This window comes from Streptomyces sp. NPDC093984 (genome assembly GCF_044764595.1).
Taxonomy (GTDB): domain Bacteria; phylum Actinomycetota; class Actinomycetes; order Streptomycetales; family Streptomycetaceae; genus Streptomyces; species Streptomyces cynarae.
In genome coordinates this window covers 165,376-221,093 of the sequence record NZ_JBIWIM010000007.1, presented here as the reverse complement: position 1 = coordinate 221,093, position 55,718 = coordinate 165,376, and the positions used below count along the sequence as shown (strand labels likewise).

51 protein-coding genes and 6 pseudogenes (1 of these 57 running past the window's edge) are annotated in these 55,718 nt (G+C 68.8%); 27 read left to right on the top strand and 30 right to left on the bottom strand.

Going from position 1 to position 55,718, the window contains the following annotated elements; all coding sequences use genetic code 11:
* The 5 genes from ACIRC0_RS25420 to ACIRC0_RS25400 form a co-directional block, all read right to left on the bottom strand.
* On the bottom strand, positions 1 to 253 hold the 5' portion of the coding sequence (locus ACIRC0_RS25420) for an SsgA family sporulation/cell division regulator (protein WP_403619647.1). Its footprint begins 215 nt before the window's first position; only the first 253 of its 468 coding nucleotides appear in the window; its start codon is at positions 251 to 253; its stop codon lies off the left edge, out of view.
* A 417-nt stretch (positions 254 to 670) separates the two neighbouring features.
* Positions 671 to 1,099 carry a hypothetical protein gene (locus tag ACIRC0_RS25415; protein WP_403619643.1) on the bottom strand — a complete coding sequence of 143 codons (429 nt, stop codon included), beginning with the start codon at positions 1,097 to 1,099 and terminating at the stop codon, positions 671 to 673.
* A 615-nt stretch (positions 1,100 to 1,714) separates the two neighbouring features.
* Positions 1,715 to 2,491 (bottom strand): DUF3618 domain-containing protein, encoded by a 777-nt coding sequence (locus tag ACIRC0_RS25410; protein WP_403619640.1) that lies wholly within the window; start codon positions 2,489 to 2,491, stop codon positions 1,715 to 1,717.
* Positions 2,467 to 2,832, bottom strand: coding sequence for a phage holin family protein (locus ACIRC0_RS25405; RefSeq protein WP_403619637.1), 366 nt, complete (start codon positions 2,830 to 2,832; stop codon positions 2,467 to 2,469). Before ACIRC0_RS25405 ends, ACIRC0_RS25410 begins: the two co-directional genes overlap by 25 nt.
* Positions 2,833 to 2,899: 67 nt before the next feature.
* A complete protein-coding gene (locus ACIRC0_RS25400) occupies positions 2,900 to 3,502 on the bottom strand; it encodes a hypothetical protein (protein WP_403619634.1) in 603 nt (200 codons plus the stop codon).
* A 612-nt stretch (positions 3,503 to 4,114) separates the two neighbouring features.
* Here ACIRC0_RS25400 and ACIRC0_RS25395 point away from each other — a divergent pair.
* Complete coding sequence (locus tag ACIRC0_RS25395) at positions 4,115 to 4,537, top strand: heme-binding protein (protein WP_403620322.1); 423 nt, start codon at positions 4,115 to 4,117, stop codon at positions 4,535 to 4,537.
* 64 nt (positions 4,538 to 4,601) lie between these two features.
* Positions 4,602 to 5,396, top strand: coding sequence for an SDR family NAD(P)-dependent oxidoreductase (locus tag ACIRC0_RS25390; protein WP_403620319.1), 795 nt, complete (start codon positions 4,602 to 4,604; stop codon positions 5,394 to 5,396).
* Between the two features lie 693 nt (positions 5,397 to 6,089).
* Here the strand turns inward: ACIRC0_RS25390 and ACIRC0_RS25385 are convergent.
* The 3 genes from ACIRC0_RS25385 to ACIRC0_RS25375 all read right to left on the bottom strand — a co-directional run bounded on the left by ACIRC0_RS25385 (position 6,090) and on the right by ACIRC0_RS25375 (position 9,357).
* A complete protein-coding gene (locus tag ACIRC0_RS25385) occupies positions 6,090 to 6,779 on the bottom strand; it encodes a hypothetical protein (RefSeq protein ID WP_403619631.1) in 690 nt (229 codons plus the stop codon).
* Positions 6,772 to 7,377: a SigE family RNA polymerase sigma factor gene (locus ACIRC0_RS25380; protein WP_403619629.1), complete on the bottom strand. Its 606-nt coding sequence runs from the start codon at positions 7,375 to 7,377 to the stop codon at positions 6,772 to 6,774. Before ACIRC0_RS25380 ends, ACIRC0_RS25385 begins: the two co-directional genes overlap by 8 nt.
* A 141-nt stretch (positions 7,378 to 7,518) precedes the next feature.
* On the bottom strand, positions 7,519 to 9,357 hold the full coding sequence (locus tag ACIRC0_RS25375; RefSeq protein WP_403619626.1) for a CocE/NonD family hydrolase C-terminal non-catalytic domain-containing protein: 1,839 nt from the start codon (positions 9,355 to 9,357) through the stop codon (positions 7,519 to 7,521).
* A 233-nt stretch (positions 9,358 to 9,590) separates the two neighbouring features.
* Between ACIRC0_RS25375 and ACIRC0_RS25370 the strand changes: the two genes are divergently transcribed.
* Complete coding sequence (locus ACIRC0_RS25370; RefSeq protein ID WP_403620316.1) at positions 9,591 to 11,795, top strand: transglycosylase domain-containing protein; 2,205 nt, start codon at positions 9,591 to 9,593, stop codon at positions 11,793 to 11,795.
* A 122-nt stretch (positions 11,796 to 11,917) separates the two neighbouring features.
* On the opposite strand, the gene ACIRC0_RS25365 is transcribed toward ACIRC0_RS25370, so the two are convergent.
* The 4 genes from ACIRC0_RS25365 to ACIRC0_RS25350 all read right to left on the bottom strand — a co-directional run bounded on the left by ACIRC0_RS25365 (position 11,918) and on the right by ACIRC0_RS25350 (position 15,947).
* Entirely contained in the window at positions 11,918 to 12,268 is a 351-nt protein-coding gene (locus tag ACIRC0_RS25365) for a hypothetical protein (RefSeq protein ID WP_366028647.1), read from the bottom strand.
* Between the two features lie 357 nt (positions 12,269 to 12,625).
* Positions 12,626 to 13,792: an epoxide hydrolase family protein gene (locus ACIRC0_RS25360; RefSeq protein ID WP_403619623.1), complete on the bottom strand. Its 1,167-nt coding sequence runs from the start codon at positions 13,790 to 13,792 to the stop codon at positions 12,626 to 12,628.
* Positions 13,793 to 14,276: 484 nt separating this feature from the next.
* A complete protein-coding gene (locus ACIRC0_RS25355) occupies positions 14,277 to 14,870 on the bottom strand; it encodes a TetR/AcrR family transcriptional regulator (protein ID WP_403619620.1) in 594 nt (197 codons plus the stop codon).
* Between the two features lie 126 nt (positions 14,871 to 14,996).
* The gene (locus ACIRC0_RS25350) at positions 14,997 to 15,947 is read right to left on the bottom strand and encodes an alpha/beta hydrolase family protein (RefSeq protein WP_403619618.1); all 951 of its coding nucleotides are present in this window, start codon (positions 15,945 to 15,947) and stop codon (positions 14,997 to 14,999) included.
* Between the two features lie 164 nt (positions 15,948 to 16,111).
* Between ACIRC0_RS25350 and ACIRC0_RS25345 the strand changes: the two genes are divergently transcribed.
* Positions 16,112 to 16,483: a MerR family transcriptional regulator gene (locus tag ACIRC0_RS25345; protein ID WP_403619615.1), complete on the top strand. Its 372-nt coding sequence runs from the start codon at positions 16,112 to 16,114 to the stop codon at positions 16,481 to 16,483.
* A gap of 150 nt (positions 16,484 to 16,633) precedes the next feature.
* Here the strand turns inward: ACIRC0_RS25345 and ACIRC0_RS25340 are convergent, their stop codons facing one another.
* On the bottom strand, positions 16,634 to 17,965 hold the full coding sequence (locus tag ACIRC0_RS25340; RefSeq protein WP_403619611.1) for an MFS transporter: 1,332 nt from the start codon (positions 17,963 to 17,965) through the stop codon (positions 16,634 to 16,636).
* A 583-nt stretch (positions 17,966 to 18,548) separates the two neighbouring features.
* Between ACIRC0_RS25340 and ACIRC0_RS25335 the strand changes: the two genes are divergently transcribed.
* The 4 genes from ACIRC0_RS25335 to ACIRC0_RS25320 all read left to right on the top strand — a co-directional run bounded on the left by ACIRC0_RS25335 (position 18,549) and on the right by ACIRC0_RS25320 (position 22,956).
* The gene (locus tag ACIRC0_RS25335; protein ID WP_403619608.1) at positions 18,549 to 19,379 is read left to right on the top strand and encodes an SDR family oxidoreductase; all 831 of its coding nucleotides are present in this window, start codon (positions 18,549 to 18,551) and stop codon (positions 19,377 to 19,379) included.
* 375 nt (positions 19,380 to 19,754) lie between these two features.
* Positions 19,755 to 21,596 (top strand): endo alpha-1,4 polygalactosaminidase, encoded by a 1,842-nt coding sequence (locus tag ACIRC0_RS25330; protein ID WP_403619605.1) that lies wholly within the window; start codon positions 19,755 to 19,757, stop codon positions 21,594 to 21,596.
* A gap of 158 nt (positions 21,597 to 21,754) precedes the next feature.
* The gene (locus ACIRC0_RS25325; protein ID WP_403619602.1) at positions 21,755 to 22,231 is read left to right on the top strand and encodes a PPOX class F420-dependent oxidoreductase; all 477 of its coding nucleotides are present in this window, start codon (positions 21,755 to 21,757) and stop codon (positions 22,229 to 22,231) included.
* A gap of 98 nt (positions 22,232 to 22,329) precedes the next feature.
* Positions 22,330 to 22,956 (top strand): nucleotidyltransferase family protein, encoded by a 627-nt coding sequence (locus tag ACIRC0_RS25320; RefSeq protein ID WP_403619599.1) that lies wholly within the window; start codon positions 22,330 to 22,332, stop codon positions 22,954 to 22,956.
* A gap of 141 nt (positions 22,957 to 23,097) precedes the next feature.
* On the opposite strand, the gene ACIRC0_RS25315 is transcribed toward ACIRC0_RS25320, so the two are convergent.
* Together ACIRC0_RS25315 and ACIRC0_RS25310 are read right to left on the bottom strand one after the other, a co-directional pair.
* Positions 23,098 to 23,523, bottom strand: coding sequence for an ester cyclase (locus ACIRC0_RS25315; protein WP_403619596.1), 426 nt, complete (start codon positions 23,521 to 23,523; stop codon positions 23,098 to 23,100).
* Positions 23,524 to 23,856: 333 nt separating this feature from the next.
* Positions 23,857 to 24,516 (bottom strand): class I SAM-dependent methyltransferase, encoded by a 660-nt coding sequence (locus ACIRC0_RS25310; RefSeq protein WP_403619592.1) that lies wholly within the window; start codon positions 24,514 to 24,516, stop codon positions 23,857 to 23,859.
* 170 nt (positions 24,517 to 24,686) lie between these two features.
* Between ACIRC0_RS25310 and ACIRC0_RS25305 the strand changes: the two genes are divergently transcribed.
* Complete coding sequence (locus tag ACIRC0_RS25305; RefSeq protein WP_403619589.1) at positions 24,687 to 25,775, top strand: helix-turn-helix transcriptional regulator; 1,089 nt, start codon at positions 24,687 to 24,689, stop codon at positions 25,773 to 25,775.
* Positions 25,776 to 26,172: 397 nt separating this feature from the next.
* Here the strand turns inward: ACIRC0_RS25305 and ACIRC0_RS25300 are convergent, their stop codons facing one another.
* Positions 26,173 to 26,478 carry a hypothetical protein gene (locus tag ACIRC0_RS25300; RefSeq protein WP_403619587.1) on the bottom strand — a complete coding sequence of 102 codons (306 nt, stop codon included), beginning with the start codon at positions 26,476 to 26,478 and terminating at the stop codon, positions 26,173 to 26,175.
* Positions 26,479 to 26,852: 374 nt separating this feature from the next.
* On the opposite strand from ACIRC0_RS25300, the gene ACIRC0_RS25295 reads away from it, so the two are divergent.
* On the top strand, positions 26,853 to 27,635 hold the full coding sequence (locus ACIRC0_RS25295) for a DUF899 domain-containing protein (protein ID WP_403619584.1): 783 nt from the start codon (positions 26,853 to 26,855) through the stop codon (positions 27,633 to 27,635).
* Between the two features lie 72 nt (positions 27,636 to 27,707).
* Here the strand turns inward: ACIRC0_RS25295 and ACIRC0_RS25290 are convergent, their stop codons facing one another.
* From ACIRC0_RS25290 to ACIRC0_RS25275, 4 genes are all read right to left on the bottom strand, one after another.
* Positions 27,708 to 29,324, bottom strand: a complete 1,617-nt coding sequence (locus ACIRC0_RS25290) for a DEAD/DEAH box helicase (protein ID WP_403619581.1) — start codon at positions 29,322 to 29,324, stop codon at positions 27,708 to 27,710.
* A gap of 87 nt (positions 29,325 to 29,411) precedes the next feature.
* A complete protein-coding gene (locus ACIRC0_RS25285; RefSeq protein WP_016578941.1) occupies positions 29,412 to 29,615 on the bottom strand; it encodes a cold-shock protein in 204 nt (67 codons plus the stop codon).
* 325 nt (positions 29,616 to 29,940) lie between these two features.
* Positions 29,941 to 30,852 (bottom strand): NAD-dependent protein deacetylase, encoded by a 912-nt coding sequence (locus ACIRC0_RS25280; RefSeq protein ID WP_403619578.1) that lies wholly within the window; start codon positions 30,850 to 30,852, stop codon positions 29,941 to 29,943.
* A 110-nt stretch (positions 30,853 to 30,962) separates the two neighbouring features.
* Positions 30,963 to 33,035 (bottom strand): SpoIIE family protein phosphatase, encoded by a 2,073-nt coding sequence (locus ACIRC0_RS25275; RefSeq protein ID WP_403619575.1) that lies wholly within the window; start codon positions 33,033 to 33,035, stop codon positions 30,963 to 30,965.
* 738 nt (positions 33,036 to 33,773) lie between these two features.
* Between ACIRC0_RS25275 and ACIRC0_RS25270 the strand changes: the two genes are divergently transcribed.
* The 8 genes and pseudogenes from ACIRC0_RS25270 (at position 33,774) to ACIRC0_RS25235 (ending at position 41,931) form a co-directional block, all read left to right on the top strand.
* The gene (locus ACIRC0_RS25270; RefSeq protein ID WP_403619572.1) at positions 33,774 to 34,991 is read left to right on the top strand and encodes a PP2C family protein-serine/threonine phosphatase; all 1,218 of its coding nucleotides are present in this window, start codon (positions 33,774 to 33,776) and stop codon (positions 34,989 to 34,991) included.
* A gap of 497 nt (positions 34,992 to 35,488) precedes the next feature.
* Positions 35,489 to 36,229: a VOC family protein gene (locus ACIRC0_RS25265; protein WP_403619569.1), complete on the top strand. Its 741-nt coding sequence runs from the start codon at positions 35,489 to 35,491 to the stop codon at positions 36,227 to 36,229.
* 219 nt (positions 36,230 to 36,448) lie between these two features.
* Positions 36,449 to 36,941 (top strand): annotated as a pseudogene (locus tag ACIRC0_RS25260) (transposase).
* Positions 36,942 to 37,474: 533 nt separating this feature from the next.
* Positions 37,475 to 38,341 (top strand): alpha/beta fold hydrolase, encoded by an 867-nt coding sequence (locus tag ACIRC0_RS25255; protein ID WP_403619566.1) that lies wholly within the window; start codon positions 37,475 to 37,477, stop codon positions 38,339 to 38,341.
* Between the two features lie 913 nt (positions 38,342 to 39,254).
* Positions 39,255 to 40,004, top strand: coding sequence for a glucose 1-dehydrogenase (locus tag ACIRC0_RS25250; RefSeq protein ID WP_403619563.1), 750 nt, complete (start codon positions 39,255 to 39,257; stop codon positions 40,002 to 40,004).
* Between the two features lie 296 nt (positions 40,005 to 40,300).
* Positions 40,301 to 40,699, top strand: coding sequence for a nuclear transport factor 2 family protein (locus tag ACIRC0_RS25245; protein WP_403619560.1), 399 nt, complete (start codon positions 40,301 to 40,303; stop codon positions 40,697 to 40,699).
* A 183-nt stretch (positions 40,700 to 40,882) separates the two neighbouring features.
* Complete coding sequence (locus tag ACIRC0_RS25240; protein WP_403619557.1) at positions 40,883 to 41,224, top strand: putative quinol monooxygenase; 342 nt, start codon at positions 40,883 to 40,885, stop codon at positions 41,222 to 41,224.
* A 119-nt stretch (positions 41,225 to 41,343) separates the two neighbouring features.
* Positions 41,344 to 41,931: a TetR/AcrR family transcriptional regulator gene (locus tag ACIRC0_RS25235; protein ID WP_403619554.1), complete on the top strand. Its 588-nt coding sequence runs from the start codon at positions 41,344 to 41,346 to the stop codon at positions 41,929 to 41,931.
* A gap of 97 nt (positions 41,932 to 42,028) precedes the next feature.
* On the opposite strand, the gene infA is transcribed toward ACIRC0_RS25235, so the two are convergent.
* From infA to ACIRC0_RS25210, 5 genes and pseudogenes are all read right to left on the bottom strand, one after another.
* On the bottom strand, positions 42,029 to 42,253 hold the full coding sequence (gene infA / locus ACIRC0_RS25230) for a translation initiation factor IF-1 (protein WP_366028659.1): 225 nt from the start codon (positions 42,251 to 42,253) through the stop codon (positions 42,029 to 42,031).
* Between the two features lie 68 nt (positions 42,254 to 42,321).
* Positions 42,322 to 43,086 (bottom strand): GNAT family N-acetyltransferase, encoded by a 765-nt coding sequence (locus tag ACIRC0_RS25225; protein WP_403619551.1) that lies wholly within the window; start codon positions 43,084 to 43,086, stop codon positions 42,322 to 42,324.
* 411 nt (positions 43,087 to 43,497) lie between these two features.
* Positions 43,498 to 43,926 carry an ATP-binding protein gene (locus ACIRC0_RS25220; RefSeq protein ID WP_403619548.1) on the bottom strand — a complete coding sequence of 143 codons (429 nt, stop codon included), beginning with the start codon at positions 43,924 to 43,926 and terminating at the stop codon, positions 43,498 to 43,500.
* 317 nt (positions 43,927 to 44,243) lie between these two features.
* Positions 44,244 to 44,723: a hypothetical protein gene (locus ACIRC0_RS25215; RefSeq protein ID WP_403619545.1), complete on the bottom strand. Its 480-nt coding sequence runs from the start codon at positions 44,721 to 44,723 to the stop codon at positions 44,244 to 44,246.
* A gap of 396 nt (positions 44,724 to 45,119) precedes the next feature.
* Positions 45,120 to 45,275 (bottom strand): annotated as a pseudogene (locus ACIRC0_RS25210) (SMI1/KNR4 family protein); the annotation flags it as partial.
* Between the two features lies 1 nt (position 45,276).
* Between ACIRC0_RS25210 and ACIRC0_RS25205 the strand changes: the two are divergent.
* A pseudogene (locus tag ACIRC0_RS25205) lies at positions 45,277 to 45,480 on the top strand (RNA polymerase subunit sigma-24); the annotation flags it as partial.
* Positions 45,481 to 45,674: 194 nt separating this feature from the next.
* On the opposite strand, the gene ACIRC0_RS25200 reads toward ACIRC0_RS25205, so the two are convergent.
* Positions 45,675 to 46,415, bottom strand: a complete 741-nt coding sequence (locus tag ACIRC0_RS25200; RefSeq protein ID WP_403620313.1) for an SDR family NAD(P)-dependent oxidoreductase — start codon at positions 46,413 to 46,415, stop codon at positions 45,675 to 45,677.
* 191 nt (positions 46,416 to 46,606) lie between these two features.
* Between ACIRC0_RS25200 and ACIRC0_RS25195 the strand changes: the two are divergent.
* The 3 genes and pseudogenes from ACIRC0_RS25195 to ACIRC0_RS25185 form a co-directional block, all read left to right on the top strand.
* Positions 46,607 to 47,107: pseudogene (locus tag ACIRC0_RS25195) on the top strand (glycosyltransferase); the annotation flags it as partial.
* Positions 47,108 to 47,466: 359 nt separating this feature from the next.
* The gene (locus ACIRC0_RS25190) at positions 47,467 to 48,318 is read left to right on the top strand and encodes a putative RNA methyltransferase (protein WP_403619542.1); all 852 of its coding nucleotides are present in this window, start codon (positions 47,467 to 47,469) and stop codon (positions 48,316 to 48,318) included.
* Between the two features lie 278 nt (positions 48,319 to 48,596).
* Entirely contained in the window at positions 48,597 to 49,535 is a 939-nt protein-coding gene (locus ACIRC0_RS25185) for a Gfo/Idh/MocA family protein (protein WP_403619539.1), read from the top strand.
* 490 nt (positions 49,536 to 50,025) lie between these two features.
* Here the strand turns inward: ACIRC0_RS25185 and ACIRC0_RS25180 are convergent, their stop codons facing one another.
* From ACIRC0_RS25180 to ACIRC0_RS25165, 4 genes and pseudogenes are all read right to left on the bottom strand, one after another.
* Positions 50,026 to 50,229: a cold-shock protein gene (locus ACIRC0_RS25180; protein ID WP_263227985.1), complete on the bottom strand. Its 204-nt coding sequence runs from the start codon at positions 50,227 to 50,229 to the stop codon at positions 50,026 to 50,028.
* 492 nt (positions 50,230 to 50,721) lie between these two features.
* Complete coding sequence (locus ACIRC0_RS25175) at positions 50,722 to 51,348, bottom strand: GyrI-like domain-containing protein (RefSeq protein ID WP_403619536.1); 627 nt, start codon at positions 51,346 to 51,348, stop codon at positions 50,722 to 50,724.
* 145 nt (positions 51,349 to 51,493) lie between these two features.
* Positions 51,494 to 51,784 (bottom strand): annotated as a pseudogene (locus ACIRC0_RS25170) (transposase); the annotation flags it as partial.
* A 117-nt stretch (positions 51,785 to 51,901) separates the two neighbouring features.
* Positions 51,902 to 52,047 (bottom strand): annotated as a pseudogene (locus ACIRC0_RS25165) (IS5/IS1182 family transposase); the annotation flags it as partial.
* Between the two features lie 140 nt (positions 52,048 to 52,187).
* On the opposite strand from ACIRC0_RS25165, the gene ACIRC0_RS25160 reads away from it, so the two are divergent.
* The 5 genes from ACIRC0_RS25160 (at position 52,188) to ACIRC0_RS25140 (ending at position 55,585) form a co-directional block, all read left to right on the top strand.
* Positions 52,188 to 52,721 (top strand): DinB family protein, encoded by a 534-nt coding sequence (locus ACIRC0_RS25160; protein WP_403619533.1) that lies wholly within the window; start codon positions 52,188 to 52,190, stop codon positions 52,719 to 52,721.
* An 82-nt stretch (positions 52,722 to 52,803) separates the two neighbouring features.
* Entirely contained in the window at positions 52,804 to 53,157 is a 354-nt protein-coding gene (locus ACIRC0_RS25155) for a peptidase inhibitor family I36 protein (protein WP_403619530.1), read from the top strand.
* A gap of 268 nt (positions 53,158 to 53,425) precedes the next feature.
* Positions 53,426 to 53,899, top strand: coding sequence for a hypothetical protein (locus ACIRC0_RS25150; protein WP_403619527.1), 474 nt, complete (start codon positions 53,426 to 53,428; stop codon positions 53,897 to 53,899).
* Between the two features lie 323 nt (positions 53,900 to 54,222).
* Complete coding sequence (locus ACIRC0_RS25145; protein WP_403620310.1) at positions 54,223 to 55,011, top strand: ArsR/SmtB family transcription factor; 789 nt, start codon at positions 54,223 to 54,225, stop codon at positions 55,009 to 55,011.
* Between the two features lie 58 nt (positions 55,012 to 55,069).
* Positions 55,070 to 55,585 (top strand): hypothetical protein, encoded by a 516-nt coding sequence (locus tag ACIRC0_RS25140; protein ID WP_403619524.1) that lies wholly within the window; start codon positions 55,070 to 55,072, stop codon positions 55,583 to 55,585.
* Positions 55,586 to 55,718 lie beyond the last annotated feature (133 nt).

Genomic DNA, 55,718 nt, shown 5'->3' with positions numbered 1-55,718 from the left:
GCACGTCGCCGCACCCGCTCATCGACGTCACCCCGCGGTGCAGGAGTTCGCGGCCGATGTGCCAGATGAGACTGGGCCCACGTTCCGCCAGGAACTCGACCGTGATCACCGCGGGCATGTCCGGGTCGAAGCGGAACTTCGCCCGCATCGGCAGCCGGGTGAATTCGTCGAGCATCTGGTCGAGGTCCAGCAACAGCGACGGCACGAACTCGGGCGCCGAACGCGCCCGCAGTGGTGACTGATCACGACGCATGAGGGGAGTTCCCTTCCGTGGGACGAAGTCTGCGCCCACCACTCTTCGCCAGGGGCCGGACCCGCACATCGGTCAGTTGACGGTCGAAGGGCGGCCCCGATCCGGGCAGTTGACGGAACACCCGCGCCGGTGCGTGGTATCCGTGAGGCTTGCGTCGACGCGATGGCGACGCCGGGGCGTGTCCTGCGGACTTCGGGGCATGTGACGTAAGTCAATTGTCTGTCGCTGTCGCTGTCGCTGTCGCTGTCGCTGCCCGGTGCCGGTGCCGGTGCCGGTGAAGAAAGTGGCGAGCGGCCGGTGCCGCAAGGCGCGCCCACCGAGGCCGTCGCCGCGCACCTACGGCCGACGACCGGCCCCTCGTGCGGCTCGCCGGATCCGGCCCGCGGCTGTCGCTTCCCGCGGTCGGTCAGAGAGGGCTCACTTGGCCTGCAGGGGTCCTGTGAAGGACTTGCGCAAGGACGGCGGAGCGGCGAGGGGGAGCAGTGCGGCGAGCATCTTTCCCTTGAGTGTGCTCGGCTGCCGCGTCAGTTCCACGTCGACCCGGGTGCCGTCATCCTCGGGGGCCATCCGGAAGACCCAGCCGCCGCCGGCTCCGAAGAGCTTGGAGTCGAGCGTGGTGATGGTGACCGTGTCGCCGTCCGGTTCCCACTCGTAGCGCGCGCGCTCCCAGGCGGCGGCGGTGCCCTCGGTGACCTCGGCCCAGGTGTCACCGAGGTCGTGGACCTCGAAGTGTGCGGCGTCGATCGTGGGCCAGGCCTCGGCGCGGGAAGGGCCGAAGTCGGTCAGCACGCCCAGTACGTCCTTCGGGCTGAGCGTGGAGACGAGATGGAACCGTACGACTGTCATGGGCTTTCCTCACCAAGAAGTAACTGCTCTGACTGGTGACGAGATTCCCAGGCGTGTACGTCACCTGTCAAGGCGGTTACTCTAAGAGGGGTGGTCAGTCTCCAGTCAGGAGGCCCATGTGAGACATGTGTTTCCGTGCGGCACGATCGCCCTCGAGTTCGTGGGCACCTTGCAGGTGCGTCGCTGGCCGTGCGAGATCCGTGAAGTCGGCAGCCTCGGGTGAGGCCTTGCCTCGGGCGGCTCCCGTACGATCGCGATGCCACATCGCCCCGGGGTGAGCACAGCCACGGGTCCGTTCTGCTCCGGACGGCGATCTGCGGATCGTCGCCCATACCGCCGCTCCCGGCAGCGACGCCGCCGACCGGCTCAGGCTCCTCAACGTCATCGGAACCCAGGCATGACCGAAGACAGCACCCCCTGATCGAAGCTGGGCGTCACGGTCTCGGGCACCCAGGTCCGGTCGAACGGCGCGCAGCGGTTCCGGCACGACGCCGTGGATCGTGCCGGATGCGCTGCGGGACCCCTGGACCCGCTGCTGTGCAGGGCCTCAGAGTGTCGCCAACAGAGTCGGCAGGGTTCGGTTCGGGCAGCGCCGCGTGGAGGAGGTGTGCTGCCTCAGGGGCCGCTGGTGTCGCCGCGAGCTTCGTCGATGGTGGTCTTTCCGGATTGGCGGGCCTGCTCGGCGGCTCGGCCGGCCTGGTCCTTGGCTTGCTCGGCAGTGGCGTGCATGGCCTGAGTTGCGGTGTCTTTGACCTCCTGGGCTGCCTGCTGTGCCGATTCGGTGGCGGCCTGCTTGAGCTGCTGCCCGGACTCGGATGCGGCTTCCTTGACGGGTTCGAGGGCCGGCGCGGCCTGTTCCGAGAGTTGGGCTGCGGCCCGCTCTTCGGTCTGTGAGGTGGGGATGAGGGTGGCTGCCAGGGCTCCGGCGCCGAAGGCGATCAGGCCGGCCGCCAGCGGATTCCCCTGAGCTTGTCGTGCCACCTGCTGGGGAGCTTGTCTGATGGCTTCTCCCGTCTGCTGCGCGGTCTCCCGGGTGCTCTCGGCGGCCTGGCCGACGGCGGCCTGCACCGACCCGGCTGTCTCGGAGGCCGTCTCCCGCGCCGATTGGGCTGCCCCGGAGGCCGTCTCCCGCACCGACTGGCCTGCCTCAAGCGCCCCCTCCTGCACCGACTGGGCGACTTGCCGGGTACGGTCTGCGCTCTGCCCTGCGGCCTGGGAGACGGTGCCCATCACCTGGTTGCGAAGCCCCTTGATCGCGCCCCGCACGCGGCGGGTGCGACGTTTGACGATCTGACGGGGCCGGGCGCTGCCGGCCAGCCGGGACACGTCCGCGGAGAGCTTGTCGCGGGTCGCTTGGATGTCGGCCCTTATTTCGTGGGGTGCCGTGCCCATTGCACATCCTCCTTCAGCGTTTCCACGGTGTGCTGCGGTTTCGGCGACACGGTGCGCATGCGGGAGCGGCCCAGGGCGTAGAGAACCGCTGCGACAGCTGCCCATATGCCCGTGACGACCAGGGCTGCCCAGGCTGGGTGTATGACGTTGGCCAGGCCGAAGACGGCCGCGAGCGACAGGAAAAGCGCCACCATGGCGCCGGCGAAGCCCGCCCCGCCGTACATGCCTGCGGCCTTGCCCGCCTTGGTCGCCTCCTGCCGCATCTCGGCTTTCGCCAGGTGGACTTCCTGGCGCAAGAGTGTCTGCACATCCGATGTCACCTCGGACAGCAGTTCTCCCATCGACGCATCAGGGCGGACCGGCTTGTGGACCACCTGTCCTCGTGACGGCGAATACGTTGACGACATGTCACAGCTCCGGACTCGGTGGTGACGAGGCCGGGCTCAGCTGAGTCGGCTCATACGGGTAGTCCGGTATCTCCCGGGATGCCTTCGTCGGGGCGTCCGGCACTGACGCAGGCCGCGTCCCGGCAGTGCTGCGGGAGCCCGCGCCGTCGCCAGCGGCGGCACGGCCGGCCTTGGCCAGCCGCCCCGCGGCGAAACCGGCCAGCAAGGCTCCGCCCAGGAACACCCCAGGGCGTCTGCGAGCGAAGTCCTGCACGTCGCTCACCAGGCCCTCGGCACCGCGCCGGTCGAGATAGTCCGCCGCACGGCGACCACGTTCCGCAGCCTGCGCCACCACGTTCTTGGCCGGCGAATCCTCCTCGGCCCTGTCGGCGAGAGCGGACAGCTCGTCCGCCCACTGCCGCACGGCCCCGGCCCCGCGCCGTGTCTGTGTCTCCGCCTGCTCCACGACGCGGCCCCGAAGATCGCGCGCCATGCCTCCGGCCTGTTCCTTGGCCTGTGCGGCAACTGCTTTGGCTTGCTCACCGGCTGTGCTGACGACCTCTCCCGCGGCCTCCCTCACCTGGCCGGCCGTCTCCGTCGCTTCCTGCTGAGCGGTCTGCGCCATCTGTCTCGTCCCTGCATTCGCTGGCTGGTTCATCGTTCCTCCCTCACGACCGGCCCTCGCTCAACGCCGGGCCCTCCGGCGGTCTCCGCGGGCTGGTGAGGCTGACTCCCCGACCGACTAACCAGAACATTTTGGACAAAACACAATAGCTGTCCAGTTTGTAGCCTTCCGGATCCCTGCCTCGTACAGGTCCGACACGACGCAAGGGTCGGCACGACGCAAGGGCCGACACGACGCAAGGACGGTCCGATCCGCCGACACTGATGCGGGGCGGGGAGCGGGGCCTCGCGTCCGCGCCGACGGGGCTCTGGTCGCTGACGCCGCCGTCTTCGCCATCCAGTGCGCATTCACGTCGTATACGGGGCTCACGTCGGCGACATGACCCACGGCGATGGCGTTCGTGCGCGCCCGGCGAGTGGCGGCCCAGATGATTGCGTTCGCGCACAAGAGGCGTTTGAAATAACCAGCGTGTGCAATTAATGTGAGTGAAGGGCGGCCGGTCCGCACCGCTGCCGAATGCGGCGAGGGCACGGCCACCCGTCTCGATCCGTCCGACGCCCCTGCGGGCAGTCGGCCCCGTCAAGCAACATCTGGAGACCGTTCCTCATGACCATCACTGCCACCGCCGTCACTCCGCTCACCGTCGGCGACGCCGAGTTCCTGATCCACACGGCGCGCTCGGCCGCCGAAGCCGCCGGTGTCCCTGTCGCCGTCACCGTCCTCGACGCAGGCGGCCACATGCTCGCCTTCCGACGGGACGACCGGGCCGTTCTCATCGCAGGTGAGACCAGCACGCGGAAGGCGTACACCGCTCTGCAGCTGAACGCCCCCACGGCCGACCTGGTCGACGCCGTCCAGCCCGGCGGTCTCTTCCACACCCTGCCGACCGGCCTGGACCGCCCGTTGCTGTTCATCGCCGGCGGAGTGCCCGTCCACCGTGACGGCCGGCTGATCGGTGCTCTCGGCGTCGGTGGCGGAGCTCCGGAACAGGACCACTCCTTCGCCGATGCGGCCGTTCAGGCGCTGAAGGCCTGACCTTCTCGCGTCGAGGTGCCGGTACGGGTACCTGTACGGGACTACACATGAAAGGGCTGGGATGATGCAGATCGATCTGAAAGGCCGCACGGCACTGGTCACCGGCTCCACACAGGGCATCGGCGCGGCGATCGCCGCCGGTCTGGCTCGTGCCGGGGCCCGGGTGGGCGTCAACGGCCGCACCCCGCAGCGCGTGGACGACAGCATCGCCCAATTGGCACAGGAGGGGCCCGGGGCGGAGCTGGTCCCGGTCGCGGCGGATGTGACAAGCGAGGAGGGCGCTCGCCAGGCCGCGGAAGTCCTGCCGCAGGTGGACATCCTCGTCAACAACCTGGGCATCTTCGGCGCCGAGGACCCCCTGAGGATCACCGACGAACAGTGGCGGCGCTACTTCGAGGTGAACGTACTGGCCGCCGTACGCTTGACTCGCCTGTACCTCCCGGGCATGACCGAGCGGGGGTGGGGGCGCATCCAGTACATCGCCAGCGACTCGGCGGTCGTCATCCCCGCGGAGATGATCCACTACGGCATGTCGAAGACCGCGCTGCTCGCGGTGGGCCGGGGCTTCGCCAAACAGGCCGCCGGCACGGGCGTCACGGTGAACTCCGTGATCGCCGGGCCCACCCACACCGCAGGCGTCGAGGACTTCGTCTACGAACTCGTCGACCGCGACCTGCCTTGGGAGGAAGCCCAGCGTGTCTTCATGCGCGAGCACCGGCCGCAGTCGCTGCTGCAGCGCCTGATCGAACCGGAGGAGATCGCCAACATGGTGGTCTACCTCAGCTCCGACCAGGCCTCGGCCACCACCGGTGGCGCACTTCGGGTGGACGGCGGATACGTCGACTCCATCCTGCCGTGAGCGAACCTGACGGCGGTGCGGGAAACGGCGTCCGGCGCCGTCTCCGGCCGGGGGCGGACGCGGACGGAGGCGGTCAAGCGCCCCTCATCGGCCGGCGCCTCCGCTGTGAAGCCGGTCCGCACGGCGGACAACGCTTGGCCGTCTGCCGGCCGGGGCGCGGCCGCTGCGCCCCGGCCGCCCCTGGCTTGCCGTCCCCGGCATCCGGCAGCGCCCTCTCCTGCAGACGCTGGGCGGGCGATGTCCTTCAGCTTCAAGCGGCCGACACCGCGGGGTCAGTGCGCCTCGACTGTGGACACGTCTGACCTCCCAGGTGGGTTGCGTCCACCTCCGGCCGGGATGTGGCGTGTCCGGTGGCTGGGCCCGATGCGGCACGGCAGCGGCCGTGGGGATCAACGCCTTGGACGCGGGGAACGCGCCAGGTCCCACGTGCGAACTGACGGACGACGTCTTGGCACGGCAGATGCGAGCCCTGGCGACCGCTTGCCGCGAGCACGTGGCCCGTCCGACGATCCCCTGGCCAAGACAGTGGACGGCGGGGCAGACCTTCCGTGTGCGCGGCGGGTGATGCCGCGCCGATACCACCAGAAGCAACGCATGGCGGCGATGACGGATGCGCCTTCAGCCGGTCGTCAACCGCGTCGATATCGGCGTGGGGGACGCCCATGAACCTCACGACGCGGTCGTCGACCTGGGTCAGGGCCGGGCCAGGCAGTCACCCCAAAGTTCGGCAAGCGGTGCCGGGATCTCCGCAATGGCCGCGCAGCGTCGCGGACTGCGCGGGAGCCCGTCGCTGGCGGCATAGGTCCAATCGCCGCTTGGGGCTTTGGTGAAGTACTTCTCGGCGGCCCCGTCATCCTGCAACTGCACCAGCTCGTTCTCCCCGGCACCGGCCGTCGGCGTGAACGACGCTCCCGCGTAGAAGAGGTCGCCGCATGCACCGTAGTAGAACGTGCCCTTGGCAGGGGCGATGTGCACCAGCCCCGGCTGCGACCGTCGATACGCCGCCGTCACCGCGTCCTTGACCCGCTCCGGCACCACCAGGGAACGGCACGACGAAGACGGCGGCCGCACGGGCGCGATCGCCGGGTCCGGTGTCGCGCTGGAGGGCTTCGTGGACGTGGCAGGTGGGGACGTGGGCCCGTTCGGCGTGGTGGGGCTCACGACAGCCTCGGGCGGGGCGGCCTGGCGGGAAGGGCCGGTGACGGCGAAGGCACCGCCCCCGACCGCGGCGACCAGGGCAACGGTCAGTGCGGCGGTGGTGGCCCGGTGGCGCCGCCGCAGACCGTCGCCGCGGGCCCGGACGGCTGCGGCGGGCCGGGGACTGGTCCGCCTGGCAAGCTCCTCGGAGCCGCCTTTGAGGATGGCCTCGAAGTCTTCAGTCATGGTGGTGCACCTCCTGGTCGGTGGAGCCGGGCACGTCGGCCTCGACTGCGGAAGCGATGCCGGGTGCGGCGACTGCCAGCCGCAAGCCCGCCGGGCGCGCGGCTGCGGACGCACGGTTCCCTGTGCCGTCGGACAGATACGGCGCCATCGCCTGGCGTCCACGCGCGAGCCGGGCCTTGACCGTGCCCGGCGCGGCACCGGTTTCACGGGCTGTCTCCTCAACGGACAACCCGACCAGGTGATGCAGCACGATCGCCCGCCGCTGCTCATAGGGGATCCGCCGCAACGCCGCGACGATCGCCACATAGTCAGGGCCGACACCGGGCACCTCGACGTGTATGCCGTGGCGGCGGTGGGCCGTGAGCCGATTGACCGTCTTGCGCCAGACGCTCACCCGGATCCGGCAGGCCACCGAACGCACCCAGGCCTCAGGGTCCGAGTAGGCGGAGAGCTTCTCCCAGTTCTGCCAGGCCCGGGCGAAGGCCTCCTGCACCAGGTCCTCTGCCTCGGCGAGGCTGCCTGTCATCGCGTACATCTGGCTGGTCAGCCGACGCACGGTACAGGCGTAGAAATCGTCAAAGACGCGTGGGTCGCGCATTGCCCCCTCCACTCACGGTTTCGAGGGGCGATGCCCTCACGTCTTGCCACGCCCGAACAGAGCAGTGGGTTGCACGACAACCGCGGGGAGCGGAGATGATCACCCCGGCGTCCCAGGGGCCTGAGTCAGAGATGCCTCACGCTATGACGTCCGCACCGGTACGGTCAGCACCGGAGGGCTCAGGGTCAGACTCGACGTCTCGTTGTCCGGCCGCCAGGTGGGGGCGTCGCTCTGGGTGAGTTCGAGCCTGAGCCGGTGTCCCGACTGGAGTTGCCAGCCGGCCGGCCACAGTTCGAAGGCGAGCGGCTGCACGTTTCCGGGGGAACCGGTGACGCGGTACACCGACCGGGTGATGAGCGTCTGGGTGCCGCTTGCCGGGTCGATGTCGAACAGCCGCGCCGCGAGTTCGGCGTCGGCACCCTGCGGGGTGGCAGTCACATGGACGACGGGCGACCCGGTGATGATGCCGGGTGAGGGCGGGTCGAAGACCCAGCTCGCCACGCCCCGGTCGGACTGCGCCGGCGTGGTGCGGCAGCCGGAGTTGGCGATCGGGTCGACGGCGGCTGCCTCCGTTCCGTCGGGGATGGAGCTTGTGGTCACCGCGCCGGTCGAGCCGGTGAAGGTCCAGCTTCCGTTCGCCAGTCGGGAGAAGCGGTCGGCGGTCAGCGTGGCGTTGGTCTGCCCGGGCATACAGGCGGTGGTACTGAGAGTCGTCCGTGCAGTGGTCGGCTGAGAACCGGCGAGCACCGCGTCGAGCCAGTCGTTGGCCTCGTCGTTGGCGGCCGCCCAGACCTGGTGGGGGTTGTCGGCGTACGAGTGTCCGAGATCTCCGTAGAACGTCCACACCGGATATCCGGGGGCCGCTGCCTGCAGCCTGTTCACCATCTGCGCCGTATGGACGGCGGGGAACAGCGGGTCGGTGGTGCCCTGGATGCTGAGAACGGGGATCCGGACGGAGGCCGGCGGGACGGGCATGTCGTACGGCGAGCGGTAGTCCGCCAGTTGCCGGACGATCTGGTTGATCAACGGATCTTTCCCGTACGGCTCGCCTGCGGTGATCCGCGCGTGCCATCCCGGTATGTCCGCGGTGGGGTCGTCGGCGGCGTACTGGCCGTACTCAGTGCCGAGCGCGTACAGACCGTCCAGATAGCTCTCCTTCGCGACGCCGACCGGATCCTCATGAGGCCCGTCGCCGGGCGCCCCTGACAGGCCGTCGGAGCCTCGTCCGTTGTCGATGAGCGCCTGCGCGAGATCCGTCCAGGCGTACTGCGGGACCGCGGCGGCGAGATGGAGCGGCACCCCCTTCGGTGACGTCCAGGGCACCGACGTGCCGTCGGGCGTCATCACCTTGTCCTGGGACAGTGCCAGCAGCCAGCTCTGGCCGCCTCCGTAGGAGTCACCGGTGGTCACGACCTTGTCCGGTGCGGCGACCCCGGCATCGACCAGCAGGCCCGCGAGGAACTGGGTGTCGTGCACCTCCCACCGTCGGTCGGCGAGGTGGGTCCAGTCGGCCCGGCCCGCGCACGCCGGGTCGGTGGCGTAGGTGTACCCGGTCGCCGGGTCCTTGCCGCAGGAGCGGTGAAAGCCACGCGATGTGAAGTTGAGGACAGCGAAGCCCTTTCCCGTGAACCAGGCGTTGTTCCAGTGGTAGGTGTTCGCGCCGTTGCCCGCCGGGGTGGTGGACTCGAAGTCCGTCTTGTCGTGCCCCCAGCCGTTGAGCATGACCATCAAGGGCAAGGGCCCTGAGCTGTCCTGGGGGAGGGAGACGTCCACGTCCAGTGGTGTGCCGTCGAAGCTCGGCACGACGCCGGAGCACACGGTGTAGGGGCTCCCGCCAGGCGGGGACACCTGAGCCGAGACGCTGAGGGCGAGTGGGCAGACCGTCGCCGCCGCGGCGCGCTCAGCGGACGGACTCGCGAGACCGAGTACGGCTGCCGTGGTGGACAGTACGGCGAGAAACCGACGCCTTCCAAAGGCCACAGCAACTCCTTCACCAGGACGCCTCCCTATGAGCCAGGGATCGTACGGGCGAGTAACCTGGCTGGCCACATCCCTGGACCATGCTGGGGCAAAGCCTTTCCATCGTTTGCGTCGATGAGCGACCGCACGACCGCCAGGGCCTCTTACTCGGATCATGTGGGGCCCTCGCTGCACAGGGCAGGCCGCAAAAATGCGCCATAGATTCGCGTCGTACCCTGCCCCGCATGGGTTACATGCGTTCGGATGGGGCCCGGTCCAGGCGGCGGTCATCAGCCACGTCGTCGGGTGCGAGGGCCGTACAGGCGTTGAAGTTTCTCGGCATCAGCGCGCTGTCCGGAATCGTGCTGGCCGGTATCGCACTGCCGGCCACCGGCGCGATCGGTCTGTCCGCGAAGGGCGCCGCGACCGGTTTCGACGACCTGCCCGGCGACCTCAAGCGTCCGCCGCTGAGCCAGGCCTCCCACATCCTGGACGCCGACGGCGACCTCATCGCCACCGTCTACTCCCGGGACCGCACCGTGGTCCCGCTCAGCCGGATCAGCCCGCTCATGCAGAAGGCCATCGTCGCCATCGAGGACGCCCGCTTCTGGCAGCACGGCCCCATCGATCCCAAAGGCGTGATCCGCGCGGTCGTCAGGGACACGCAGGCGGGCAGCGCTCAGCAGGGCGCCTCCACGCTGACCCAGCAGTACGTCAAGAACGTCTTCGTCGAAGAGGCGGGTGACGACCCGAACGCCGTGGCCCAGGCCACCTCGCCGACCCTCGGCCGCAAGATCCAGGAACTCAGGTACGCGATCCAGGTCGAGAAGGAACTCGGTAAGAAAAAGATCCTGCAGAACTACCTCAACATCGTGCCCTTCGGGGAGCAGTCCTTCGGCATCGAGGCGGCCTCCGAGCGCTACTTCAGCACACACGCCCAAAACCTCACGCTGCCGCAGGCCGCTGTCCTGGCCGGCGTCGTCAACGGGACCACGCTGTACGACCCCATCCAGCACCCCCAGGCCGCCCGCACCCGACGCGACATAGTCCTGCAGCGCATGGCCGACGTGCACGACATCACCCAGGCGCAGGCCGACGCCGCCGAGCGGCAGCCCCTCGCACTGAAGCCCACCGCCCCCAGGAACGGCTGCATCACCGCCGTCCGCGGCGCCGCCTTCTTCTGCGACTACGTCCGCGAGGTCTTCCTCAACAGCCCCGTCTTCGGCAAGACCGCAGAGGACCGGGCCCGGCGCTGGAACACCGGCGGCCTGACCATCAGGACCACCCTGGACCCAAAGGCCCAGGACGCCGTCCAGGCCGCCATCACCCAGCACGTCTACAAGACCGACCCCGTCGCCACCGCCGTCACGCTCGTCCAGCCCGGCACCGGCAAGATCCTCGCGATGGGCCAGTCGCGTCCGTACGGCTTCGGCACCGACGAGACGCAGATCAACCTCAGCGTCGACCACGACATGGGCGGGGGAACCGGCTTCCAGTCGGGCTCGACGTTCAAACCGATCACCGCTGCGGCGGCGATCGACGGCGGTACCGACCCCAACACCGTCCTGCCGGCTCCGTATTCGATGGACTATCCGAGTCCGGTGAGCACCTGCGGCAAACCGTGGGTACGCAATCCCACCGACCCACCGCTGTCGAACGAGGACAGGTCGGAAGTCGGTCCGATGAACATGAAGAAGGCGATGGCCCTGTCGGTCAACACCTACTTCGTCCAGCTCATCGGCAACATCGGTATCTGCCCAGTGGTCCAGATGGAGCAGAAGCTCGGCGTGCACCAGGCGAACGGCTCCCCGCTTCAGCAGGTCCCCTCCATTACGCTCGGCACACAGCAAGTGAGCCCGCTGACCATGGCCTCCGCCTACGCCGCGTTCGCCGACAACGGCATCTACTGCACCCCGATGGCCATCGAATCGATCACCGACGCGAGCGGCAAGTCGCTGCCGGTACCGCAGACCTCATGCAGCCAAGCGATGTCCCCGAAGACCGCCGCGACCATCAACACACTCCTCAAGGGCGTGGTCGAGGACGGTACCGGCCGGCAGGCAGGCCTGAAGGACCGCGACAGCGCGGGCAAGACCGGTACGACCGACAATCGTTGGGCGGCATGGTTCGTCGGCTACACCTCGAACCTGGCCGGCGCCGTCTGGGTCGGCGGCCCGTCCCACAACGTCCCCATGACGAACGTCACCATCGGCGGCGTGTTCCACAAGGAGGTCTTCGGCGCCGACACCCCTGGTCCCATCTGGCGCGACGCCATGACCGGCGCTCTGGCCGGCACCGTCTCGCCCCCGCTGCCCACCGTCCAACTGGCTGCCGACAAGCCGCGGACCCCCGAGCCGGGCGCCTCCACCACCCCCGACAGCAACGGCACCCCACCCGATCCCCGTGCGAGCCTCCGCCCTCCCCGGCTTCACGGTCCGACCGGCGGGAAGCGCAGGTAGCGGGCGCAGTCGCATCAACCAGCGATCGCCGGCGCCCAGCGGATATTCGCATGCGGCAGTCGATGAACGCATCAGTGGGCGCCGACACCCGCCCGTGGGCCAACGTCCGCACCGCGACCGTTCTACTGTCCTGCCTCGGTCTCGAAGTGCAGGGAGATCGACTGCAGAACGTCCGCAGCAGAGACGTCGGCGCGCCCGCCGTCGTGGATCTCGGCGAGCTGGACGAAGGCCAGCGCGAACGCTGATGCGATCTGCACGATGGCCGGCCCCAGCTGCTCGCTCACGGCAGTCGCCACCTCGTGGGCGCTCGCGTCGGCGCGCAGCTCGATGCGTGGCAGCATCTCCTCGAGCAACGCGGAGACCGTTTCGCTCTGTGTGACGTCACCGTCGCGGTTCTCGCGGGCCTGGCGTCGCATCTCCAGCGCCTCGGTCAGGATGCCGACGACCCGCTGCATGATTTCTCGCTGCTCCATGCGGGCACGGTACGCCGGACAGCCGTCGGAAGTGTGCTTACCCGGGCCGTGGATGTTCGTCCTGAGCGCTTCGGGGCGGCCAAGACCAAGACCGCTGCGGGAAAGTGGATCAAGACCAAGACCGCTGCGGGGGAGTGGATCGTGCAGGCGCCATCCAGGAGCCGACGTGAGGAGCGATGCCGGTCGGGGCCGGCCCCAGGATTTCATCCGCGCCGGCCGCTGCGGTGCAGCTGAGCCTGGCGCCGGGCCCGGCCCCTGCTTGGTCTACCCGCTGCCCCGTCGGCGGGTGCCCTTGTGTATCCATGCTTCGAGCCCGCCAGTGAGGCCCGGTGCGATGAGCGCTGCCGGCCGCCGGGCTCAGGCGGCGGATCGAGGGGCCGACGGCAGTGGGGAACGGTAGCCGCGGAAGAACTCGGTGATGTCGTGGGCCAGCAGATCAGGCTCCTCGTGGGCGGCGAAGTGTCCACCGCGGGGCATGTGCGTGTAGCGCGTGATGTTGTAGGTGCGCTCGGCCCAGCTGCGTGGCGGCCGGCTCAGGTCGGCGGGGAACAGGGCGACGGCTGTGGGAACGCTCACGCGCTCCACGCGTCGGGTCAAGCCGTGGGCGTGTTCGTAGTAGGGCCGGAAGGAGGTCGAGATCGTGCGGGTGAACCAGTAGAGGGAGGCCTGCGTGAGAACGAAGTCGTCGCTGAAGCGCGAGGACAGGTCGCCGCCGCAGTCGCTCCACGCACGGTACTTCTCGACGAGCCAGGCGAGCAGGCCGGCGGGCGAGTCGGTCAGGCCCTGGCTCAGGGTGAGAGGACGGGTGCTCTGCTGGTGCTGGTAGCCGCCCTCGTGCGTCTGCCAGGCCGCCATGGATTCGAGGTGGGCCTGTTCCTGGGGGGTGAGGCCGGCGGGATCGTAGGCGGCCGGGGCGGCCACGGCCAGCAGGTGGATGCCGACGAGCGTCTCGGGGTGGGCCTCGGCGAGCCGGGAGGTGATGCCGGCGCCCAGGTCTCCGCCGTGCGCCGCGTAGCGCTCGAAGCCGAGTTCGTCGTGCATCAGCCGGTGCCAGAGGTGGTGGGTCTGCTGCGTGTCGGTGAGGGTGGGCCGCTGCGGTGAGAAGGCGAATCCGGGCAGTGAGGGGACGATCACGGTGAAGGCGTCCTCGGCTGCTCCTCCGTACCGGGACGGGGTGGCCAGCCGGTCGGCGAGGGCGGTGAGTTCGAGGAAGGAGCTGGGCCAGCCGTGGGTGAGGACGATCGGCAGCGAGTCCGGGTGCTCGCCGTCGAAGCGGAGGTAGTGCACGGGTGTTCCGTCGAGGTCGGCGAGGCGTGAGGGGAGGACGTTGATGGCGGCCTCGTGGGCTCTCCAGTCGTAGCCGTCGGCCCAGTAGGCGGCGAGGCGGCGGAGTTCCGCGGTGTCGGTACCGGCCTCCCAGCCGTTGACCGGCCAGGGCTCCGCCCATCGCGTGCCCTTCAGCCGGGCGCGGAGATCGGCCAGTTCGGCGTCACTGACCGCGATCATGGGCGGGTTGCTCGGCATGGGGTTCTCCTTGGTGTGCTGAGGGTCTCGCCGTGACGGGGGTAGCAGTCCGGGCGGGTGCGCATGAGACCGGCGGTCGGGGCGGGCGGCGCCGGGGAGGGGGACAGACGCTGCCATGAGGACCGCGACGACGAGCAGGACATGTGCGAGAGCGGTCTTGGTCGGCGAGGAATCCGACCAGAGGAGGGCCGCCGAGGAAGCCGCAGTATCCATCGAGGTGATGGCACCGACCCGGTCTGCGGCACGGACGGGTGCATCGGCACCGGCGCTGAGAGTGACGGGGGAAGCATCACTACACCCCCGACGGCGATCACGAGGAGCAGAAGCCCCAGCGAGGCCGGACTCAAGTCCATCCGCGCGCGTATCCGCGGCAGCCGAGAGGCCCACGTTGCCCCGGCGAGTCCCAGGCCGGCGAAGACCACGTGCGTCGACCTCACCGCAGCTGCGATCTCTCGCTGCCGGGGGCCGAGGACGGCCACCGCGTTCACGTTCCCCATCCGATCACCGGGCCGAGGGCCTGAACGATCGCCTCCCGTGTCACCTCCCGCGGCTCCGGCTCCGTCGTGAGGAGCGCATGCATGATCAGCCCTTCGAGCAAGGCGTCCAGACGGCCGGCGATCTCCGGCCCGGTGAAGCGAGCAAGGACGGCCCGGCTGTCCCTGGTCCACGACTGTGTCAGCGCGCGCAGAGCGGGATTGCGCAGGGCCGCCAGGTGCAGCTCGAAGCCCAGGACCGCACTGCGGCGCCGGGACGGTCCCCCCTGTACGAGTTCCACCAAGACCTCGACCAGGTCCTCGCGCGTCTCCACGTCCGTGAAGAGGCCCTCGAACTCGGCGGTCCGTTGTTCCACATACCTGGCGAACGCCTGCGCCTGAAGCTCGGACAGGCTCGAAAAGTGGTAGGTGACCGACCCCAACGGCACGTCCGCACGCGCGGCGACCTTTCGGTGCGTCATGCCGGCCGCGCCGTCCGTGACGAGCACGTCGAGAGCGGCGTCCAGGATGCGTGTCCTGCGCTCCGGATCATGCCGGCGAACCCGTCGCCCCTCACCCGCCTCGGCAGGTTCCACTCTGTCCATAAGAACAAACGTACACTGCTTAGGAACAGATGTACGCATCCGATTGGCGGGATCCATCTCACCGAGCGCCCGCGCGGCGGAAACCAGGGCGCAGACCGCCTCGGAAGTGGTTCGCTCCGCGGAGCGTCACTTGGATTCGATCCGCCCCACGGGGGTGGCACTCTCCGACAAAGCCTTCTGCGTCTGCGCTGCTGTCCAGCTCGCACCCTCCATGCCAAGTGCATGGCGGAGGTAGGCCCACGTGACCCGTTGGATCAGGGCGACGCGCTCGGGGTTCTCGTCCGTCGTCTCTCGGACCTCGTAGCCGGCGATCCCTCCGAGTGAATGCTCCGCCCCGAACAGAGTGAGCAGGCTCTTGTCACCTGGGCTCAGGAAGTACGGGTCGGTGAGCCACTCCGGTCCCCGGCCGGACAGCGGCGAGTCGTCCTTGTCACCGGCGACCACGAGGGCAGGCGTGGTCATGTGCGCGAAGTTCGGGTTCATGAACGGGAAGTGCTCGGCCGCGAACGGTGTCAGGTCGGCTCCACCCTTTCCGGCCGTGGCAAGCAGCACGCCTGCCTTGATCCGCGAGTCGGACAGGTCCTCTTCCTTCTTGGTCACCGGATCGAGGACCCGCAACCCCAGCAGATTGCCCGCCGTCTGACCGCCGAAGGAGTGCCCGGCCGCGGCGATGCGGCTTCGGTCGAGGCGACCGCTGAGACCGGGAACGGTGGCTTCCAGCAGATCGAGCTGGTCGAGGATGCACTTCATGTCCTGGACGCGGAAACGCCAGAGCCGCGGTGTGCGGGGATCGCCCTGGGGAAGGCCCACTGTCCTGGAGTCGAGATGGGTGGGCTGCACCACCACGAAGCCGTGAGCAGCCCAGAAGTCGGCCAGGGGACCGTAGCCGTCCATGGACGAGCCGAAGCCGTGCGAGAAGACGATGATCGGCAGTTCATTTCCGGTTGCCGGAGCGGAGATCCTCACCTTCAGGCGCTCACCACGGCCCGGTGCTTCCAGCGCTACCGGCTTCACCGAGACGATGGGGGTGGGAGGGGTGACGGCCACGTCCGCGGTCGCCGTGTCCGATGCAGTCATGGGAAGGTCTTCTTTCGCATTTTTTCGATGGGGAGCTGTCGAACAAGCTGGTCACGGGCTCGTCCTTCGCTTTCGCGGAGAGGTGAGCCGTCGCGAGATACGCTAAAACCTGACACTGACGTCAGAGGCAAGAAATGTGGTCCAGCTCACATCGGAGAGACGCGATGCGTATCGGCGAGCTCGCCACCAGGACGGGTGTCAGCGTTCGGGCACTGCGCTACTACGAGGAACAGAACCTGCTCGTTTCGGAACGCAGCCCCAGCGGCCAGCGGCACTACCCGGACAGCGCGGTCGACCGTGTCCAGTTGATCCAGCAGTTGTACGCCGCCGGACTGCCGAGCAGGTCGATCGCGGATCTGCTGCCGTGTGTCGTGGACGGTGAGGCCACGCCAGAGCTGCTCGACCGGCTTTCGGCCGAACGGAACCGCATCGACAGCCGCATCAGCGATCTGGTGAGCGCCCGGGACAGACTGGACACCGTCATTGCCACCGCCACCGCGAACTGGCGAACAGGCCAACGCTGCCGGCCTCAGTAACCAGCTGCCGGGCTATGCGGCTGGGAACAGGAGCGGCCGGCAGGCATCCGGCGGCAATCGGCCGATCTCGCACTTCGCTGCCGGGTGGAGCGACGAACCACAGCAGGCGCCGGCGGCCGTTCTCGCTCATCAGGCTGTTCGTAGTCCAACTCAATGACGCCCAGGGTGGGATGGACGACACGTGGCCGTCGACGGCGCGGGGTGGGAGGCCGGAAGCTCCCGTCCCAGGCGTGCGAGCGGCGACAAAGCCATCACCACTGGGGACAGCATCATGCCTGCGGCCGTCACCAGGAGGCTGGTGCGCAGCCCCCACTCCTCCGCGAGGCATCCGCCGACCAGGGAACCGAGCGGGGTCGACCCCATGCCGACGAACGTGATCGTCGCGGCCACCCGGCCCTGCATCCCGTCCGGAGTGACGGCCTGCCGGACGGCCATGACCGTGACATTCACCAACTGGCCGCCGCCCCCGAACACGAAGCCGACCGCAAGGAGCGCGGGAACCGTCACCGTAGAGGAGCCGTGCAGCGCGGGCACGCACAGGAACACGCCGTCGCCGAGTGCCGCCGCGCACACGAGTACCGGGCCATGACCGAACCGGCTCGGCAGGCGGGCGGCCAGCAGCGAGCCCAGGAGCGCGCCCGGTCCCACCGCCGTGAGCGCCAGCCCGACGACGGTGCCCGACAGGTGCAGTCCCCGCGGCAGGAAGAGCAGATAGACGGTCATCATGGCCGCGAAGGAGAACTGGAATGCGGCCGAGGCCAGGCACACGGTCCGAAGCACGGTATCGCCGGCGACGAAACGAAGGCCCTCATGAATCCGCTGCCAGACCCGAGGGGGGTGTTCCGGGCGCTCCGGGATCGATTCGGCTCGGCGGATCCGCCGGATCGACAGGAACGACAGCGCGAAAAACAGCGCGCTGGAGGCGGCGGCAATCGGCGCCGACAGCAGGGACACCAACGCACCGCCGAGAGCGGGACCGCCGATCTGCGCCGCGGACCGGCTGCCCTCGAGCGCGCTGTTGCCTCGCACCAGTTGGTCGCGTTCCACCAGTCGTACGAGAGACGCCTGGTAGGCCACGTCGAAGAACACGGACAGGGCCCCGACGGCGAAGGCGAGGGCAAACAGGCCGGGCAGGCCGAGCCAGCCGAAGAGGCCGGCCATGGCGGCAGCGCCCAGGGCCAAGGCCCGACCGACGTCCGTGAGCACCATCGTCGTGCGGGTCCGCCACCTGTCCACCCACGCACCGGCGAAGAGCGAGAACAACAGGATCGGCGCCTGCCCCACCGCGCGAAGGACGCCCAGCCGGCCGGCACCGGCGTGGAGCGTCAGGACGGCGAAGAGCGGCAGAACCACCAGACTTGTGTGTTCACCGAGTTGGGAGGCAGTCTGCCCTACCCAGAGTCTGCGGAAGTCGACGTCCCGCCACAAGCTTGACGGAACAGGTCGACCGGAATCGGATACAGCGGAGGAAGCGGACGGCACGGGAATCCCTTGTGTTGCCGACAACGAGGCCCGCCACCGGGCACATCAACGGTGCGCCGACGGTTCGGGCAGGGAAAGGCTCGCTATGCCGCAACATCAAGGGCAGCACGCGATGACAGGCCGGTCACGGCCTAGAACGTCAACGCGCGCTCGGAAAACCGACCATGTCTCAGCTCCTCCTGGGTGACTCGCTGCGCCCAAACCCTAGCCGTCGGCGGACCGACGCGAAAGGCGGCCTCGCTCACCTCCCGCACCAACCAAGCGGGCTGCACCCGTAGTTTGCAGAAGGTGCCTTGGCAGAAGGCGCCGCGAACCGGTGCGCAAACCAACATCGGACGGACGGACCCGGTTGAGGCGGGGCTTCACGCACGCGGCAGTTCGGAAGCGTTCACGCCCTGTCGTCACTCCCAGTGAGTGTCGATCCTGGGGGTGGCAACCCCGGGGTCGAGACGGCCCTGGCTGACGGGCGAACACACCCGCACGCTGGAGAGGCAAGCAGCGAGTCGTCGGCAACGACACCGACGCCCCACGCCCACGATCCACCGTCGTGGCAGCCCATCCGGCATCTCGTACAGGAGCCTTCATGTCCTCGTCGTCCCCGAACCCCAACCCCGACCCGTCCCCGAACCCCAACCCCAACCAGAATCCGACGGACAGCCGCGCCACGCCCGGTCACGGCCCGGACCATCCCCGTGTAGCCATAGTCACCGGTGGCTCCAGGGGGATCGGCCGCCAGACGGTGAGCCGTCTGGCGGCCGACGGGTTCGCCGTCGTGGTCGGTTACGCCGGCAACCGGGATCTGGCCGAGGCCGCCGTCAAGGAGGCCACCACGGACGGCGGCCGGGCGGTCGCCGTCCGGGCGGATGTCGCCGACGAACAGGACGTGGCCGCCTTGTTCGCCACTGCCGAGTCCGCGTACGGCGGCGTCGACGTGGTCGTCCACGCCGCCGGCCGGATGAGTCTCGCACCCATCGCCGACCTGGACCTGGCCGAACTGGACGCGCTGCACCGCACCAACATCCGCGGGACCTTCGTGGTCGCCCGGCAGGCCGCCCGCACGGTGCGCCCCGGCGGGGCGATCGTCACGTTCTCCACGTCCCAGGTGGGCATGGCCTTCCCCCGGTACGGGGCCTACGTCGCGAGCAAGGGCGCGGTCGAAGCGGTCACCATGGTCCTCGCCCGCGAGCTGCGCGGCCGGGACGTCACCGTCAACGCCGTCGCTCCCGGCCCCACGGCCACCGACATGTTCCTCGACGGCAAGGACGAGGAGACCATCGCCCGCCTGGCAGCCATGCCCCCGCTGGAAAGGCTCGGCACCCCCACCGACATCGCCGAAGTCGTGGCCTTCCTCGCCTCACCGGCCGGCCACTGGATCAACGGCCAGGTCATCCGCGTCAACGGCGGAATCATCTGACAGCAACGGTCCTCGCCGTCCGCGTCGACAGCGACAAGCCACCAAGGCGAGTCAACCGGCAGTCCGCTCGGTGCGGCATCCCGATGGCGGCACGAGCCTTGCCGAGGGGCGCAAAGAAGTCGTACTCAAGGGGGCCGCAGTTCGACGAGCAGCCGCTGCTGGCGGACGTCGGGCGGTGTCAGAGCCGAGGGCGACGGCGCCAGGTGCCGCACGAACCGGATGTCCCGCAGATTTCCTGTGTTTCCCGGAGTACCACTGGTCGTTCAAGGGAAGATCGGCGCGACTCGCGAAGGTTCTCTCACTGCAAAACCTCAGTACTAGTCTGATGCGCCTGAACGGCCTTTCGTGGCACGGGCAATGGAAGGGTGACCGGTGATGTCGCTGAACCCCGAGGGGTCGGAGCCCATTGGGTCGATAGGCGGCTACGCGCTGGTCGACCGGCTCGGTAGTGGCGGCATGGGCGTCGTCTATCTGGGCCGCTCGGCCTCGGGACGGCAGGTCGCGGTCAAGGTCGTGCACGCGCAGTACGCGCAGGACGAGGAGTTCCGTACGCGGTTCCGGCAGGAGGTCGCGGCGGTCCGCCGGGTGAGCGGGGCGTTCACGGCGCCGGTGGTGGACGCAGATCCGGACGCCGAACAGCCGTGGATGGCGACGTTGTTCGTGCCGGGCCGTACGCTGGCCGAAGTGATCGCCGAGGAAGGTCCGTTGGGCGGGCGTGAGGTACGAACGCTGGCGCTGGGCCTTGTCGAGGCGCTGCGGGACATCCACCGGGCGGGTGTGGTGCACCGGGATCTGAAACCGAGCAACGTCCTGATGGCCGAGGACGGACCCCGCGTCATCGACTTCGGTATCTCGCACGCCGCGGACAACCAGGCCCTCACGGTGACCGGAAGGCTGATCGGCACCCCGCCCTTCATGTCCCCTGAGCAGTTCAGCGCGCCGCGGGACGTCACCGCCGCTTCGGACGTGTTCTCGCTCGGGTCGCTGCTGGTGTACGCGGCCACCGGTAACCGTCCCTTCGACGGCGGCAGCCCCTATCTGACGGGCTACCAGGTGATGTACGAGGCCCCGGTGCTGGACGGCGTCGCCGAACCGCTCCGCAGCATCGCCGAACGCTGCCTGGACAAGGACCCCGCGGCTCGACCCGAACTCGACGAACTGCACCACATGCTCCGGGCGCTGCCGGATTCCGCCGCACCGGTCGCGCGGGCCGCACCGATCGCGCCGGAAGCGGCCGACTCATCGGAATCCAGCCGGCAGGTCTCCCTTACGCATCCCATGCCACGAATCCCGGCCACTGCCGTGGAAAAGGGGGGAACGGACGGCGCTCGAGCCGGTCGCGGGCGTCGAAGGCGGCGTATCCTCATCGGCCTCGCTGCGGCCCTGGCCGTCACCGGGCTGAGCATCACGGCGGTGAAGCTCGGCTCGCACCACAACAACACCTCCCAGTCGTCCAACGTGTCCGCGTCCGCATCCGCGTCGGCACCGGCGTCGGCATCTGCCGGCACGGTGGCGCTACCACCGAAGCACGTGCGATGGGACTACCAGATCGGCGGCGCGTACGCCCTGCCGGCCGGTGTGCAGGTGGTCAGTCGCAGCCACGAGGACACGCCCGCGCCCGGTGCGTACAACATCTGCAACGTCAACGCCTTCCAGGCGCAGAAGGACGCGGAGCGTGACTGGGACTCCGACCTGCTGCTGCGCGACGCCAAAGGGTCTGTCGTCTACGACAAGGACTGGGGCGAGGCGGTGCTGGACATCCGCACGGATGCCAAGCGGCAGCGCATCGCTGGCAAGGTGAACAGCTGGATCGACGAGTGCGCGGCCAAGGGGTACAAGGCCGTCGAGCCCGACAACTACGACACCTTCACCCGCTTCCGGGACTACCTCACGGCCGGCCAGGCGAAGGCGCTGATGAAGTTGCTGTCGGTGCACGCTCATGAGAAGGGTCTGGCCATCGCCCAGAAGAACTCCGTGGAACTCGTGGCCGACCGTGCCTCCGTGGGCCTGGACTTCGCCGTGGTGGAGGAGTGCGGCCAGTGGAACGAGTGCGGCCGGTTCGCCGAGGCATTCGACAACAACGTGCTCGTGGTCGAGTACACGGTGAAGGGCCTGTCGGAAGCGTGCTCCGGCTGGAGCAGCACACTGAGCATCGTCCGCCGCGATCGGAATGTCGCCCCCAAGGGCGCGAGCGGCTACCTCCGCCAGACCTGCTGACGCCGAACCCGGCGAGCCGGGGCAGGGGACACGTCGTCTCCAGGCCGCCCTCCTGCACGGGTGCTGATCCAGGGATCTTTCAGGCCTCTGGCGCCGGAGTGCCACGCCGGTCCAGGATGAGGACGCACGATCAACTGGCAACTGGAAGGCGCTATTTGATGACCGGGACCGACCGCACGGGCAAGCTGGACGGGCACATTCGTGAGCGACTGCTCGCCCCCAACTTCTGGCACCTGGCGACCGTGGACGCCGACGGGGCGCCACAGGTGTCGCCGATGTGGGCCGACATCGAAGGGGCGTACGTCATGGTGAACACGTCCGTGGGCCGCGTCAAGGAGGAGAACCTACGGCGGAATCCGCATGTCTCATTGTCCCACCATGACCCTGAAAACCCGTACGACCGGGCGGAGATACGGGGACGGGTCGTGCGGTTCGTGGAGGGGGAGGCGGCGGAGCGTGCCATGGACCGGCTCGCCAGGAAGTACATCAACGAGGAGCGGTATCCGTGGCTTCTCCCCGGAGAACGGCGCCTGATGATTCTGATCGAACCGACACGGGTGCGCAGGGTGGTGGGGGTGGAGCCGTTCCGGGCGGGGGTGTTGCCGGAGGGGGCTCCTGACGCGTCGCAGCTGTGACTTCTCCTTCTTGTTGATCGTTCAGAGTCAGATCCATCGGGAGAGCCTCAAGGGCAGTCTGTAGACATCACCGGCCTGCCGCGTGGTAGGCATGAGCGGTGATTGGTCGCCTCCCGCTCGACGAGCAGCTCACCGTCCTGAAGTCCCTGCTCGCCCGCAACGAGTTGTTGTTGGAGGTGATGAACCGCGCGGTGACGCTGGATCTCCCCGACTGGTATGTGACGGCGGGCTGCCTGTTCCAGACCGTCTGGAACGTGGTCACAGACAGGCCACCCACCAGCGGCATCAAGGACTACGACGTCTTCTACTTCGACGACCGGGACCTGTCGTGGGAGGCGGAAGACGCGGTGATCAAGGCTGCCGACGAAGCCTTTGCCGGGCTGCCGGCGGAGGTCGAGGTCCGCAACGAGGCCCGGGTCCACCTCTGGTACGAGCAGAAGTTCGGCGTCCCGTGTGCTCCCCATGCCTCTACCGAGGCAGCCATCGACAGTTTCGCGGCGACCACCTGCTGCCTGGGCGTGCGCCTCGAGCCGGGCGGGCGATGGCGCGTCTATGCGCCGCACGGCCTCTCCGACGTGTTCAATCTCGTCGTGCGCCCCAATCCGGTGCTTGCCCCGCGCGAGGTGTACGAGGCCAAGACGGCCCGCTGGCGACAGCAGTGGCCCGAGCTGACCGTGCTCGGATGGCCCTCGGCGTCGACGGCCCGGATGCCTTCTTCGTCCTGATATGCGGAGTCGACGCAGACAGACGAAGCGGTGCCTTCTCAGGCATGCATCATCCGGCGGTCGCCGGGCTCGTGTGATGGCGCCGCTTCGGACCCGCACACGACGGAGCACTCATGTGCAGCGGTGCCGCCGGACCAGTGTTCAGATCAGGCCGAGTTGCCGGAGGTGCGCGACGTCGTCGCGGACGCCCCAGTGCTCGATCACCCTGCCATCGGCGTCGAAGCGCATCCAGTGGATCTGCCGGAACCGGAACGAGCGCTCCGACGCCGCGTGGCCCATGAACGGCCCGAGATGGGTTCCCTGGTACCAGTTGCGCATCACGACGACGTCGCCGGCCGCGACCATGTCCTCGATCTCGACGCGGGCGTCGGGAAAGGCGGTACGCAGCATGCGGATCAGCCCGCGCACGGGCTCGATCCCCACGCGATGCTCTTCCGGCGCGGTGTGGTTGACGATGTCCGGCGCGAAGACCTCGTCGAGGACGTCGAGTTCGCCCTGATCGAAGCCTTCTTCGTAGATCCGCCGCATGTTCTTCATGTTCCGCTCGGTGGCCTCGGCGACCTGCACGGATTCGCTCGCTGTGTTCATGACTTCGAAACTAGTGAGAGGCACGGTCGGCGCCTATCCCACAAATCTGGGGGGTGTGTCATCCGCAGGCTCGCGGCTTCCCGGGCCGTGCAGCCGGGGCTGCGGCACGCGTCGCTTGCCGACCTCAGAAGGCGCTGAGCCACCACTCGGTGTCGGGGCGGGTCCGCCGCAGCGCGTGTCGATCCGGGGTCGCGGGCCGTCGCAGTCGCGTCGACCACCGGAGCTCGAACGGAGCGTGAGCCTTGATCATCGGCCTTGATCATGAGTCGCAGCCTGGCGCCCGACGGCTCCCCGTCCGGCAGGTGGACCCGGTCATGCGCCTGCCCAGGCTTTGCGGGCGAGTAGTTGAACCTCCTGGAACTGCCGCCGGTCGGTGGGCTGAGGCTCGCGTACCATCCGGGCCACCTCGACCAACCCGGCCTTGCTCAGCAGCGCCGCGAGGTGATCAGGCCACCACCGATAGGCCGGCGCGACCGCGTGATCGAAGACCTGTGTCGGGTGAGACGGACCTTCGCTTGCCGAAAAGCCGACCAGAAGATGGCCGCCAGGTGCCAGCACACGATGGAACTCGGCCAGGATGAGGGGGAGTTCTTGCGGCGGAGTATGGATGACGGACCAACGTGACAGTACGCCGTCCAGCTCGCCGTCAGCGATGTTCAGTGCGGCCATCGAGCCCACGTCGAACCGCAGGCCCGGATAGGCCTGCCGAGCCAATTCGATCATCGCAGGAGAGGCGTCGACGCCAAAAGCCGCCAGCCCCAGTTCGTCGAGATACGCGGTGACATGGCCAGGACCGCACCCCAGGTCCGCGACCCGGCCGTCTCCACTCGCACTTACGACCTCGGCGAAGACACTCAAGATCGCGCGGTCCAGGGGCCTGTCACGCAGCGCGTCACGGAACAGCTGCGCATATGTGGAGGCAGCAGCGTCGTAGGCCTCGCGGGTGGCACTGAGGGCGTCATGTTCGACCATGCTCGCGACAGTAGTTCCTGGCGCTGACGCGAGCCGAGAGAATCACGATCTCCCCTCCCGCCTGTCCGCCCGGCGCTGTCACCAGTGGGCTTGTCACACAGCCCGCGGCGGCGCCATCCCCAGATCGAGGGGGTACCGCCCGCCACGGCCGGTAGGGCATGCTCGGCCGCATGGACCTCTCCGCGCGCATCCGGCAGCTCGCCGGCTCCGAACTGGATCTCACACAGGTACGGAACGAGCTCGATCGGCTGCTGCGCAAGACGGTCGGCTACGACCTCGCCGCCATTTCCACCGTCGACCCGTCGACTCTGCTGTGGACGAGCTGCTTCGTGAGCGGCATAGACGCCGAGGGCTCCACCGAGAGGGAGAGCGTGATCTTCGAGGGGGAGTTCCGCGGGACCGACGTCAACAGCTATGCGCGCCTGGCCAACGCGCCCGTTCCCGTCGCGGGCCTGCATGCCGCGACCGGCGGCGACATCACCGCGGCCGAGCGCTACGAGCCCCTGCTGAGCCGCTTCGGCATCTGCGACGAAGTCCGTGTCATGCTGCGCTCCAAGACAGGCTGCTGGGGCTCGCTCACCCTGTACCGGACCCAGCCGTCGCCGCCGTTCTCAGCAGCCGACCTGGACCTCCTCGCCGGCATCGTCACCCCCGTCGCGGACCTCCTCCGCCTCACCTTGCTCCGTGCCGCGCTCGCCGCCCCGGGTGGCCTGTCAGCGCCGCCTGGACTCCTGCTCGTGCAGCCGAGCGGGGAGACCGTCACCATGACCGACGACGCCCGGCTGTGGCTGAACACCCTGGACGACCGGGATCGGCTGCCCAGTGCGGTCCGAGCCGTGGCCGCCGCCGTCCGCACCGGCGACGGCCTGGCCCGAGCCGCCCTGCCCAGTCGTGACGGCCGGTGGGTGATGCTGCACGGCTCGGCCGCGGGGGAGCAGATCGCCGTCATCGTCGAGGGTGCTCGCCCCGCCGTGATCAGCGAGGTGATCACCCAGGCGTACGGGCTGACGCCCCGCGAGCGTGAGATCACCGAACTCATCGCCCAGGGCCGAAGCAATCGCCAGATGGCCACGCGGTTGTCCATCTCACCCTTCACCGTCCAGGACCACCTCAAAGCCGTTTACACGAAGACAGGGGTCAACAGCCGGGGCGAGCTCATTGCCACGCTGTACAACCAGCATTACGCGCCCCGGTCCGCCGTCGGCGCACGCCCGAGTCCCTACGGGTGGTACCTCGACGACACCGCCGACCCGCAGTAGGGCAGCAGGGGCGAGCGGTCGGTTACGCAGCTACGCGGTCGATGCCGGCGAGCAGAGCGCGCGGAGGCGCGGTGTCGGGCGCGTCCGCGACGGCTGCGTCGAGGGCGTCGTCCATGGCCTCTTCCCACTCCTCGGGCAGGGGCGAGTTCCACGGATGTCGCCCGCGGGTCAGATACGCGTCATGACCTGCCTGCGGCAGGTGGCCGACACGGCCCTGCGGAGCTGGCCTCCTGCCTTACGGCCCTGCCGGCCGGGGCCGCCTACCAGCGATGCCCGGACAATCCAGTGAGCGCAGGCTGGCGGATCGAGAAGACTCCGGGGGGCGATTCCCGCCATGCTGTCTCTATCTCGCAGACGGTCACATTCATTCGGCCGTGGGATGCCGAACCAGCCGGTCCTATCGGGTGGCGGGGTAGAACTGCGCGAGCTGGTCCTCGACCCAGGGGTCGTACACCGCCAGGCGCTTGGCGGCCGCGGGCTCGAACATCGCAAGCTGGCCCGCGACCCAGGGATCCATGTGCTGGTGGGCGGTGCGGTGATGGGAGCGGCCGTGACCGGAGACGACCGCGGTGGTCCGGCCAGGAAGATGCCCTGGCGTCTGAGGAGAGGCCGCCATCGCCGAGCCACCGGTGGCGAACACAACGCCTCCGGCGACTGCGGCAGAAACACCCGTGGTGGCGATACGGCGCATCAGCTTCTTCATGATCTTTCCTCCTTGCGCGGCCCACCGATCAGTGGCTGCGAGCGGACCAGCTCGTGAGGCCCGGGCCACTCGAGCGGCGGGAAACACGTCGCCTTGTCAGCAGAAGCATCAGGTCGGTGTGCCTACCCACTCGCGTTCCGCACACACCGCGGCAGTGGAAATCCCATCCGGCAGCCACCAGCCCGCGCGTCGACAGGCCGGTTCTCGGTGGGTCCGGGTGCCGCAGGCTGAACACGCCCCGAGGTGGTCCGTGCCGGCTCGGCCGAGGGTGCCAGCCCGCTGCGATGAGTTCCGGCCTGGTCGCGAGTCTGTACTGGTGACCGTCGTAGAACGTCGTGCGGCGCTGCCCGGCACGAGACACCACGGAGGACACCATGACGACAACGCCGGACGACTCGACCACCGCACTGCCCGGCCGCCCGCCCGTGGTCGACCTGGCCACCTGGCAGACCGCCCGTGACGAGCTCCTGGTCCGCGAGAAGGCTCACACCCGCGAGGGCGACGCCATCGCCGCGGCCCGCCGCCGGCTGCCGATGGTGGAGTTCGACGGGACGGTCGAGGTCGTCGGACCCGACGGCCCGGTCCCGTTCCTGGACCTGTTCCAGGGCCGCGACGAGCTCGTGGTCTACAAGCACATGTGGTACGACGGCGCGCCGCACCAGGGGCAGTGCGAGGGCTGCACCACCACGGCCTGGCACCTGAAGGACGCCGTCTACCTCAACGCCCGGGGCGTCTCGTTCGCCGTCCTCACCACGGGCCGTTGGGACGAGGTGGCCTCCTACGTCGAGTTCATGGGCTACACCCAGCCGTGGTACTCGGTGCGCGACGTGGACGGACCGGCCGGCGGCAGCATAGGGTACCTCACCTGCTTCCTGCGTGACGGCGACCGCGTGTTCCTCACCTACTCCACGACGGGCCGTGGCAACGAGCGGGTCAACAGCTCACTCGGCCTGCTCGACATGACGCCCTACGGCCGCGGCGAGGCGTGGGAGGACAACCCCGAGGGCTGGCCCGAGGGGCGCAGCCCGTGCTGGTCCTGGCGCTCGGACGCGGACGGGAACGCCACCTGGGGCCCGACCAGCCGCCCCGTGCCGCAGTGGACCCGCCCCGGCGCGACTGCCGTGGAGACCCTCGGCCGACAGGGCCACCACCACTGACGCGCCTTCGTGGACGGCGCCGGCACGACGGTTCCCGCAGTCGCCCTGGTCCGCCACCGGCTGCCGCCTTCCTCACCGAGGATGCAGCCGGCCTTTGCGCGCAGCGGACTGGCGGTCGGAGGTGCGGCCGCCCGCTCCGGCGGCACCGCCCGTGGCCGCGCCGGGTTGCGTCCGGCGGGCAGAACCGCGCCCGCCGGTTGCGGAGGTGCCACCGGACGCTTTCCTCTCGGCCGTGGCACGGCGGTCGGAGTCCCGGCTCCCCGTCCTGGTTGCAGCACCTGTCGCCGCTTGGGCCCCGCCGCCGTTCCCGGGTTGGCGGCGGCGCGATGGCCTGCCGGGCCTGGCGCCGGTCTTCCGGTCCGGACGGGACGCCGTCGCTGTCGCCGGCTGCGGCACCTCGATGGTGACGGGTACGCCGGAAGGCTCGCGGGCGCCGGTGATGGTGGCCAGTTCCGCGTCGCTCGACGTGATACGGGCCGTCCGGGGGCGGATGCCCGCGTCCGACATGAGCCGGGTGACGTCCCGTTTCTGGGTGGGCAGCACCAGCGTGACCACGCTGCCGGAGCCGCCGGCGCGGGCCGTGCGGCCGCCCCGGTGGAGGTAGTCCTTGTGGTCGGTGGGGGGATCGACGTTCACGACGAGGTCGAGGTCGTCGATGTGTATGCCCCGGGCCGCGACGTTCGTCGCCACCAGTGCGGTGACGTGGCCGCTCTTGAACTGTTCCAGGGTGCGGTTGCGCTGCGGCTGGGAGCGGCCACCGTGCAGTGCCGCCGCGCGGACGCCGACGGACAGGAGCCGCTTGGCGAGCCGGTCGGCGGACCTCTTGGTGTCGAGGAAGAGGATGACCCGGCCGTCACGGGCCGCGATGCGCGTGGTGACGGCCTTCTTGTCGGTCTCGTCCTGGACGTGGAGCACGTGGTGCTCCATGGTGGTCACCGCTCCCGTGGACGGGTCCACGGAGTGCACTACGGGGTCGGTCAGGAACCGCTGCACCAGGCGGTCGATGTTGCGGTCCAGGGTGGCCGAGAAGAGCATGCGCTGTCCGTCGGGCCGTACTTGCTGGATCAGCTTGGTGATCTGTGGAAGGAAGCCCATGTCGGTCATCTGGTCCGCTTCGTCCAGCACCGTGATGCGTACCTGGTCGAGCACGCAGTCCCCGCGTTCCACGAGGTCGTTGAGCCTGCCGGGACTCGCCACGACCACCTCGGCGCCGCGCCGGAGCGCACCGGCCTGCTTGGTGATGGACAGCCCGCCGACCACGGTGGCCAGCCGGAGGTTCACCGCCGTCGCGTAGGGGGTCAGCGAGTCCGTCACCTGCTGGGCGAGTTCACGCGTGGGCACCAGTACGAGGGCGAGGGGTGCCTTGGGCTCCGCGCGCAGTCCGGCCGTGCGGGCCAGGAGCGCCAGCCCGAACGCGAGGGTCTTGCCGGAGCCGGTGCGTCCCCGTCCCAGCACGTCACGGCCGGCCAGTGAGTTGGGCAGCGTGGCGGCCTGGATGGGGAAGGGGGTGGTCACGCCTTGGGCGGTGAGGGTCTTCAGCAGCCCCGCGGGCATGTCCAGACCGGCGAAGTCCTCGACGGCGGGAAGTGCGGGTGTCGTGCTCTCCGGTAGCCGGAACTCCCTCGGCGACGACGTGGGGGGAGGGGGTGACGAGGTACGCCGGTTCGGCTTCTGGGGCCTACGGGACATGCAGGTGTCTGCCTTCCTGGGAACAGCACAAACCGGGGTCCGCACCACGACGGTGCGGACCCCGGTGAGCGGATACGCGTCCGGCGATCAGGCGGGGACGATGTTCTCCGCCTGCGGGCCCTTCTGGCCCTGCGTCACGTCGAAGGAGACCCGCTGGCCCTCCTGGAGCTCACGGAAGCCCTGCGACTGGATGTTCGAGTAGTGGGCGAAGACGTCGGGGCCGCCGCCGTCCTGCTGGATGAAGCCGAAACCCTTTTCGGCGTTGAACCACTTCACGGTTCCCTGAGCCATGACTTTCTCCTTCTGTAGGCAGAGGCCCCATCCGGAGATGCCGGAAAACAAATAATGCGCCTGAAGGAGAAGCATTCTCGTCAGGCGCACATAGGTTCATGGGTACCACAACTGCAACGCGAAGACTCTAGCATGGCTCGGCGGCCCGTGGTGGATCATCGAGGCGCGCGCCGGGGTCCCTCGAAGCCCTCGATGATCGTGACGTTGGCCTGGCCGCCGCCTTCTCTTCCACTCGGGGGCGGTGGCGCCCCACTACCGTCCCCACTCGGGGGCGGTGGCGCCCCGCTACCGTCCCCACTCGGGGTGCCGTGACGCCCCGCTACCGTCACGACTTCACCGAGTTCACCGCCTGGTCGTCGACGGGGATGCGCAGCCGGCCGGCCACGGTGGCGAGGGCCGTTCCCAGCGGGAGCGCGACCCGGGTCAAGGCGTGCCGGTCGCCCCGGGTCGGATCCCGGTTGACGATCAGCACCGGCTTCCCGGCCTGGGCCGCCTGGCGAACGAACCGGAGCCCGGACATCACCGTGAGTGATGAACCCAGGACCAGCAGCGAGGCCGCTTCACGGACCAGCTTGCGGCAGTGCTCGACCCGCTGCGGCGGAACGGCCTCACCGAAGAAGACCACGTCCGGTTTGAGGATGCCGCTGCAGCTCGTGCAGGGCAGCACGCGGAAGTCCCCGACCTGTTCGTCGGTGAGGTCCGCGTCACCGTCCGGGTTGATTCCTGCGGCCACCGGCTCGAAGCCCGGATTGGCCTCCTCCAGCCTCCGGGCGAGTTCGCGGCGCGGGCTGAAGGCGCCGCAGGAAAGGCAGACGACCCGGTCCAGGCTTCCGTGGAGTTCCAGGACGCCCTTGCTGCCGACCGCCTGGTGCAGGCCGTCGACGTTCTGGGTGATCAGACCCGAGAGCAGGCCGTGCCGCTCGAACGCGGCCACGGCCCGGTGCCCGGCGTTGGGGCGGGCGCGGCCGAATGTGCGCCAGCCGAGGTGGCTGCGCGCCCAGTACCTGCGCCGGGCCTGGGCGCTGGCGGTGAAGTCCTGGTAGGTCATCGGGGTGTGCCGGCTCAGGCTCCCACCCTTGCCCCGGTAGTCGGGGATGCCCGACTCCGTGGAGATGCCCGCCCCGCTGAGTACCAGCACACCGCCGGTGCTCAGTGCCTCGGCGACCGGCTCGAGATTCGTGGTGCCCGGCGGCACATCCTCCGCAGGGGTCCAGCTCAGAGTGGGGCGCATGCGCATGTCACCAGGGTACGAAACAGGCCGCATTCAGGCGTTGGCACTGATCATTGACGCTGATCAGCGGCAGGGCGCACCGAGCAGGGGTGGCTGGGGCCCCGCCAGGTGATTCCTCAGGTTTGAGCTCGGGCGACGAGCAGGGCGACGTCGTCCTCGCCGCCGGGTGGCCTGAGGATGTCCAGGAGGCGGTCGCAGACTTCTCCGAGATCCTGGCCGCGCACCTCCGTGAGGGCGCCGAGGAGGGTGTCCAAACGGGCGTCGATGGCTTCGCTTCGGGTTTCGACCAGGCCGTCGGTGTAGAGGGTGAGCTGATCGCCGGGGCGGAAGGCGATGGTGGTGGTCTCGAAGGGCACGCCTCCGACGCCCAGCGGCACACCGGTGGGCAGATCGAGGAGCTCCGCAGGCCGGCCGGGACGGAGGAGGGCCGGGGGCAGGTGGCCGGCGAGACTGATGTGGCACTGGCCCTGGTCGGGGTCGTAGACGCAGTACACACAGGTGGTGATGGTCTGCTGGACGCTCTCGGTCAGGTGATCGAGGTGGCGGAGGGCCTCGGCGGGGGCGAGGTCGAGTTCGGCGAAGGCGCGGGTGGCGCTGCGGAGCTGGCCCATGGTGGCTGCGGCGTTGATGCCGCTGCCCATGACATCGCCGACGACCAGGGCGGTCTTGCCCGCGCGCAGGGGTAGTGCGTCGTACCAGTCGCCGCCGACCTCGCTCGTGGCGCCGGCGGGCTGGTAGCGGCAGGCGATCCGCAGGCCGGGCAGGTGTGTCGGGGGCTCGGGGAGCAGGCTGCGCTGAAGGGTGAGGGCCGCGTGACGCTGGGCCTGGTACCCGCGGGCGTTGTCGATGCACACCGCCGCGCGGGAGGCCACCTCGCAGGCGAGGAAGACGTCGTCGTCATCGAAGGGCGCGGGGTTGTGCGTGCGTTTGAGGGCGATGGCGCCGAGGAGCTCGCCGCGGGCCACGAGGGGTACGGCGAGGTAGGAGTGCACACCGGCCGCCGCGAGGAGGGCGGCGGCCTCGCTGTCGCGGGCGATGCGCCGCAGATCGCCAGGGGTGGTGTGGGGCACCAGGACGGGCTTTCGGGTGCGCACGCACTGGGTGATGAGGCGGTCGCTGCCGTAGGTGGCGAGTCCCCCGGGTGGGCCGACCGCGCGGAGTGCATCCGTCGGGTGGACCGCACCGATGGCGAGGACTCGGAAGCGCGTCGGACCCGCGTCCGGCACGGTCCGTCCGTAGAACAGGCTGTGGAGTACGTCGACGGTGGCCATGTCTGCCAGATCCGGTACGACGGCCTCGGCCAGCTCATGCGCTGTCGTTTCCAGATCGAGGGTGGTGCCCACGGAGGCGGAGACCTTGGCGATCAGGGCGAGGCGCTGCCGTGCCTGAGCCGCATCGATGGCGGCTCGGTGGCGCTCGGTGATGTCGATGACGAAATAGGCCATGCCCAGCACCTGCCCGGCGGAATCCTCCAGCCTGTAGTAGGAGACTGACCAGGCATGCTCATGATCGGGGTCGCCCGGGGGCCGACAGACGATGTGCCGGTCCACGACTGGTTCCCCCGTCTCAAGGACACGGCGGAAACGTGCCTCGACGTCCCCCCTGTCCAGGAAGGTCAGCACCTCGCCGGCCGGCCGCCCCACCCGCTCGGCGGCAGGCAGGCCGGTGATGCGTTCCAGAGCCGGGTTCACGGTCACGTAACGCAGCTCCGTATCCAGGATGGCCAGTCCGATGGGGGACTGGGACACCAGACGCGCGGTGAGGGCGACGTCCCGCTCGACCCGCCTCACCGTCGCCTGGTCCGCGGCCAAACCGAGGGCATAGGTCTCCCCGCGGTCGTCCAGCAGCCGCATGTTGCGGAACTCCACCAGGCGGGTGCTGCCGTCCTTGTGCCGGATCGGGAACGCCCCGGCCCAGTCGGCACCCGATTCCATGACCTCGGCGAAAAGCTTGATCACCTCTTCCCAGTGCTCTTCGTGGACCATCAGCCGCGCGGCGAACCGGCCCAGCGCCTCCGCCGCGGTGTAGCCGAACAGTTCCTCGGCCTGAGGGCTCCAGAACACCACCTGGCCGTTCGCATCCAGGACCACGGCAGCGACGCTCAGGAGGTCGAGCAGGCCACTCGGCGGGGCGGCAGGACTGGCCACCGGCTGCTCTCGGCCTGCTCTGGAGGAGTCCGCTGTGCCCATGCGCCGACCTCCTGCCCCACTCGGTACCCCGGATCGCGCCGAAGCGTGGCCGCTGCCTCCCTTCATAGTCGCCCCAGGGCGAGGCGGCACATCGTGGATCGGCCGGCGGGCCGGGACCGGACGGGACGTGCCGATGGGGGAGAGCTTGACCCGGGGCGGTTCCCTGCCCTTCCCGCGACGCAGAGACGGCCGTCCGACCTGCCCGCGCCGGTGTCCGAGGGCGGCGGTAGCTTCCATGCTGCACGGATGAGAAGGCAGGAAGGACGGACCACACGTGGACCAGCGCCGCCGCGCCTTGTTGGACGAACTCTGGTCAGCGCTCCGCCCCGACGTTCGGATCGCTGCGGAGCCGGCGGGCTTCACCGGGTCGACATCCTGCAAGCGCGACGCGAACGCCCGACACAGAAACCCGGAGACGTCGAAAGCCGCGTGTGCGCGCGACGGAAGCGGCATCGCGAGCTGCGCGGACACGTCTCCAGGGGCATCTGGGCGGTCGAAGTGTGCTGTACGGACCGGTGTGGACAAGTAGGTGACGCGGTCGGCTGTGGTTCGGCCACGGATCCCCCAGCCCATCGTGACGCCGGCCCCGTAGCACCAACGACTCGGACGACGGCCGGGGCACGAGGGTGTGCCCGGTGGAACTCGGCTGAATCGCCCTGGCCGACGTTCTCACGCTCGCCGCGATCGTGCCTGACGTGAGAGGGGACTGGATTGGTGTGAGACTGGGCACCGGAAGGGGTGATCCCTGTGTCGGACCCACCGCACACGTCAGTTGGTCCCGACACCGCCGTTGACGAGCATCGCCTGGAAGAGCTGATCATCGAGGCGCAGACGGCCCTGCCAGTCGAACTGTCCTCCCTGGCGAACAGGTGCGCCTCGGCCCTCGGCCTGGACAACGCGTTGATCTACCTCGCCGACCTGCAGCAAAGGCTGCTCATCCCACTCGATGAGGCCTTGAAGCCCCTGCCGGTGGACCGTTCGTCGGCCGGCTGGGCGTACCGTACGGTCTCCCCGCGGGTGGCCGACACCGACGACGGCTTGATCGTATGGATGCCTCTGGTGGACGGTGCGGAGCGGCTGGGCGTGCTGGCGGTGCGGACCGCCTCGCTCGACGTGGTGCGGATGCGCCGCAGCCGGATGCTGGCCCATCTGTTCGCCATGCTGATCACCTCCAAGCGCGCCTACAGCGACTGGCTCGCCGCCCGAACCCGCACCGCGACCATGCTGTTGCCCGCCGAGATGCTGCGGGCCTTCCTGCCACCCCGCACCGTCGGCAGCAGGAGGTGCGTCTCCACCGCGGTCGTCGAACCGGCGTACGAGATCGCCGGCGACGCCTTCGACCACTCGGTGGTCAAGAACGTGCTGCACACCATGATCCTCGACGGCATGGGTCACGATCTGACCGCCGGCCTGACCACGTCGGTCGCCATGGCGGCTGCGCGCAACGCCCGCCGCGGCGGTGGCGACCTGGCCGACGTCGTCGGCTCCGTCGACCAGGCTCTGGCCCGGTGGCTGCCCGACCAGTTCTGCACCGGCGTGCTGTGTCGGCTGGACGCGGAGGCCGGGCTGCTGCGCTGGGTCAATTGCGGTCACCCCCCACCGCTGCTGATCCGCGGCGAACGGGTGCTCGCCGGAGCACTGGACAGCCCCCCGCAGCCGCCGATCGGCCTGGCCGGCACACTCGCCTCGGCAGCCCGGCAGGTCCACGAGACGGCACTGGAACCGGGCGACTGCGTCCTGCTCTACACCGACGGTGTCGTTGAGGCTCGTGACGCGGACGGTGCGGAGTTCGGCCTCGACCGGTTCACTGACTTCATCATCCGCTCCTCTGCCGCCGGCCAGCGCCCGGCCGAGGTGCTGCGGCTGCTCATCCACGCCATCCTCGACTACCAGCGCAACCAACTGCGGGACGACGTGACCATCCTGCTCTTCGAATGGCACCCGCAGTTCCGGTGACGCGGCATTGCGCCGAACCTCGCTGTGCTCGTGCGCCGTCTTCCGCCGGGTCGGGTACTCGGCCGGCAGCTCCTTCCCGGGTGTCCGGGGGCACGGCGGAGAGTCAGTGGCACCGCTGTCGCCGCCACCCCCGATCCCGATCCGACTTTTAAGGGGTACACCACCGCGCAAGCGTGCCGTGACGGCGGCGGCGTCCCCAAGTACGAGCAGGAAGACTGGTACGGCATCAACGTGTGTGTCGGAGGCACCTACGACGACTACATGGTCATGGGCTGAGGAACAGCGCTGCTTCTGAGCGCAGCCGCCCACAACCGGAGTTGTCACCACCCGAGGGCCCGCTGCCATCAACCATCAAGCGGCCGGCCCGCACCGTGTGATGTACAGCGACAGTGGCCATGGCGCAGCGATGGTTGGACCGTTGTCGTGAGCAAGTTGATCCCTGTTCGGCGACGGTACCTGCGGATGTCGTTGCAGAGCGGGCGTATAGGATCTTCGGCATGGCACTGCGACCTGTTCAGGTGAACATAAAGGCTCTTGATCACTCGGCAGTCGGCCGTTTCTGGGCGGAGGCGCTCGGCTGGAGTGCCTACAGCCCCGGCGTGACCACCTACGTCGGACCCGTCGGCGGCCTCGTTTGGCCGGACCCGGTCGTCGTCGGTATCGACGTCGTTCCCGTCCCGGAACCCAAGACCACAGCAAAGAACCGTGTGCACCTCGATCTCGCCACCACCTCCGCGGCCCATCAGGCGGAGTTGGTCGCGCGCCTCCAGGCTCTCGGCGCGACGCCCGCCCACGTGGGCCAGGGCGACGTGCCGTGGACGGTTCTCGCCGACCCCGAGGGCAACGAGTTCTGCGTGCTCGAGCCTCGGGAGGCCTACCGGGACACCGGGCCGATCGCCGCGGTGGTGATCGACTGCGCGGATCCGCGCGCCATGGCCCGGTTCTGGGGCGAGGCGTTGGACTGGACCCTGCACGAGGTGACCGACGATCATGCGGTGTTGCGCTCCGCCAAGGGTGCCGGCCCGTATCTGGAGTTCCTCCGCACACCCGGCGTGAAGACCGTGCCGGACCGCGTCCATCTCGACCTGCTGCCGTACCCCGGTGACGACAAGGCAGCGGAGGTGGCCCGGCTGCGGGCCCTCGGCGCCACCGACCTCGACATCGGCCAGGGCGACGTCCCGTGGACGTGCCTGGCCGACCCGGAGGGCCACGAGTTCTGCGTCCTCGCCCTGTCCTGACGTGGAGCCGCAACGACCCCCGACACGTGGGCCTTGTGTGCTCATGTGACACGACCGCGGGTGGGTTGGGCTGCGGGGTCTCGGTCGATTCGGGGGGCGATAGCTGGCGTATCGGGGGCCAGATCAACTCGCTCGCCGACATCGACCCTCAACTCGCCAACTGAAGCGCTAGGAACTCGATTCTTGTGGCGCGTGTTTGTTGAACCGTGCAGGACGGACCTGGTTGAGCGGCTGGTACCGGACGAGTTGTGGGAGCTGTTCCAGCGCGTGGTGCCGGAGGCTCCTTCGCGGCTCCAGGGGGGTGGCCGGCGGCGGCATGGTGACCGGGGAGTGCTGGCCGCGATCGTGTTCGTGGCCACGTCGGGCTGCACGTGGCAGCAGTTGCCGTCCGCGTCGTTCGGGCCGTCGGGAGCAACAGCTCGCCGGCGTTTCTCAGAGTGGACGAAGGCTAGGGTGTGGGCCAAGCTCTGCCGCCTGGTCCTCGACGAGGTCGGGTCGCGGTCGCGAGCGCGGCGTCACCCACCGCATCGCACGCAACGGGATCGACTCCTCGCAGCGGCTGAGCCGTCATCGCTGGACCATCGAACGCACCATGGCCTGGCTCGCCGGCTGCCGCCGGCTCCACCGACGCTACGAACGCAAAGCCGAACACTTCCTCGCCTTCACCGGTATCGCCCGCATCCTCATTTGCTACCGCAGACTGATCAAATGAGATGACTTCGAGCCAGGAGAATCTCGACAGAGATCGCCGCCGCCAGCACAACATAATTCTTAGCGCGGTAGCGAGCGTGGCCGCGATCGGGTTGTCCGGTCCCCGGGCCGGCAGGCTGCTGATGCAGCTCGACACCGTCGGCGAGCAACAGCCTGGGCGTGAGGCACCCCTCGAACATCGGGTGCGGCCCCGTTCCTCCGTAGGCGCCGCACCTGCCGACTGGAGAGGTCAGCTCAGGCCCGAACGCACAGGCTGCCGGGCTGGCAGTGGTGCGCACCCTGTCCGCTAGGCTCTCGGCAGCGGCCGATCACCTTCCTGGCCCCGAACGCGTCACACGTGGAGATCGCAAGGTGCCCGACGAGCAGGCCTCTAGTCTCCAGTAGCCCTCGCCCGAAGTCGGGTCTAGCGTTTGAAGCGACCCTATGCCCTGATGTTTGCGCTCCTTATCGAGGGACAGATCACCGGTCCTTCGCCGCCCCGCATGGATGTCGCGCGCAGGACAATCAGTCGGGGGGTCTTTGGAGGAGGGGCAAATGCTCCCTACGTACCATCGCACGACGACCATCGACGGCCAGCGAGTTTTCTACCGCGAGGCAGGTCCCAACGACGCCCCGGTCGTCCTGCTCCTGCATGGGTTTCCGAGCAGCTCCCACATGTTCCGGCACCTCATCCCAGCGCTTGCCGATCGCTATCACGTGATCGCTCCCGATCACATCGGCTACGGCCAGTCCTCCATGCCCGAGGCCGACGAGTTCGACTACACCTTCGACAACCTCGCGAAAGCCACCGCCGGGCTGCTCGACGGTCTAGGGATCGGACGCTTCTCAATTTACGTCCACGACTACGGTGCTCCTATCGGCTGGCGGCTGGCGCTCGACCCCTCATATGAGATAGCGGCTATCATCTCGCAGAGCGGCAACGCCTACATGGAGGGGTTTGCCAAACCCTTCTGGGACGACCTTTTCGCCTACGCCACAACCCCCGGATCAGACACCGAACCTGGCGCACGAGCCAAGTTCAGTGCCGAGACAACCCGTTGGCAGTACGAGAACGGTGCTCCCGACAAGAGCCTCGTCAGCCCGGACACCTGGCTGCACGATCAGGCTCTGTTGGACCGGCCCGGCAACGATGAGGTCCAGCTGGCACTTTTCCGGAACTACCCGACCAACATCGAAGGCTATCCCCAGCTGCAAGAGTACTTCCGTAGCAGCCAGGTGCCGCTGCTTGCGGTCTGGGGTGAAAGGGACGAGATTTTCGGGCCGGACGGTGCACGAGCATTCAGCCGAGACCTGCCCGAGGCAGAGGTCCACCTGCTGCCTGCAGGCCACTTCGCCCTGGAGACGCATCTGGACGCCATCAGCGGCTACATCCACGGATTCCTCGGCCGTGTCCTCAGCTGAGATGCGTCGTGGCGACCCTGATCGCAGTCAATGTCGGGATGCCCCATGACGCCCCCTGGTGCGAAGACGAACTAGCCCCACACAGCGGGGCTGATGCAAGCCCACACGCTCGCCTCCTGCCTTTTGCTCCCGATTGTCCTGCCGCCCTCAGCCATGCGGATCTCCTCAGCCTTTCGCGGTGGCCCCGTCCCAAGAGGGCGGCGCCCCTCTCCTGCCGCCCGAGCGCTTCGCCTCGGCACTGCGACACCACCGCGCCTCGGTCATGTCCGGCGTCCTTGATGTCGAAGCCCTCTCGGCAGCCAGGGCTCCGGAGCACTTTGTTGACGAGGGGCATCCCCGATACGGCTTGGCGCTGTCACGACGGACTCGGCTCCGCCCGCGCGCCCGCCTGCTCGCCGCAAGGCGTCTGGGGTCGCGGTACACGGCCGTCGGCTGGGCCGGAGGCGGCCGAGATCGGCAAGCCAGGCCGGGCCGTACGGTGCGCAGGGTGAGGCAAGCGCCTGCACCCGCCACTGCACGTCCGCCAACCCCTTCCTCGGCCTGTGGGCCGACGTACTGCCGGGCGGGGAGATGCCTTGATCTCGCCAGCGGACATGACGTTGACGCGCATCCTCACAGGTCAACGGTGCCCCTTGCGCACTACTTGCCAGATTGCCCACCTACGCGACGTCCACAGACGGATCCGGGGTCTCGCTGCGGCACTCACACCCAGACCTCAGCCAAAATTTTTGACCAATCGGTCTGCAATGTTTATATTGGACCGGTCGGACCATAACGCCGCCACCCCGCCCCCGGCCCCGGGGGACTTGCGCAGCAGCGCCAGCGAGAGGGAAGACCGCACCCGGACTCCGGCCCAGAGGCGAATCACCGGGCCGTCCGTTTGACGATCCCAACGAGCCACCAGGAGAAGACCATGGGACAGCTTGACGGCAAGACCGCACTAGTCACCGGCGGAACCACCGGGATCGGGCTGGCCACCGCTCGGCGCTTCGCGGCCGAGGGCGCTCACGTGTTCATCACGGGCCGCCGCCAGGAAATCCTCGACGCCGCAGTGGCCGAGATCGGCGCGAACGCCACCGGTGTCCGCAGCGACGTCGCCGACCTGGCCGACCTCGACCGGCTCTACGCAACCGTCACCGAGCAGGGCCGCAGCATCGACGTGCTGTTCGCAAACGCCGGCGGCGGTGAGTTCTCCACTCTGAAGCAGGTGACAGAGCAACACTTCGACTCCATTTTCGACATCAACGTCAGGGGCATGCTGTTCACCGTCCAAAAGGCGCTCCCGCTGCTCAACGACGGCGCCTCGGTGATCCTCACCGGCTCGACAGCCGCCACCACGGGCGCCGAGGCCTTCGGTGTCTACGCCGCTTCCAAAGCCGCCGTTCGCTCCTTCGCCCGCACCTGGGCCAACGAGTTGAAGGACCGTGCGATCAGGGTGAACACCCTTGTACCCGGCCCCATCGACACCCCCGGGATTGCCGGCCTGGCTTCCGACGCGGAGCAGACAGCGCAGCTCCAGAGCACTCTTGCAAGCCAGGTGCCCCTCGGCCGCATGGGGCGGCCGGACGAGGCCGCCTCGGCAGCCCTCTTCCTGGCCTCCGACGAGAGCAGCTTCATCACCGGCACCGAACTGTTCGTCGACGGTGGCCTCAACCAGGTCTGAACCCGGGGGCCGGTCCTCGAACGGCCGGCTGCAAACAAGCGGCAGGCGTCCCGACGAAACCCTCCGCCCCCTCAGCAGAGCGCCCGCCCCACCCACCCCCCCGCCAGGTTCGTCCCAGGCAGGCGCCGTGCGCCCCCAACCGGCTTCTTGCCTCAATGGCCCATATCGATTTCGAAATGACCGTCAGGTCTACAACTCGTTCGACGGGCTCCGCGCCGCCTCTGCGGGATGGCGCCGTTCTTGGCCCGCCCCCTGAACAACCGTTTCAGGTACCTCATCGTGAAAGGTAGTTGATCATGACTACGCGTGACGTCGTGGAGCAGTTCCTCGGCCTGCTGGCGGCCGGCGACCCGGACAGGGTCGCCGGAATTTTCGCGGAGGACATCGACTGGTACGTCCCCGGCTCGGCAGCGCTGCCCTGGACGGGGCAGCGTTCCAAGCGCAGCGAGGTGGCTGACTACCTGCGCATACTGGGATCCCACATCGTGCCCGACGAGAACGTCGACGAGATCGAAGCGCTCCTCATCGACGGCGACCACGCGATCCTGCTCGGTCGCTTCACCCGGGTCGCGAAGAGCACCGGCCGGACCTTCGCCACGCCCATCGCCATGCACCTGCGGGTGGCCGGCGATGAAATCGTCACGATGCACCTCTACGAGGACACTCTCAAGGTCTCCGAGGCGTTCGCCGAGTAACCCAGCAACAAGCCCGGTCGCGCGAGGATGCCCACGGGCCACGGGCCCACGGATGCGCCGGGGGAAACAAAGCCGTTATGAGGGATGCCCTCGAGTTGCCGCTCGCGTACACCGGAAGCGTCACCGATCCCGGCAAAGCGGCAGATCTGTTCGCAACACCCACCTTCAGAAAAGTAGAAGCACATGTCGCAGCCCAGCATTGTTGTCGCCGCTCTCTATGAAATCCACCCCGATGATCGTGAAGAATTCCTCACGCACGTTCGTAACGACATCGGGCACACTCGCGCCAAGGACGGCTGCATCTGGTACGACGTGGCGGAGAGCGTCGTCGAGCCGAACGTCTTTCGGCTCACCGAAGGCTGGGAGAGCCGCGAGCACCTCGACGCGCACATTGCCAGCGAAGTCTTTCAGGCAACCATCGCGGCAGTATCCAAGCTCCACATCGTGCGCAGGGTGGCAACGATCTACAACGTCGTCGGCAGCGAGTCCGCTGACGTCGAGGGCATGGAGGATGTTTCCTCCTGACAGGCCGGCCACCGGCGGGTCCTTGCACAGATGCGGCCTTCTCGGGGATGGAATGTGCTGGCTCGGACACGTCCCGTACTAATGGACCGTAGGGTCAAGAATCAGGTAGTATGGCTGCTATGGGACGCCCTCGAAACTTCGACGAGAACCGGGTTCTGGAGTCCGTACGCGAGGAGTTCTGGAACCGGGGCTATGCGGCCACGTCGCTGCAGGACCTGATGGGTGCCACGGGGCTGGGCAAGGGAAGTCTGTACGGGGCGTTCGGTGACAAGCGCCAGCTCTTCCTTCAGGTGCTGGACAGCTACCGTGACGAGCAACTGAACAGCGTCCGGTCGGTCCTCACCGGGCCGGGCACGGCCATGGAACGCCTGACCTGCCTCCTTGAGGGCGCGGCCGAGGGGTTTGCAGAAGACCCGCAGCGACGCGGCTGCTTCTTGGTCAACAGCACTTCAGAACTGCACAGCCAGGAGCCCGACGTTGCCTCGCGGGCCAGAACGACATATCAGGCCGTCGAAGACCTCCTGATTGCCTGCGTCGAGGAGGCACAGGGTGAAGGAGCCCTGGCCCCCGACGCCGACCCCCAGGAGCTCGGACGAGTGCTGCTCGCGGTTATGCAGGGCATCGAGTTCCTCGCCAAGACCAACATGGACGAGTCGGCCCTGCTCCAGATCGGCCGCGCCGCCCTCGCCCAGTTGCCCCGCCCTTAGACGTCGGTGAGTCGGCTGAGCCGGACTCGATACGTGCCAACAGCGGCAATGGCCGAAGCGGGCGCCCGGGGCTTCCCGGGCGCCCGCTCCCCGCTGCTCAGGTCCGGTAGCGGTAGAGGATCCGGCCGCGGGTCAGGTCATACGGGCTGAGCTCCACGACCACGCGGTCGAACGGGAGGATCTTGATGTAATTCTTCCGGATCTTCCCGCTGATGTGCGCGAGCACGTGGTGCCCGTTCTGCAACTCCACCTTGAAGGTGGCGTTGCGCAGGCATTCGAGGACGGTGCCCTCGACTTCCAGGCCCTTTGCTGTCCTTGCCAATGTGTCTCGCTTCTCGATTCGGTGAGTTGGGTGGGGTCGGTCGGGTTGTTTCGGTGCGTGAGCAGGCGTCAGCGGCGCACCAGTTCCAGGTAGCTGCTCGATCGCCGCGCGCCGGCGCCCTCGACGAGCGCAATCGCCGCGGCGTTGGATTCGTCGACCTCTGCCCAGGCGGAGTCGATCCCGTTCCGGTGCAGCGCGCCCAACGCGTGGGCCAGCAGTGCCCGGCCGATGCCGTGGCGGCGCTGATCGGCCCGTATAGCGATCAGCCCGATCCGCGCCCGGCTGCGCACCGGCACAACCCGGACCAGACCGACGTACTCACCGTCACGGACCGCCACCGCGTACTTCGACGGGTCCACCAGCGTGGACCCGGCCGGGCCGGGAAGCACCTCGGCCGGCATGGTGCGCCAGCCGACGGTGGCTTCGACTTCCTCGCGAATCGTGCGGTCCAACGCCCGCAGCAGGCTCTCCTCCGCTTCGCCTGCGGGCAGGATCGTCACACCCGACGGGAGGTGCGGCTCGCCGAGCCCGGTTTCGCGCGAGTCGGTAGGCAGGACGTACTCCCACTCACGGCGTCCGATGGTGAAGCCGAGCCGCTCCCAGCTCGACTTCAAGTCGTGGTCGGCCTCGCCCACCAAGGTGTAGAGCGGCTCAGGGAGGTCCGCCAGCATCGCGGTGGCGAGCTGGTCGAAGATCGCGTCCTGCCATACGTCGATGCTGATGAAGAGCCGCCCGTCGGGCCGGTGCGAGACATCGCCCTGGCCGACGATCCGGTCGTCGGCCACGGCCTCCCACTGCGCCTCCGCGACGCGTGTGATCCTCACGGTGTTCATAGGTGTTCGCCTTTCAGGAGTGCCTTGTTGGAGAGGCGCTCCCGACGACACCTAGATCAGTCGCACACCGTGACGGAAAGGGGGAGCACCCACCTCGATACAGCGTTCACGGGTCTCACCTCCTCTGGCGGAGTCACGGTCAACTGCAAGCTACCAGCTGGATCATCAGCCCGCCCAACCCTTTTCCCAGCCATGTGATCAGCACTCCAGAGGGGGGTGTCATGGCCGGCAAACGCCGTCTCCTGGACAGGACCCGCCTTATCGGCCTGCTGATCACGGTGCCTTTGATCGCTATCGAAGTACCCCTGGCTGCCTGGAGTTCCACGACCATGCAAGTCGCCGCGGCTCTTCCGGTGTCCCTGCTGCCCTTGGCCTACGCGACGGTGGACTGGAGGCCCCCCGCGCCGCCGGTCAGGAGTCGTCCGACTCGCGGGCGGACACCGGCGGGCGGAAGCAGGCATGGACGATCTTGCCATCGGGGCAGGGTCGTGCCTGCCAGTCGTCGGCGAGGGCGTCCACCAGCAGCATGCCCCGCCCGCCGAGTTGCTCGGTGCTCGGTGGACGAGGGGTGGGCAGGTCCGTGGAGTTGTCGTGTACGGCGACGTGGAGACAGCGTGTGTCCCAGGTCAGCATCAGCTGCGCGGAGCTGTGTGCGTGGAGGTGCGCGTTGGTCACCAGTTCCGAGACGGTCAGCAGTACGGCCTCCACCGTCTGCGGCGCGCTCTCCGTCCAACCCAGGGACTCCAGATGTGCGCGCGCCCAGTCCCGGGCAGTCTTCACCTCGCTGTTCAACGGCAGGGAGCGTGCCCACCCCACTGCCTTCACCGACGAACCGCTCACCGTGTCCCTCCCTGTGGTCGATGGTGCTGGACCCGAGTACCCGTTCGGCACGCCTTGACGCAGGCGGGCGGGGCCTCGGCGCCACGTCACCTCGGCTCCCTGCAAGGCCGTCGGCTGATGTCTGCCATGGATGGTGGAGGCGATGGCCATGGACTCACCCGGGTACTGCGGCACCGTTGAGGGAAGCCGGGTCCGTCACACCCCTGTGGTGACAGACCCGGCTTCCTTCATGCCCGCTTGCAAACGCCTCCGGCGTCGTCTTCGTGGCTCTTTGCGAACCCCGATCCCGAGGAGGGGGAGCCTGCAGGGGGAGACGGTCAGCTGTACAGGTACTCGTACGCGTCGTTGCCGTTCCACCAACCGCTGATCTTCCATGAACTCCAGACCATGGGCTGGCAGATGCTGACCTTGACCCGGGTGCCCGCGGTGCGCGGCGAGTCGCCGATCTTTCCGACCCCACGGACGCAGGTGGTGGAGCCCAGGTTCATGACCCGCATGCCGATGCTGCTCTGGGTCCGCCCGTTGTAGACGCGACGGCACTCCGTGTAGGCGAGCCGAGCGTTCCACCTCTTGATCCCGTGGCTCCAGCACTGCTGGCTGGTGACCCCCGCCGGGAGGGCGCGCGTCGTCGCACCGTCCGGGGCGCCGGCCCAGGAGACGCCCATGGGCACGGCGTGGGCCGTGGAGCTCGCCGGGGACACGCTGTCCGTCGCGGCATGAGCGGACGGGGCGAGTGCGAGGCCCGCTCCGAGTGCCATGGTTGCCGCTGCGACGGCAACGCTTTTACGTGTCTTCATGGTCGCTGGTCCTCCCGTGTCGGTGAGCGCGGCGCGCAGTCGATCACGCCGCACGGCTTGCGTCACCGATGCTGCACAGCAGCTGACGGACACAGCCACAGCTGCCGCCACCGTGGCGTATTGATGGGACGGCCAAGGCGCTGACGTGCAAGAGGACGTTCCTGGATGACGCGGGACAGGGACGACGGACGGTCGCTGCGCCGTGCCTGACCGCTGGACCGCCTCCCGACCGCTGACCGCCTCCCGACCGCTGGACCGCCTCCCGACCGCTGGACCGCCTCCCGACCGCTCTGTCCGGTCGCCGCGTCGGCGTCCTGGCCAGGGAGGGCGTTGCCTCAGCCGGGCGGTGAGCCGGCGCACGACCCGATGGCCACACCTGTGTCCCCCACCGGCCGCCTACGGTGCCGGCGGCGCGGCGCGCTCAGCTTTCTCCAGCCAGTCGGTGTACCAGCGGGCGAAGGTCACGGGCGTACCGTCCTTGTCGAGGAGCGGGGTGAGGTCTCCGTCGTCCACCCGGCAGTCGGACCAGATCGTGCCGCGGTGGACGCCGCTGCGCGCCGGGCTGGCGGCGCTCGCCGCGCTGGACGAGTCGCTGCCCCGCCGCGCCGCGGTGGCGGCGTACCTCCACGAGCGCGACGGCGACCTGGCCACGGCGGCACGGCTGTACGCCGAGGCGGCCCAGAAGGCATCCAACCTCGCCGAGCGCGATCACCTGACGCGGCAGGCCGCACGGCTCAACGCCCGCCGGTACCGCTGACGGTCGCGCTCGGTGTTCCCCGCGGTGCGCGGCCCCGTGGCACAGCGGTCGCCTCACAGTGACCAGGCAGGTCGAGACGAGTTGCACGACGCGTTGCCGATGGGGGAGTTCAGCGACGACCGGTGCGCTGGACATGAGCGGGGTCCCGCCCGTCCGGCCCGGTTGCGAGCCGGGTCAGCCGCGCCGGTCGTGTGTCAGGCGGTGAATCCGCCGTCGACGTGGATCGAGGCTCCGGTGATGTACCTGCCGTCCGCACTTGCCAGGTGGGCGACGGTGGCCGCGATCTCGGCCGCTTCCGCGTAGCGGCCCACAGCGGTGAATGCGGCGATCATCTCGGCGTTCGGCCCGTCGGCGGGGTTGGCGTCCGTATCGGTGGGCCCCGGGTGCACCAGATTGACGGTGACTCCACGCGGGCCGAGTTCTCGAGCCAGGCCCTTGGTCATCCCGACGAGAGCCGTCTTGCTCATCGAGTACAGCGCCAGTCCGGGGAAGACCGCACGTTCGGCGACATTGCTGCCGATACTGATGATGCGGCCGCCCTGGCCCATATGACGCACGGCCGCCTGGGACGCGGCGAACGGTGCCCGGACGTTCACCGCCAGGGTGCGCTCGATCTCTGCCGGTCCCAAGTCCTCAAGTGGGCCGACGAGGAAGACAGCGGCGTTGTTGACCAGGATGTCCAGTCTGCCGAACATCGCGGCGGCCTCGTCCACCGCGGCGGTGAGTGCCTCAGGCATCGCACTGTCGGCCTGGATGGCCAGTGCCCGGCGCCCGTTGGCCTTGATCTGCTCCACCACCTCGGTGGCGCGTTCCGCGCTCTTCTCGTAGGTCAGGACAACATCGGCGCCTTCTTCGGCGAGTCGTAACGCCACAGCGGCACCGATGCCCCGGCTTCCGCCCGTGATCAAAGCAACGTTTCCCTCAAGTCGGTTCATGGCCTCGAGCATTGCGGGCCCCGCCGTTGGACGCTGGCGGGAAACCGACCTGGCGTTCGGCCTGCGGAAGGGCAACACCATCCCTCATCAGGAAACCGCACTGGAGTATTAGGGCGCGTATCGAGTCGTGGTCAACAGGTCGTCTGTGAGGTCCTTGATCAACGCCGTCACCGCTCCGCGGGCACGATGACGTGGGCCTGGGCAGCAGCCGCCGCGTCTCGCAGGACGTCGCTCGGGCTGCCATCGAGGCGATCCGCGCTCAGGGGCTGCGCGCACTCGTCTCCCGCGGCTGGTCCGACCTGGGCGTGGTCGACGACCAGGACGACTGCTTTGCCGTCGGCGAGGCCAACCACCAAGCCCTGTTCCGCCGGGTGGCCGCCGTCGTGCATCACGGCGGCGCGGGCACAACGACGGCGGCTGCCAGGGCCGGCGCTCCTCAGGTGGTGGTACCCCAGGCAGCGGACCAGCCGTACTGGGCCGGCCGGGTGGCCGACCTGGGCATCGGCGCGGCACACGACGGCGCGACTCCCACCGTCGAGTCCCTGTCAGAGGCGCTCAGGACGGCCCTGGCCCCCGAAACGCGTGCACGAGCGAGGGCCGTGGCCGGCACGATCCGCACCGACGGGGCGGCGGCGGCCGCCAGGCTGCTGCTCGACGTGGTCGGTAGGGAAAGGCCGCCGGTTTCCGCATGAACCAGGGCGGACCGCCGAGCCCGTCAGTGCTCCAGGGCCGGCCTTCACAGACAACCCACCCGACATCAAGGACATGAATGCGCAAGCTCACCTACTTCGTCGCCGACACCAAGCCCGGTGCGGCATGCGGGACTTCGCCGTTGCTCGTAGACTCACGGCGTGGCATTCATGAGCACCCCGCACTGCTGCTTCCTGTGATCGGAAGGCGTTGAGGGCGATGCCGGACGGCGTCGCCCTCCTTGGCGTGCCTGCTGCGTGTACCACGTTCCCCGGTGCTGCCCGTCGTGTCCTGAGGCAGTGACGTTCCGGATGCGCATGCAGGCACGGTCTCCTCCCCTCACGCTTGCCAGGAGTGTCTCGTGCCCGTGTTGCTTCCCCCTGCCCTCGTACTGTCTCTCGACGTGCTGCGCTGCCCGACGTGCCGTACACGCCGCCTGCACCCCGACCGCGGCGCGCTGCGCTGCCCGGCGGGCCACACCTTCGACATCGCCCGCCACGGCTACGCCGCCCTGCTGACGGGCACACGTGCCACCAGCGGCGACGACGCGGCCATGGCCGAGGCCCGGGACCGGTTCCTGTCCACCGGTACGTACGCGCCCATCCGCGAAGCTACGGGCCGCCTGGCGGCCGACGCCGTGTCTGAGCAGGCCACGGTGCTGGACGTGGGGTGTGGCACGGGCTACTACCTGGCGGGCGTGCTCGACCAGTTGCCCGACGCCCGTGGTCTGGGTCTGGACACGTCGGTGCGCGCGCTGCGCTCGGCAGCTCGTGCCCATGAACGAGCCGGCGCGGCGGCCTGGGACGTCTTCCGTCCCTTCCCGCTGGCCGACGCGGTGGCCGATGTCGTGTTGGACGTGTTCGCCCCGCGTAACCCGGCCGAGTCCCACCGCGTGCTCCGGCCGACTGGCCGGTTGATCGTGGTCCGTCCCACCGGACGGCACCTGACCGAGCTGCGCGGCGGACTGCCTGCGATGGTCGCGATCGACCCGGCCAAGGAACAGCGCCTGCACCGGGCGCTGGATCCTTTCTTCGAGGCCGCCGTTACTGAAAAGGTGGAGTACTCCGCGACCCTGGCCGGGCTGGATGCCGTGGACTTGGTGGCGATGACGCCGAGCGCACGCCACGTGAGCCGTGCAGACCTGAGCGATGACGCCCTCCTGCCCGAGCAGGTCACGGTCTCCGTGCTGGTCACCGTCTACCGGCCTCGGTGACCACGAGCGGGCGCATGCGCATGCGCCCGCTGACCGACGAGCAGTGGGCGGGCACGCCTGGCGCTACTGATCAACAGTCCGTCGGACCGCCGCATCCGGTTGTCGGGCCGTCGCAGCGCCGACGACCGTGCGCCGCCGATGCTGGATTCTGCCACCCACTGGTCGCTCCTCCCTCACGGGAGGGCGCATTGTGGCCGGTAGGTGTGGCACGCTCGGCCATGACCGGACGCTCCTGGCGCCGGTTGTCACCTTGATGGTCAAAGTGGAGAGGCGACGGCATGCGCATCGGGCTGCTCGGTACCGGCCCCTGGGCTCAGGCAGCCCACGCACCCGCGTTGAGCGGGCATGACGGACTGGACTTCGTGGGCGTGTGGGGGCGCCGGCCGAGCGCGGCCAGGGAGCTGGCCGTCCGCCACGGCACGCGGGCCTACGACGACGTGGACGCGCTGCTCGCCGACGTGGACGCCGTCGCCGTTGCTCTGCCTCCTGACGTGCAGGCCGAGCTGGCACTGCGAGCCGCGCGGGCGGGGTGTCACCTGCTGCTCGACAAGCCCCTGGCCGCGACGGTGGCGCAGGGACAGGCAGTGGTCGACGCCGTGCGGGAGGCGGGCGTGGCCTCGGTGGTCTTCTTCACGACCCGCTTCCAGACCGAGCCGGAGGCCTGGATCGCAGAACAGGCCGGCCTGGGCGGCTGGTTCACCGCGCAGGCGCAGTGGCTGGGCGCGGTTTTCACCGGTGACAACCCCTTCGCGGCCTCGCCGTGGCGGCGGGAGAAGGGCGCCCTGTGGGACGTCGGGCCGCACGCGCTGTCCGTGCTGCTGCCGGTGCTGGGCGACGTAAGGCGGGTGGCAGCCGCTGCCCACGGTCCCGCGGACACCGTCCATGTGGTCCTCGACCATGTCGGCGGCGCGTCCAGCACCATGACGCTGAGCCTCACGGCGCCGCCCGCGGCGGCGGGAGCGGCCGTCGAGCTGCGGGGAGAGGCCGGGGTGGCGTTGCTTCCGAAGAGTTCAGGCGGCGTGGTCCCGGTCCTCGGCCGGGCGGTGGACGCCCTGTGCGCCGCCGCCCGCTCCGGCCGGCCACATCCCTGCGATGCCGCGTTCGGTCTGCGGGTGACCGAGATACTTGCGGAAGCCGAGCACCTTCTGCGCCCGTCCGCGGGGGACCCTCCCGGGGACGAGCGGTTCGTGCGTGGTGCGGCGCCGGCGCAGCGCTGATGGGGAGGGTACCCGAGCGGCCAAGTGTCGCTGACCATGGCCATCCATCGTCGAACGTCACACACCCATCGCGTCGGCCCGTTCATTCCCGCTGCGGGCGGTGACCTCCTGCTGCACTGGCGCGGCCCGCTGATGACCGGCACCTGGATGGAGCTCTTCCCGGCATGCGACGCCCGCCGTCCCGTCGCCCGGTATCAGCAGGGCCGGGTTCAACAAGGCCCTGGTCCAGCTGGGCTGGGTCCAACAAGGCCCTGTCCAACTGGGCTGGGAAGGCCCGCGCCGGGTGCGCGTCGCCGACGAACTTCGGCATCGACGCCGTCCCGGACGCCGTCGACCCGCGACTCCTGAGCGTCCTCTAAGAGGTCGACGCCCCCTGGGGGAGCTGGCCCGCTGCTGGGACAAGCTCCGAGAACGCCGGCAGCAGCCCCGGCGGCGCCAGCGCGGAGTGCGTTCAGCTCAGGGACGCTCTGGCGTAAGCCGGTGTCATCGCTCAGGCCGGCGTGACGTTCTCGGCCTGCGGCCCCTTCTGTCCCTGAGTGACGTCGAAGCGGACTTTCTGGCCCTCCTGCAGTTCCCGGTAGCCGCCACCGGTGATGGCCGAGTAGTGGACGAACACGTCCGGGCCCCCGCCGTCCTGCTCGATGAAGCCGAAGCCCTTTTCCGCGTTGAACCACTTCACCGTGCCGGTGGCCATGTCGGTCTCCCTCATCAATCATCGGGCGGCGCAGCACCGTGCCACGCGGCCGTAGGTTGGATCATCGCGGACCACCCGGGCGCTGGAAAGGAGAAACGCCCAGGAGCCACCCTGCGTCGCTGGTACCGGGCGCCCACACCAGAGGGTTTTGCCGTCATCGCGGGGGCCGACTCGACGCGCATGCCGTCGTCCACCCGAACGACACGGCGATGTCCCCCTCCTCGCCCTGCGTCTGTCCGGCCTTGAATCGCCCACAGCCACGCTGCCTGGGGCGGACCGGTGGAGGGCTGCGGGGGCGATGCCCTGGCCCGTGAGTGCACAGCAGCCGCTGGATGGGGGCACGCTGAGGAGCAGTCAGACGTGCAGATCGTCGTGTCGTCAGGCTTGCTGATTATCTTCTTATTTCTTCTGGTCGTTCGACGAGTGCTTTTTTTTCCGACCTCGCTTGCGGGCATCGGCATCTGCTGACACGCCGACATCACGCAACCCGATTCAACCGGATTGCGCTTCTACGGGTTGCCGCAGAATCGTCCTGAGCTTGTCGGGAGCAGTTCTGCGTGGGTCGCTGAGGTAGATCTCGTGGTGCAGCCCCGCCTCCCGAAGGTTGTTGGCCGGGAGGTACTCGTGGTGCAGCCTGGTCAGGATCGGTGTCTCGTCGTCGTACGAGCCGATGTGGAGGACCTGGGCGCTGGTGCCCTCGTGCAGCGTCTCTGACCGGACGTCCGGAATGGCCGGAAGATTCTTCTTGGTCAGGGCGGTGTGCTTGGCGTCTTCGATCATGCCGCCAGTGATCCAGTCGGGGACATTGATGAGCAGTCTCCATCGCCAGTTGTCCTTGAGCCTGGCCAGGAAGTCGTCCATGTCGTCCGCCCACCACAGTCCCTCAAGTGGGCCCACGACGAAGTCCTTGCCAAGGTCGCCTTTGCTCGCGAACTTGACGGTGTAGGCGACCGCGTAGAGCGCCTCGACCGCGCGGCGGTACGCGGCGCTGGTGTTCGGGTCGCCGTGCCCGTCGATGGCGAGGAAATGAAGCTCGGGGACGTCGACGAGCTCCCAGTCAGTGTTCTTGGGCGAGTAGCACGTCTTGAGCTCGCGTTTGACGTCGTACTTGGTGGTCACGCCGAGGTGCCTTCCTGGAGGTGAGTAAAACGTCAAGACTTACCGATCAGCGGGGTTGTTCAGGCTGCGGTGATCTCGGTGCGTGAAGCGGTAGGACCTCTTTGATCTTCGGAGACTTCCGGCACCACGGCGCGAGGAACTTCTACGAGAGCCGCTTGCGCTCACCCGTCGCCTCGTCCACGCGCCTGTCGTTCACGTGCGGCAACTTCACCGCGACCGGCCCGGCGGCCGTAGCCACGGTCCGCTCCTGGTGGTGCCCGTTACGGACGACCAGGCGGCGGCCGGCCCCGTCACGCCGGCCTGCCAACTCGGCCATGTACTGGCTGACCTCGGCATCCAAGGCCGCGGCGAGCATCCGCCGGGCACCCTCGCGAGCGATGTCCTCCACCAAGGAGCCAGTCTCGGTGGCACTGTCCTCGTTGCCTACGCTCAGCACGGGCGGGCCTTCCCGACCCGCGGCGCAACGCGGGCCTGCTCGACGACCTTGAGTCGACCTCTCGGGAAGGTACGCCCTCCGTGTCACACGGGGCATCCCATCCGAGGCCGATCCACAAGTCCCGTCGGTGCGCCAGTAGGCGGGGACCAGGAACACCCGGTCCTCAAGCGGCGCGACCACGGACGGCCCCGCCGCGACTCGTCCGCGCCCTCCCGGCGCAGCATGGTGATCAGCTTGCGGAAGCAGCGGGGGCTCAGCCCGATGAACGGGGCTGTCCAGGACGGCTCAGACGCTCAGACGCGCTGCTCACTGCTGCCACACCGAGATCATGGCAGGTTCGTGGTACCTGATTCGTTCGGACAACGTCCCGCACGGGTACAGCGTGCCGCGCTACGTTCGGGGTATGCAGCAGTTTCCCGGGCAGGTCCCCGCGCTCCTCGACGGACCAGGCGTCGACGTCTCGGACCCACGAGAGCTCCTCCTCGGCTACCTGGAGTGGTACCGCGAGGCACTGCTGCGGAAGATCTCCGATCTGTCCGACGGCCGGCTTCGCACGCCCGTCGAGCCGCTGGGCTGGTCGCCCCTCGGACTGGTCCAACACCTCGGCTGGGTCGAACGTCGTTGGATGCGCTGGGGCTTCGCTGCCGAAGACGTCCTCGCTTACCCACCCGGCGGAGACGAAGCCGAGTGGAGCATCCCTGCCGACAGGCCGACCGCAGAGGTTCTGGCCGCCTACCGTGACGAGGTGACCGCGACGACCTCCCTGGTCGCGGCTGCCGGCCTGGCGGACACGGCCCGCCTTGGCGGCCGCTTCCAGACTCCCGACCAGGCTCCCTCTCTCGGACGGATTCTCTTTCACCTGCTGCAGGAGTACGCCCGCCACGTCGGCCACCTCGATGTCGCCCGAGAACTGATCGACGGGAAGAAAGGCGAGTAGTACCTCGACCAGGGCATCACCAGTCCCATTACGGGACAACCTTCAGGCAGAACCAAGGCCAGGCCATCAAAGGGAGACACCCATGCGAAGACTGCGGCTCCGAGCCCTCCTGCTCACACTGCTGGCCACCACGGCAGGCGGCCTCGTCCTCTCCCCAGCGCCGGCATCGGCCGCAGAGTCGTGCCGCGCCGGATGGCTGTGCCTGTACAAGGACACCGGCTTCAACAACATGGCCTTCACCACCCAAAGGCACGGCGTCTGCTGGGACCTCCTCAGCTACGGGATCTCCAACGTGGGGTCCTACTGGAACAACCTGTCCGTCTACGTCGACTTCTTCGACGTGAGCCAGGACGAACTCGTATGGAGCATCCGCCCCGGCGGCAGCAGCTCCAACGCGACTTCATTCACAGGCGAACGCTACGTCTGCACCCGCTGATCCCCACCCAGGCCAGGAGACGTACCACGACCGGGCTGACGGGTCGCTGGAGAAGGCGGTCTGGGAGCCGAAGGTCCGTACGGTGCACGTCGCGGATGGCATGCGGACCGTGTGACCGGCGAGTCGTTGTATCCCGCAGTCACGGTCCGGCAGCATCAGACCGCACTCCGTACCCGGTTGCCATGTTGCAACTGCCGCACTGCCAAGGGGGGCCCGTGCGCCGTATCGTCTCGGCTGTCGTTCTGCTTGCTGTCCTGCCTCTCGCCGCTTGCTCCGCAAGAACGGCTTCCGGGGCATCTCCAGCCGTTACCGTGACACGCACCGTGCCGGCCTCGGTCTCGCCCACCTCGACGACCCCAACCGCTGTCCCACGCCGCCGTCTCCCGCGCCGGCTACGACGGCCGTCGTACCCAAGACGGCGCCCCCGACGGCTCATCGGCCACATCTGACGAACGCCTCCGCGGTGGTCTCGCAATATTACCAGGACATAACCGATCACGACTATGCAGCCGCATGGGCGCTCGGCGGCTCGAACATCGCCGGGACGACCTATGACCGGTGGGTGGCCGGATTCGGCACCACCCAAAGCATCACCCTGGGCACCATCAGCGGATTCGGAGACTCCCGCGTCCACGCCGTCCTGTATGCCACCCAGACCGACGGCACGCTGAAGACGTATGCCGGCGACTACACCGTGGCCGATGGCGTCCTCGTCGGCGCCTCGATCCGCCAGACCCACTGACTTCAGGTGTGCTCGCCCCGTCAGGCAGTCCGCACGGTCAAGACGACCGAGCGGGGCTAGGCAGTTTCGTTCAGATCATCGGATCGCTGGTCTGGGTGTGCCGTTGCCTGGCACGCAGTGGGAGCGGATCCAGCCGTTACTGACTTCGGCTTGTCAGGGTGACGTAGGGACGTCGAGCAGGGCAGGCGTGGAAGGGTGGCAAGACTTCCGCCCCAGACGTCGGCGCACGTCGCTGCGCCCGGCTCGCACGGCCGACCATCGCCCTTGACGATATGCAGGTGAATACCTGCATAATGTCGAGTGTGAGCCTCGAAGCAACAGCGATCGACTCGGTGTTCAAGGCGCTGGCCGATCCCACCCGGCGGCTCCTGCTCGACCGGCTACGCGAGCACAACGGGCAGACGCTGCGCGAACTGTGCCAACGCCTTGACATGGCGCGCCAGTCTGCGACGCAGCACCTGGACATCCTCGTGCGAGCCAATCTCGTCACCGTCGTACGGCGCGGCCGGGAGCGGCTGCACTACCTCAACCCGGCCCCGATCCATGAGATCGAGGAGCGCTGGATCTCCGGCTTCGACAAGCCCCGCCTGCAAGCGATCAGCGCCATCAAGCACCAGGCAGAGGAGTACGCCATGACCAACGCACCCACACCGGTGCCGGACTACGTATACGTCACCTACATCCGCGCCAGTGCGGAGCAGGTGTGGCAAGCCCTGACCGACGCCGACCTGACGGCGCGTTACTGGGGACACGCCAACGTCTCCGACTGGCAGCCGGGCTCTGCCTGGGAGCACCGGCGAGCCGACGGCTCAGGCAAGATCGACGTGGTGGGCCGCGTCTTGAAGGCCGAGCCCCCGACCCGGCTGGTCATCACCTTTGACGACGCCCCCCAAGCCGAATCGCCGAGAGAGCCGTCGGTCGTCACCTTCCTCGTCGAACCGCATCAGGACATCGTTCGCCTCACCGTGACCCACGAGAACCTCCCCAACCAGGAGATGCTGCGCGGCATCTCGGCCGGCTGGCCGGCCGTGTTGGCAAACCTCAAGTCGATGCTGGAGACCGGCGAGGTCCTGCCGCAGGCGCCCTGGGAGATGTCGCGCGCCCACACCTGAGCCGTGCCTCTCCGCCCCTGGTTCATTCCGCATACGCCTGTAGAGAGAGGTGCAACCCATGCTGGACACCGGCCCCCTCCAGGGCGCCTACCGAGCACTGCTCGACGCCGCCGCCACCGTGGCCAGCGCCGACGACCCCAGCCCTGCCCCACCGGACGGCGAGTGGAACGCCGACCAGATCCTCGCGCACGTCTCTCTCGTCAGTGCTGCCACCATCGCCGCCGTCGCAGGTATCGCAGCTGGGGCCATCACGACGTACGACAACCGGATCGCCCTCGACGCCTGGACTATCGAGCAGTCCATCGCGCACGCTGGCGGCAACGCCGGGCTCCGGGACCGCATCAGCGGCCAGGCAGCCGCTCTGTGCGCACTCGCCGGAGGTGCGGCGCTCAGCGACGCCGAGCTCAGTACCCTTGCACCCGCCCGGCTCCTGTCCAACGACACCCTCCTGGTCGATCAGCCCATATCGCTGCGCGACATCGTCACTGGGCTGGCGGAGGCAGAACTGCCCGGCCACGCGAAACAACTCCTCGCCCTCCTCCCCGACCGGTCCGTAGCCGAGGCCACTCGGTGACCGCGTCACAGCGATACCGACTTCAGCTCGTCAAGGAGATGTTCGTGGAACTGCTGCCGATGCCGAACAACGCGAGGTCGGCGTAGCGGCTTTCGGGCTGGAGCTGCCTCGGCGCGCTCATCACGGACCCTTA

Coding starts and splice junctions, on each gene's coding strand:
- ACIRC0_RS25415 (WP_403619643.1), bottom strand. CDS start 1,099: ATGACAGTCGTACGGTTCCATCTCGTCTCCACGCTCAGCCCGAAGGAC.
- ACIRC0_RS25410 (WP_403619640.1), bottom strand. CDS start 2,491: ATGGGCACGGCACCCCACGAAATAAGGGCCGACATCCAAGCGACCCGC.
- ACIRC0_RS25405 (WP_403619637.1), bottom strand. CDS start 2,832: ATGGGAGAACTGCTGTCCGAGGTGACATCGGATGTGCAGACACTCTTG.
- ACIRC0_RS25400 (WP_403619634.1), bottom strand. CDS start 3,502: ATGGCGCAGACCGCTCAGCAGGAAGCGACGGAGACGGCCGGCCAGGTG.
- ACIRC0_RS25390 (WP_403620319.1), top strand. CDS start 4,602: ATGCAGATCGATCTGAAAGGCCGCACGGCACTGGTCACCGGCTCCACA.
- ACIRC0_RS25385 (WP_403619631.1), bottom strand. CDS start 6,779: ATGACTGAAGACTTCGAGGCCATCCTCAAAGGCGGCTCCGAGGAGCTT.
- ACIRC0_RS25380 (WP_403619629.1), bottom strand. CDS start 7,377: ATGCGCGACCCACGCGTCTTTGACGATTTCTACGCCTGTACCGTGCGT.
- ACIRC0_RS25370 (WP_403620316.1), top strand. CDS start 9,591: ATGCGTTCGGATGGGGCCCGGTCCAGGCGGCGGTCATCAGCCACGTCG.
- ACIRC0_RS25365 (WP_366028647.1), bottom strand. CDS start 12,268: ATGGAGCAGCGAGAAATCATGCAGCGGGTCGTCGGCATCCTGACCGAG.
- ACIRC0_RS25360 (WP_403619623.1), bottom strand. CDS start 13,792: ATGCCGAGCAACCCGCCCATGATCGCGGTCAGTGACGCCGAACTGGCC.
- ACIRC0_RS25355 (WP_403619620.1), bottom strand. CDS start 14,870: ATGGACAGAGTGGAACCTGCCGAGGCGGGTGAGGGGCGACGGGTTCGC.
- ACIRC0_RS25350 (WP_403619618.1), bottom strand. CDS start 15,947: ATGACTGCATCGGACACGGCGACCGCGGACGTGGCCGTCACCCCTCCC.
- ACIRC0_RS25345 (WP_403619615.1), top strand. CDS start 16,112: ATGCGTATCGGCGAGCTCGCCACCAGGACGGGTGTCAGCGTTCGGGCA.
- ACIRC0_RS25335 (WP_403619608.1), top strand. CDS start 18,549: ATGTCCTCGTCGTCCCCGAACCCCAACCCCGACCCGTCCCCGAACCCC.
- ACIRC0_RS25330 (WP_403619605.1), top strand. CDS start 19,755: ATGTCGCTGAACCCCGAGGGGTCGGAGCCCATTGGGTCGATAGGCGGC.
- ACIRC0_RS25325 (WP_403619602.1), top strand. CDS start 21,755: ATGACCGGGACCGACCGCACGGGCAAGCTGGACGGGCACATTCGTGAG.
- ACIRC0_RS25310 (WP_403619592.1), bottom strand. CDS start 24,516: ATGGTCGAACATGACGCCCTCAGTGCCACCCGCGAGGCCTACGACGCT.
- ACIRC0_RS25305 (WP_403619589.1), top strand. CDS start 24,687: ATGGACCTCTCCGCGCGCATCCGGCAGCTCGCCGGCTCCGAACTGGAT.
- ACIRC0_RS25300 (WP_403619587.1), bottom strand. CDS start 26,478: ATGAAGAAGCTGATGCGCCGTATCGCCACCACGGGTGTTTCTGCCGCA.
- ACIRC0_RS25295 (WP_403619584.1), top strand. CDS start 26,853: ATGACGACAACGCCGGACGACTCGACCACCGCACTGCCCGGCCGCCCG.
- ACIRC0_RS25290 (WP_403619581.1), bottom strand. CDS start 29,324: ATGTCCCGTAGGCCCCAGAAGCCGAACCGGCGTACCTCGTCACCCCCT.
- ACIRC0_RS25285 (WP_016578941.1), bottom strand. CDS start 29,615: ATGGCTCAGGGAACCGTGAAGTGGTTCAACGCCGAAAAGGGTTTCGGC.
- ACIRC0_RS25280 (WP_403619578.1), bottom strand. CDS start 30,852: ATGCGCATGCGCCCCACTCTGAGCTGGACCCCTGCGGAGGATGTGCCG.
- ACIRC0_RS25275 (WP_403619575.1), bottom strand. CDS start 33,035: ATGGGCACAGCGGACTCCTCCAGAGCAGGCCGAGAGCAGCCGGTGGCC.
- ACIRC0_RS25265 (WP_403619569.1), top strand. CDS start 35,489: ATGGCACTGCGACCTGTTCAGGTGAACATAAAGGCTCTTGATCACTCG.
- ACIRC0_RS25255 (WP_403619566.1), top strand. CDS start 37,475: ATGCTCCCTACGTACCATCGCACGACGACCATCGACGGCCAGCGAGTT.
- ACIRC0_RS25250 (WP_403619563.1), top strand. CDS start 39,255: ATGGGACAGCTTGACGGCAAGACCGCACTAGTCACCGGCGGAACCACC.
- ACIRC0_RS25245 (WP_403619560.1), top strand. CDS start 40,301: ATGACTACGCGTGACGTCGTGGAGCAGTTCCTCGGCCTGCTGGCGGCC.
- ACIRC0_RS25240 (WP_403619557.1), top strand. CDS start 40,883: ATGTCGCAGCCCAGCATTGTTGTCGCCGCTCTCTATGAAATCCACCCC.
- ACIRC0_RS25235 (WP_403619554.1), top strand. CDS start 41,344: ATGGGACGCCCTCGAAACTTCGACGAGAACCGGGTTCTGGAGTCCGTA.
- ACIRC0_RS25225 (WP_403619551.1), bottom strand. CDS start 43,086: ATGAACACCGTGAGGATCACACGCGTCGCGGAGGCGCAGTGGGAGGCC.
- ACIRC0_RS25215 (WP_403619545.1), bottom strand. CDS start 44,723: ATGAAGACACGTAAAAGCGTTGCCGTCGCAGCGGCAACCATGGCACTC.
- ACIRC0_RS25200 (WP_403620313.1), bottom strand. CDS start 46,415: ATGAACCGACTTGAGGGAAACGTTGCTTTGATCACGGGCGGAAGCCGG.
- ACIRC0_RS25185 (WP_403619539.1), top strand. CDS start 48,597: ATGCGCATCGGGCTGCTCGGTACCGGCCCCTGGGCTCAGGCAGCCCAC.
- ACIRC0_RS25180 (WP_263227985.1), bottom strand. CDS start 50,229: ATGGCCACCGGCACGGTGAAGTGGTTCAACGCGGAAAAGGGCTTCGGC.
- ACIRC0_RS25160 (WP_403619533.1), top strand. CDS start 52,188: ATGCAGCAGTTTCCCGGGCAGGTCCCCGCGCTCCTCGACGGACCAGGC.
- ACIRC0_RS25155 (WP_403619530.1), top strand. CDS start 52,804: ATGCGAAGACTGCGGCTCCGAGCCCTCCTGCTCACACTGCTGGCCACC.
- ACIRC0_RS25140 (WP_403619524.1), top strand. CDS start 55,070: ATGCTGGACACCGGCCCCCTCCAGGGCGCCTACCGAGCACTGCTCGAC.